The organism is Pseudomonas sp. UYEF17 (assembly GCF_040546125.1).
GTDB lineage: Bacteria > Pseudomonadota > Gammaproteobacteria > Pseudomonadales > Pseudomonadaceae > Aquipseudomonas > Aquipseudomonas putida_Z.
This window is the reverse complement of sequence record NZ_JBEPNE010000027.1, coordinates 1-51,347: the sequence shown is the minus strand read 5'-3', so window position 1 is coordinate 51,347 and position 51,347 is coordinate 1. Positions and strand designations below refer to the sequence as shown.

Annotated in this window: 45 protein-coding genes, 1 pseudogene and 1 riboswitch; of the genes and pseudogenes, 27 read left to right on the top strand and 19 right to left on the bottom strand. The window is 64.9% G+C overall.

Annotation, left to right across the window (positions count from 1 at the left end):
* The first annotated feature begins 184 nt into the window (after positions 1-184).
* The 4 genes from ABIB24_RS25425 to ABIB24_RS25410 all read left to right on the top strand — a co-directional run bounded on the left by ABIB24_RS25425 (position 185) and on the right by ABIB24_RS25410 (position 4,197).
* Positions 185-1,261: a metal-dependent hydrolase gene (locus ABIB24_RS25425; protein ID WP_354317525.1), complete on the top strand. Its 1,077-nt coding sequence runs from the start codon at positions 185-187 to the stop codon at positions 1,259-1,261.
* Positions 1,262-1,264: 3 nt separating this feature from the next.
* Positions 1,265-1,957, top strand: a complete 693-nt coding sequence (locus tag ABIB24_RS25420) for a TraX family protein (RefSeq protein ID WP_354317524.1) — start codon at positions 1,265-1,267, stop codon at positions 1,955-1,957.
* A 244-nt stretch (positions 1,958-2,201) separates the two neighbouring features.
* Entirely contained in the window at positions 2,202-3,113 is a 912-nt protein-coding gene (locus tag ABIB24_RS25415; protein WP_025339048.1) for a LysR family transcriptional regulator, read from the top strand.
* Positions 3,114-3,213: 100 nt separating this feature from the next.
* Positions 3,214-4,197 carry an LLM class flavin-dependent oxidoreductase gene (locus tag ABIB24_RS25410; RefSeq protein WP_354317522.1) on the top strand — a complete coding sequence of 328 codons (984 nt, stop codon included), beginning with the start codon at positions 3,214-3,216 and terminating at the stop codon, positions 4,195-4,197.
* Positions 4,198-4,362: 165 nt separating this feature from the next.
* Here the strand turns inward: ABIB24_RS25410 and ABIB24_RS25405 are convergent, their stop codons facing one another.
* The 4 genes from ABIB24_RS25405 to ABIB24_RS25390 form a co-directional block, all read right to left on the bottom strand.
* Entirely contained in the window at positions 4,363-5,460 is a 1,098-nt protein-coding gene (locus ABIB24_RS25405; protein WP_354317520.1) for an alkene reductase, read from the bottom strand.
* A 235-nt stretch (positions 5,461-5,695) separates the two neighbouring features.
* Positions 5,696-6,706, bottom strand: coding sequence for an aldo/keto reductase (locus tag ABIB24_RS25400; RefSeq protein WP_274078886.1), 1,011 nt, complete (start codon positions 6,704-6,706; stop codon positions 5,696-5,698).
* 71 nt (positions 6,707-6,777) lie between these two features.
* A complete protein-coding gene (locus ABIB24_RS25395; RefSeq protein WP_354317518.1) occupies positions 6,778-8,298 on the bottom strand; it encodes an FAD-dependent oxidoreductase in 1,521 nt (506 codons plus the stop codon).
* Positions 8,299-8,497: 199 nt separating this feature from the next.
* Positions 8,498-9,826, bottom strand: a complete 1,329-nt coding sequence (locus tag ABIB24_RS25390) for an MFS transporter (protein ID WP_274078888.1) — start codon at positions 9,824-9,826, stop codon at positions 8,498-8,500.
* Positions 9,827-9,989: 163 nt separating this feature from the next.
* On the opposite strand from ABIB24_RS25390, the gene ABIB24_RS25385 reads away from it, so the two are divergent.
* Complete coding sequence (locus ABIB24_RS25385) at positions 9,990-11,087, top strand: sugar diacid recognition domain-containing protein (RefSeq protein ID WP_025339054.1); 1,098 nt, start codon at positions 9,990-9,992, stop codon at positions 11,085-11,087.
* Positions 11,088-11,311: 224 nt separating this feature from the next.
* Complete coding sequence (locus ABIB24_RS25380) at positions 11,312-12,451, top strand: glycerate kinase (protein ID WP_286101852.1); 1,140 nt, start codon at positions 11,312-11,314, stop codon at positions 12,449-12,451.
* A gap of 141 nt (positions 12,452-12,592) precedes the next feature.
* Here the strand turns inward: ABIB24_RS25380 and ABIB24_RS25375 are convergent, their stop codons facing one another.
* Entirely contained in the window at positions 12,593-13,522 is a 930-nt protein-coding gene (locus ABIB24_RS25375) for a LysR substrate-binding domain-containing protein (RefSeq protein ID WP_137163887.1), read from the bottom strand.
* Positions 13,523-13,727: 205 nt separating this feature from the next.
* On the opposite strand from ABIB24_RS25375, the gene ABIB24_RS25370 reads away from it, so the two are divergent.
* The gene (locus ABIB24_RS25370) at positions 13,728-14,645 is read left to right on the top strand and encodes an SMP-30/gluconolactonase/LRE family protein (protein ID WP_274078905.1); all 918 of its coding nucleotides are present in this window, start codon (positions 13,728-13,730) and stop codon (positions 14,643-14,645) included.
* Here the strand turns inward: ABIB24_RS25370 and ABIB24_RS25365 are convergent.
* The 4 genes from ABIB24_RS25365 to ABIB24_RS25350 form a co-directional block, all read right to left on the bottom strand.
* Positions 14,635-15,585, bottom strand: coding sequence for a site-specific integrase (locus ABIB24_RS25365; protein WP_274078891.1), 951 nt, complete (start codon positions 15,583-15,585; stop codon positions 14,635-14,637). The two genes, ABIB24_RS25370 and ABIB24_RS25365, sit on opposite strands and share 11 nt — an antisense overlap.
* A 214-nt stretch (positions 15,586-15,799) precedes the next feature.
* Positions 15,800-18,124 (bottom strand): putative bifunctional diguanylate cyclase/phosphodiesterase, encoded by a 2,325-nt coding sequence (locus ABIB24_RS25360; protein ID WP_354317515.1) that lies wholly within the window; start codon positions 18,122-18,124, stop codon positions 15,800-15,802.
* Between the two features lie 82 nt (positions 18,125-18,206).
* A complete protein-coding gene (locus ABIB24_RS25355) occupies positions 18,207-19,190 on the bottom strand; it encodes an SCO family protein (protein WP_354317513.1) in 984 nt (327 codons plus the stop codon).
* 157 nt (positions 19,191-19,347) lie between these two features.
* Positions 19,348-22,740 (bottom strand): Ig-like domain-containing protein, encoded by a 3,393-nt coding sequence (locus tag ABIB24_RS25350; protein WP_354317511.1) that lies wholly within the window; start codon positions 22,738-22,740, stop codon positions 19,348-19,350.
* Positions 22,741-22,964: 224 nt separating this feature from the next.
* A riboswitch (TPP riboswitch) is annotated at positions 22,965-23,079 on the top strand.
* A 78-nt stretch (positions 23,080-23,157) separates the two neighbouring features.
* Here ABIB24_RS25350 and ABIB24_RS25345 point away from each other — a divergent pair.
* The 4 genes from ABIB24_RS25345 (at position 23,158) to ABIB24_RS25330 (ending at position 27,150) form a co-directional block, all read left to right on the top strand.
* Positions 23,158-23,805 (top strand): TenA family protein, encoded by a 648-nt coding sequence (locus tag ABIB24_RS25345; RefSeq protein ID WP_354317510.1) that lies wholly within the window; start codon positions 23,158-23,160, stop codon positions 23,803-23,805.
* On the top strand, positions 23,802-24,464 hold the full coding sequence (tenA, locus tag ABIB24_RS25340; RefSeq protein ID WP_354317508.1) for a thiaminase II: 663 nt from the start codon (positions 23,802-23,804) through the stop codon (positions 24,462-24,464). The genes ABIB24_RS25345 and tenA overlap by 4 nt, the downstream gene beginning before the upstream one ends.
* Before the next feature lie 223 nt (positions 24,465-24,687).
* On the top strand, positions 24,688-25,929 hold the full coding sequence (gene codA / locus ABIB24_RS25335) for a cytosine deaminase (protein ID WP_354317506.1): 1,242 nt from the start codon (positions 24,688-24,690) through the stop codon (positions 25,927-25,929).
* A 228-nt stretch (positions 25,930-26,157) separates the two neighbouring features.
* Positions 26,158-27,150 (top strand): DNA-binding protein, encoded by a 993-nt coding sequence (locus tag ABIB24_RS25330; RefSeq protein WP_137163896.1) that lies wholly within the window; start codon positions 26,158-26,160, stop codon positions 27,148-27,150.
* A gap of 161 nt (positions 27,151-27,311) precedes the next feature.
* Here ABIB24_RS25330 and ABIB24_RS25325 read toward each other — a convergent pair whose 3' ends face one another.
* Entirely contained in the window at positions 27,312-27,563 is a 252-nt protein-coding gene (locus ABIB24_RS25325; RefSeq protein ID WP_075045200.1) for a hypothetical protein, read from the bottom strand.
* 8 nt (positions 27,564-27,571) lie between these two features.
* A complete protein-coding gene (locus tag ABIB24_RS25320) occupies positions 27,572-28,072 on the bottom strand; it encodes a DUF4142 domain-containing protein (protein WP_075045201.1) in 501 nt (166 codons plus the stop codon).
* 152 nt (positions 28,073-28,224) lie between these two features.
* Here ABIB24_RS25320 and ABIB24_RS25315 point away from each other — a divergent pair, with 152 nt between their 5' ends.
* The gene (locus tag ABIB24_RS25315; RefSeq protein WP_238066343.1) at positions 28,225-29,793 is read left to right on the top strand and encodes a sensor domain-containing diguanylate cyclase; all 1,569 of its coding nucleotides are present in this window, start codon (positions 28,225-28,227) and stop codon (positions 29,791-29,793) included.
* Between the two features lie 332 nt (positions 29,794-30,125).
* Here the strand turns inward: ABIB24_RS25315 and ABIB24_RS25310 are convergent, their stop codons facing one another.
* Both ABIB24_RS25310 and ABIB24_RS25305 read right to left on the bottom strand, forming a co-directional pair.
* Complete coding sequence (locus ABIB24_RS25310; protein ID WP_025339069.1) at positions 30,126-30,635, bottom strand: GNAT family N-acetyltransferase; 510 nt, start codon at positions 30,633-30,635, stop codon at positions 30,126-30,128.
* Between the two features lie 17 nt (positions 30,636-30,652).
* Complete coding sequence (locus ABIB24_RS25305) at positions 30,653-31,366, bottom strand: MgtC/SapB family protein (RefSeq protein ID WP_013972648.1); 714 nt, start codon at positions 31,364-31,366, stop codon at positions 30,653-30,655.
* A gap of 398 nt (positions 31,367-31,764) precedes the next feature.
* Between ABIB24_RS25305 and ABIB24_RS25300 the strand changes: the two genes are divergently transcribed.
* Entirely contained in the window at positions 31,765-32,232 is a 468-nt protein-coding gene (locus ABIB24_RS25300) for a sterol desaturase family protein (RefSeq protein ID WP_274120551.1), read from the top strand.
* A 168-nt stretch (positions 32,233-32,400) separates the two neighbouring features.
* On the opposite strand, the gene ABIB24_RS25295 is transcribed toward ABIB24_RS25300, so the two are convergent.
* Complete coding sequence (locus ABIB24_RS25295; RefSeq protein WP_025339072.1) at positions 32,401-33,294, bottom strand: bile acid:sodium symporter family protein; 894 nt, start codon at positions 33,292-33,294, stop codon at positions 32,401-32,403.
* 184 nt (positions 33,295-33,478) lie between these two features.
* Here ABIB24_RS25295 and ABIB24_RS25290 point away from each other — a divergent pair, with 184 nt between their 5' ends.
* The 12 genes and pseudogenes from ABIB24_RS25290 to ku all read left to right on the top strand — a co-directional run bounded on the left by ABIB24_RS25290 (position 33,479) and on the right by ku (position 44,578).
* Entirely contained in the window at positions 33,479-34,342 is an 864-nt protein-coding gene (locus tag ABIB24_RS25290) for a Dyp-type peroxidase (protein WP_354317502.1), read from the top strand.
* Between the two features lie 89 nt (positions 34,343-34,431).
* A complete protein-coding gene (locus tag ABIB24_RS25285) occupies positions 34,432-35,340 on the top strand; it encodes an aldo/keto reductase (protein ID WP_354317500.1) in 909 nt (302 codons plus the stop codon).
* Between the two features lie 4 nt (positions 35,341-35,344).
* On the top strand, positions 35,345-36,628 hold the full coding sequence (locus ABIB24_RS25280; protein ID WP_354317498.1) for an NTP/NDP exchange transporter: 1,284 nt from the start codon (positions 35,345-35,347) through the stop codon (positions 36,626-36,628).
* 205 nt (positions 36,629-36,833) lie between these two features.
* Positions 36,834-36,953, top strand: a pseudogene (locus tag ABIB24_RS25275) (con-10 family general stress protein); the annotation flags it as partial.
* Positions 36,954-37,013: 60 nt separating this feature from the next.
* Positions 37,014-37,211 (top strand): hypothetical protein, encoded by a 198-nt coding sequence (locus ABIB24_RS25270; RefSeq protein ID WP_003259932.1) that lies wholly within the window; start codon positions 37,014-37,016, stop codon positions 37,209-37,211.
* 21 nt (positions 37,212-37,232) lie between these two features.
* Positions 37,233-38,567, top strand: a complete 1,335-nt coding sequence (locus ABIB24_RS25265) for an iron-containing redox enzyme family protein (protein WP_274078898.1) — start codon at positions 37,233-37,235, stop codon at positions 38,565-38,567.
* Positions 38,567-39,520 (top strand): methyltransferase, encoded by a 954-nt coding sequence (locus tag ABIB24_RS25260; RefSeq protein WP_274078899.1) that lies wholly within the window; start codon positions 38,567-38,569, stop codon positions 39,518-39,520. Before ABIB24_RS25265 ends, ABIB24_RS25260 begins: the two co-directional genes overlap by 1 nt.
* A gap of 6 nt (positions 39,521-39,526) precedes the next feature.
* Positions 39,527-40,633 (top strand): carboxylate-amine ligase, encoded by a 1,107-nt coding sequence (locus ABIB24_RS25255; RefSeq protein WP_025339079.1) that lies wholly within the window; start codon positions 39,527-39,529, stop codon positions 40,631-40,633.
* Positions 40,634-40,689: 56 nt separating this feature from the next.
* On the top strand, positions 40,690-41,277 hold the full coding sequence (locus ABIB24_RS25250; protein WP_274078900.1) for a 5'-methylthioadenosine/S-adenosylhomocysteine nucleosidase family protein: 588 nt from the start codon (positions 40,690-40,692) through the stop codon (positions 41,275-41,277).
* Positions 41,278-41,781: 504 nt separating this feature from the next.
* Positions 41,782-42,327 (top strand): hypothetical protein, encoded by a 546-nt coding sequence (locus ABIB24_RS25245; RefSeq protein ID WP_170978842.1) that lies wholly within the window; start codon positions 41,782-41,784, stop codon positions 42,325-42,327.
* Between the two features lie 451 nt (positions 42,328-42,778).
* Positions 42,779-43,684, top strand: a complete 906-nt coding sequence (locus ABIB24_RS25240; protein ID WP_137163906.1) for an SDR family oxidoreductase — start codon at positions 42,779-42,781, stop codon at positions 43,682-43,684.
* Between the two features lie 72 nt (positions 43,685-43,756).
* The gene (gene ku, locus ABIB24_RS25235; RefSeq protein WP_354317494.1) at positions 43,757-44,578 is read left to right on the top strand and encodes a non-homologous end joining protein Ku; all 822 of its coding nucleotides are present in this window, start codon (positions 43,757-43,759) and stop codon (positions 44,576-44,578) included.
* A 165-nt stretch (positions 44,579-44,743) separates the two neighbouring features.
* On the opposite strand, the gene ABIB24_RS25230 is transcribed toward ku, so the two are convergent.
* From ABIB24_RS25230 to ligD, 5 genes are read right to left on the bottom strand one after another with little or no spacing between them, the layout of a single operon-like run.
* A complete protein-coding gene (locus ABIB24_RS25230) occupies positions 44,744-45,403 on the bottom strand; it encodes a glycosyltransferase family 2 protein (RefSeq protein ID WP_137163908.1) in 660 nt (219 codons plus the stop codon).
* A complete protein-coding gene (locus ABIB24_RS25225) occupies positions 45,400-45,999 on the bottom strand; it encodes a class I SAM-dependent methyltransferase (RefSeq protein WP_137163909.1) in 600 nt (199 codons plus the stop codon). The genes ABIB24_RS25230 and ABIB24_RS25225 overlap by 4 nt, the downstream gene beginning before the upstream one ends.
* An 11-nt stretch (positions 46,000-46,010) precedes the next feature.
* Positions 46,011-46,766, bottom strand: coding sequence for a PIG-L deacetylase family protein (locus ABIB24_RS25220; RefSeq protein ID WP_354317491.1), 756 nt, complete (start codon positions 46,764-46,766; stop codon positions 46,011-46,013).
* The gene (locus tag ABIB24_RS25215; RefSeq protein WP_286918771.1) at positions 46,763-47,806 is read right to left on the bottom strand and encodes an acyl-CoA dehydrogenase family protein; all 1,044 of its coding nucleotides are present in this window, start codon (positions 47,804-47,806) and stop codon (positions 46,763-46,765) included. Before ABIB24_RS25215 ends, ABIB24_RS25220 begins: the two co-directional genes overlap by 4 nt.
* Positions 47,807-47,860: 54 nt before the next feature.
* A complete protein-coding gene (gene ligD, locus ABIB24_RS25210; protein ID WP_137163912.1) occupies positions 47,861-50,353 on the bottom strand; it encodes a DNA ligase D in 2,493 nt (830 codons plus the stop codon).
* Between the two features lie 128 nt (positions 50,354-50,481).
* Between ligD and ABIB24_RS25205 the strand changes: the two genes are divergently transcribed.
* Both ABIB24_RS25205 and ABIB24_RS25200 read left to right on the top strand, forming a co-directional pair.
* Positions 50,482-50,946 carry a phosphotransferase system, HPr-related protein gene (locus ABIB24_RS25205; protein WP_085589667.1) on the top strand — a complete coding sequence of 155 codons (465 nt, stop codon included), beginning with the start codon at positions 50,482-50,484 and terminating at the stop codon, positions 50,944-50,946.
* On the top strand, positions 50,943-51,167 hold the full coding sequence (locus ABIB24_RS25200; protein ID WP_025339091.1) for a metallothionein: 225 nt from the start codon (positions 50,943-50,945) through the stop codon (positions 51,165-51,167). Before ABIB24_RS25205 ends, ABIB24_RS25200 begins: the two co-directional genes overlap by 4 nt.
* Positions 51,168-51,347: the final 180 nt, after the last annotated feature.

The window sequence follows — 51,347 nt, the reverse complement described above, 5'->3', positions numbered from 1 at the left end:
ATTCTTCGCGGCTAAAGCCGCTCCCACAGGGTACGCGGATTGCTTGCAATTTCAGTTATCTACGCGACAGCGCAGCCCAAAGGGCTGGGCCATCTCCCACAATGAAAACCCATAACCAAGGGAATTGCGCATCAGGGCAGGATGAAGGTAGCTTCTGGAAACCACCTTTTCAGGAATGCCACCCTTGGACTCCATCACCCAGGCCGTACTCGGCGCGGCCCTGCAGGGTACCGTACTCGGCCGCATCCAGGGCCGCCGCTCACTGCTGTATGGTGCGGCGCTGGGCACGCTTCCCGACCTGGACGTGATCATCCGCTACGCCGACCCGGTGTCGCAGATGACCTACCACCGCGGCTTTTCTCATTCCCTGTTCGTGCTCACCGGGCTGGCCGTGCTGCTGGCCTGGCTGGTCAACAAGTGCTGGCCAGGCAAAGGCTATACCTTGCCCAGGCTGTTCCTGGCGTTCTGGCTGGTGCTGGTCACCCACCCGTTGCTCGATGCCTTCACGGTCTACGGCACGCAGTTGTTCTGGCCTTTGCAGGCCACCCCGGAAAGCTGGGCAGCGGTGTTCATCATCGACCCGGTCTACACCGTGCCGCTGCTGGCCGCGGTGATCTACGCAATCATCAAAGGGCTGACGCGCAAGGCTACGCAGCTACTCACCTTGGCCCTGGTATTCAGCGCAGCCTACCTGGGTTTCGGCCTGGCCGGACGCATGGCGGCCGAGCAGCGTTTCCAGGCTGCCCTCGATCGCCAGGGTATCGCTGTCAGCCAGGTACGTGCCGTGCCGATAGCCTTCAACAGCCTGGTCTGGCGGGTGCTGGCCAAGACCCCGGATGGTGATTACTACGAAGGCATCAGCAGCGGGTTCGACCAGCAAGCGCCAGAAATGCAGCGTTTGCCGCGTAATCTGCAGCTGGCGCAAGCGCTGGCCGGCCACCCGCTGCACCAGCGCTTGCGCTGGTTCACCGATGACTGGCTGCGCTACGACCAGGTCGGCGATGCGCTGGTGGTCAGCGACCTGCGCATGGGCATCCCGGGGAACTACACGTTCCGCTTCAACATGGCCCACCGAGACAGCCAGGGGCACTGGATTGCCGATGTGCCGTCGATGTGGAAGGGCGCTGGACCAGGGGCGGCGTTCAATGGCGACGACCTGGTGCTGATCTGGCGACGGATCGTCGAACAGCAGCCACCCTTGCCGCTGGCTGCCTGGACCGACCGTTACCTGGGCCCTGGCGCAGTCGAGCCCGGGCGCTGAGGCATGCGATCAGCCGGGCTGGACCTGGTCAAGTGGACGGCGATGCTGAGCATGGTCGCCGACCACCTGCGTTTCCTGTGGCCTGCTGCCGATGGCCTGTTCATATTGGGGCGGTTAGCGTTTCCGCTGTTCTGCCTGGCGATTGCAGTGAATGTGGGGCGCGCCAGGGGCGGGGCGCTGTATACCCGCGGCAACCTGCGTTATCTGGGGTTGATGCTGGTGTTCGCGGTGCTGTCGGAGCCTGTATACCGTTGGCTGGACAGTGGTTCGCCAACGTTCAGCGTGATGCCGACCTTGGTGTTGGGCTTGCTGGTTGCCTGGGGCGTGCATCATCCGTCGAGGTCGGCGCGCCTGCTTGGTGTTGCCGGTCTGCTTGCAGGGTGGTTGTTCAGCGAACAGCTGATGTACGGGCTGCCGGGGGTGATGCTGCCGGGCGCCTGGTTGATGGCCCGCCGCAAGGGAGGGGCGGCCTGGGTGTTGCCTTGCCTGTTGGCCATGGGTGGGAACCTGACCAACAGTTGGTTGCGGGAACATCTGTTGGCGCCCATTACCGTGCTGACGCTGATTGCTGCAGCCTTGGCGATTCCGGTCGGGTTGCTGTTGCTGCGTCATGATGATTGGCGGGTGTCAGCAGTGGGACGTTGGGGCTACCTGTTCTATCCGGTGCATTTATTGGTGATCAAGGTCCTCGCTTGATCGCTCTTGCGGCCACACCTGCCGTTTTGGCATGCGAAGATCATTGTAGGAGCGGCCTTGTGTCGCGAAAGGGCTGCGCAGCAGCCCCGGCAATCTTCCTGGCGATTGAAATTGCCGGGGCCGCTGCGCGCCCCTTTCGCGACACAAGGCCGCTCCTACAAATGCTGTGCAGCCTCGATAGTCCTGCTTGCATTTCACAGATTCATACCCATCTAAACCGGCCGCACCAGACTCAGGAACTCCCATGGAACCCAACCGCTTCGGCGACATCGCCGCCTTCGTCAGCGCCGCGAAGGCCGGCAGTTTTACCGCCGCCGCCGCCACCTTGGGCCTGACGCGTTCGGCGGTGGGCAAGAGCATCGCTCGCCTGGAGGCGCGCATGGCCGTGCGCCTGCTCAACCGCACCACGCGCAAGCTGAGCCTGACCGACGAGGGCCTGGTGGCCTACGAGCGCTGGCGGCAGATTCTGGATGACCTGGACGAGGTGGAAAGCACCATGGCCCAGCGCCGTGGCAAGCCCACCGGCACCCTGCGCCTTACAGCACCCCTGTCGTTCGGCCAGCGCCATGTGCTGCCGATTCTCGACCGCTACCTGAAGCAGTGGCCCGAGCTGCGTGCGGATATCCGCTTCACCGACCGTTTCGTCGACCTGGTCGAGGAGGGTATCGACGTTGCGGTGCGTATCGGTGCACCGAAGGAAGACTCGCAACTGTTGACGCGCACGGTGGCCTGGCAGCAGTTCGTCACCTGCGCCTCGCCCGCATACCTGGATGCACGCGGCGTACCGCAGGTGCCCAGCGACCTCTACGGCCACGACAAGATCGCCTTCCTGGCTGGTGAAAAGGCCATGCCGTGGCGCTTCCATACCGAAGCGGGGCTGCACCTGTGCGAAGACCCCGGGCGGCTGAACATCGACAGCTCCGAGGCGATGCTCGACGGCGCGCGGGCGGGTTTCGGGCTGATTCACCTGCCCACCTACATTACCGGCGACGACCTGCGCGCCGGCACCCTGGTGGAGGTGCTGCAAGCCTATCGGCCGCCAGCGGACCCGATTCGCATCGTCTACCCAAGCAAGCGCCACCTGTCGCCACGGGTACGTGGCTTCATCGACCTGCTGGTGGCCAGCTGGGAACCGGGCGTGCCCTGGGAATACTGATTGGGGAATGGCAGGCCCCTATGCCGGGCCTGAAGCCGGGTTTATCACTGGCTGCGCAGCAGGGAAACTGGCAGTCACTGATAATCCCTGTGGAGACCCCATGACTGCACTGTCCGTACTGGACCTGGTCATGATCGGCGAAGGCAAGACCTTCGCCGACGCGATCGAAGAGTCCCGCCAACTGGCGCGCCATGTCGAGCAAAAGCACTACAGCCGCTACTGGATCGCCGAACACCACGACATGCCGGGCATCGGCTCGGCCGCCACGTCACTGGTCATCAACGAAATCGCCAATGCCACCCGGCATATCCGCGTCGGCGCCGGTGGCATCATGCTGCCCAACCACGCGCCGCTGGTGGTGGCCGAGCAGTTCGGCACGCTCGACACCCTGCACCCTGGCCGCATCGACCTGGGCCTCGGCCGTGCGCCGGGCAGCTCCGGGCCGACCGTGCGCGCCTTGCGTGGTGCTGCGCCAGAGCGCGACTTCAGCCAGGACATCGCCGAGCTGCGCGACTACCTGGCCGACAACGGCCAGCGCCGCGTGCGCGGTGTGCCGGGCAAGCATGACATCCCAGTGTGGATCCTCGGCTCCAGCCTGTTCGGCGCCGACCTGGCAGCGAAACTGGGCCTGCCCTATGCCTTCGCCTCGCACTTTGCCCCGCGCTACCTGCTGCAGGCCATTGCCCACTACCGGGCAAACTTCCAGCCTTCGGCACAACTGGCCAAGCCGTATGTGATGGTGGGCATGAACCTGTTCGCCGCCGACAGTGACGCCGAGGCGGATTACCTGGCCAGCTCCCATCGCAAGTGGATGCTGGACTTGCATGTCGGGCGCTTCGGCCTGTTGCCCAAGCCGCAGGAGGGTTATGTCGAGAGCCTGCCGGGCCATGAGCGCGCGGTACTTGAGCAGGTGATGGCCTGCACCGTGGCCGGCGGGCCGGAGCGGGTAAGGGAAGGGTTGCGCACCCTGATCGAGCAGACCGGCGCGGATGAACTGATGATCGACTGCCGCATTCACGACCCGCTGGCGCGGCAGCGTTCGCATGCCTATGCCGCGCAGGCCCTGGCTGAACTGAGGTCTTGAAAGTTGTGGGGGGCCGTGTAGGAGCGGCCTTGTGTCGCGAAAGGGCCGCAAAGCGGCCCCCGGTTTTGTTGCCAATGTGCGGATCACTGGGGCTGCTTCGCAGCCCGTTCGCGACACAAGGCCGCTCCTACAGGTACCGAGCCAGTCGTGAATCAGGCTTCAGCATCAAGCCTGCTTGAGGAACGGATAATCCGTATACCCCTCAGCCCCATTGGCATAGTCGAACTGCGCCCGGTGCGCATTCAGCGGCGCCTGCACCCGCAGCCGCTCTACCAGGTCCGGGTTGGCAATGAAGCTGCGCCCGAACGCTACGGCATCGATCAAGCCACGCCCGATCAGGTCTTCACCTTTCTCGGCGGTGTAGGCACCGGCAGCAATGATCACCCCCGGGTAGGCCGCACGAATCGCCTGGCGGAATTCGTCACGCAGCGGCTTGCCGCCGGCCCAGTCCGGTTCGGACAGGTGCAGGTAGGCAAGGTTGCGCTTGGCCAGTTCGCGTATCAGGTACAGGCCTGCGGCTTCCTGGTCCTCGCCATTGTCCACGCCATTGAAACCACCCAGCGGGAACACACGGATGCCCACGCGCTCGGCGCTCCAGTTGGCAATCGCCGCGTCCACTGCTTCAAGCACGATACGCGCACGGTTCTCGACGCTGCCGCCGTAGCGGTCTTCGCGGTGGTTGGCGCTAGGGGTGAGGAACTGGTGCAGCAGGTAGCCGTGGGCGGCGTGCAGCTCGATGAAGTCGAACCCGGCTTCACGGGCATTGGCCGCCGCCTGGCCGAAGTCGGCAACGATGCCGGCGATTTCCGCCTCGCTCAGCGCCCGCGGCGCAGAGGTTTCCACACGCATCAGGTTGCCGTGCTCGTCACGCAGGGTAGTGCGGGCAGCAGCCGGCAGCGCCGAAGGTGCCACCGGGGCTTCGCCGCCGGGTTGCAGGGAAGTGTGCGATACCCGCCCGGTGTGCCACACCTGCACGGCGCTATGGCCGCCATCGGCGTGGATGCCTTCGTTGACACGCTTCCAGGCGGCGATCTGCTCGGCGCTGTGGATGCCCGGCGAGCCGGAATAGCCTTTGGCCTGGAAGGAAATCTGCGTGGCTTCGGTGATGATCAGCCCGGCGCTGGCGCGTTGGCGGTAGTACTCGGCCATCAGCGAGGTAGGTACGTCACCCGGCTCGAGGCTGCGCAGGCGGGTGAGGGGGGCCATGAACACGCGGTTGGGCAGGGTGAGCGGGCCGACTTTCAGGGGTTGCAAGAGTTTCATTGCTGCTCCAGAGGTGGAAAACCAATGGTGCGCACGATACCGAGGTGATTGGGGAAAGGGGGGACCGGGAGCCCGGCATTGGGCTCCCCAATTATTTGTTCCAGCAGCTTGGATGTCGCCTGTTCCGGCCTCTTCGCGGGTAAACCCGCTCCCACAGGGGTTGCACAGGCCCTGAAGGCATAGGTGATCCTGTGGGAGCGGGCGTGCCCGCGAAGAGGCCAGGACAGGAGTACGATCAGCTGCGGGCCAACCGCCCACTCACATAATGCGCCACATCATTGAACCCCGGCGTCGACGCATGCCCCGGCGTGACCAGCGAATCAATGAACGCCTCATCCTCCGCGGTAATCTTCACCGTCAGCGCGCCGCCATAGGTATCCCACTGTTCTTCCGTACGCGGTCCGACAATCGCCGAACTGACCAGCCGATTGTTAAGCACCCAGGCAATCGCGAACTCGACGATACCCACGCCCTTGGCCTCGACATAGGCCTGGATCTGCCGGGCAATGGCCAGCGACTCCTGGCGCCATTCCACCTCCATGATGCGCTTGTCCTGGCGCCCGGCACGGCTACCGGCATCCGGCACCGCCCCCGGCGCATACTTGCCGCTGAGCACGCCCCGCGCGAGCGGGCTGAACGGCACCACGCCCAGGCCATGGGCGCCGGCTGCGGTGAGTTGCTCCGGCTCGGCCTGGCGGTTGACGATGTTGTACAGCGGCTGGCTCACCACCGGCCTGGGCACGCCCAGGCGCTCGGCAATGTGGCAGGCCTCGGCGATGCGCCAGCCGCGGAAGTTGGACACGCCCCAGTAACGGATCTTGCCCTGGCGCAGCAGGTCGCCGATGGCCTGCACGGTTTCTTCCAGCGGCACCTTGTGGTCTTCGCGGTGCAGGTAGTAGATGTCCAGGTAGTCCATGTCCATGCGCGTCAGCGTGGCCTCCAGGGCATTGAAGATGTGCTTGCGCGACAGCCCGCTGCGGTTGGGCAGGCCATCGGCCGGGCCGAAGCCGACCTTGCTGGCCACGATCCAGTCCTGGCGATGGCGGGCCACCGCTTCGCCGACGATTTCCTCCGCGCGCCCGGCGTTGTACACGTCAGCGGTGTCGATGAAGTTGATGCCCTGGTCCCAGGCCTTGTCGATGATGCGCAGGGCGTCCTCGGTGCTGGTCTGCTCGCCGAACATCATGCTGCCCAGGGTAAGGGCGGAAACCTGCAGGCCACTGTGGCCGAGGGGGCGGTAGATCATGCGCTTGGGTCCTTGTGCAGTAGGCTGATCTTCCTGTTTTACACACAACCGGGGCGCAATGAAAGGCAGCCTCAACCGATCAGCGCCAAGGCCTCCTGCAGGCTCAACGGCCGCTTCAAGCGTTGCGACAGCGTCGCCATGGCATCGGAATAGCCCTTGGCGATGACCGCCTCGACCCGCTCATCCACGCATTGCAAGGCGATGAAGTCGCCTTTTTCCGGCTCGCCGACGAACTCGATGCGGTTCCAGTCCCGCGCGTGGCCCAGTACTTCGTAGGTGCGGCCGTGCTGGTAGGTCCAGAAGAACGGCACGTCGGCATAGCGGCGCTGCTCGCCGAGCATGTTGGCGGCGGCGATCACCCCATGTTGCTGGGCCAGGCGCCAGTGTTCGATACGCACCGGGCGCCCGCTGAGCGGGAAGGTGGCGATATCCCCTGCGGCCCACAGGCCATCTGCAGCGCGCATTTCAGCGTCGACTTGCACCGACTTGTCCTCGGTCAGCAGCACCCCCTGGATGAAAGCGGTCGCTGGTCTGACCCCGGTGCCCAGCAGCACCAATGGCGTCTGTAGCCGTTCACCGTTGGCCAGCAGCACGGCCTCGACCTTGCCCTGGCCCTCGATCCGCTCGACCTCGGTGGGGCCGTGGAAGGTGACCCCCTTGCGTTCGTGCAATTCGCGGATGCTACGGCCGATGCGCTCGCCCAGCTGCCGGGCCAGGGGGACCTCATGGCGGGTGACCAGGTGCACCTGCACACCGTACTTGCGCAAGGCCGAGGCGGCCTCAAGGCCGATGAAACCGTCGCCGACTATCACTGCCGGCTGGCCGGGCTCGGCAGCGTCCAGCAGGTGCGCGGCATCCTCCCGTGAGCGCAGGGTAAATACCCCGGGCAGGTCGACGCCCGGGATATCGGGCCGCAGCGCCTTGCCGCCGGTGGCCAGCAGGCAGGCGTCATAGTCGATCTGCTGGCCGTCGGCCAGGGTGATCTGGCGTTTCTGGGTGTTCAGGGTGCGCACCTTGCCATGCTTGCGCTCCAGCTGGCCCTTGCGCAGGGCGTCGGCGTCGAGCAGGGCCGGCACTTCATCGGGCGGCATCTGCCCGGCGATCACGAATTTGCTAAGGGAAGTACGATCGTAGGCTGGCTGGCGCTCCTGATCGACCCAGACCAGGCGGCCGGCAAAGCCATGGTCCAGCAGGGTGGCGACTGCGGCGCTGCCCGCGGCACCGGCGCCGACCACCACGAAACAGCGGGCGTCGCTGTGGCGGGGCGGCTCGGTTCTGGGCAGGGGTTGGTCGTCGACCCAGACCTCGTCGCCCTTGACCCAGGTTTTGTAGCGGCGCAGGTCGGCCAGGGCCGGCGGCTCGCAGACCGCGCCCTCGTCCACGGCGAACGCGGCCTTGTGCCAGGGGCACACCAGCAGGCCGCCGCACACCACGCCTTCATTGAGTGGCGCGCCTTCGTGGGGGCAGTTGCCCTGGTAGGCGTGCACCTGGTCGCCCAGGCGGATGAGGATGATCTCCTCGTTGCCGGCCTGGACGCGCAGGGGGCGGTGTTCGTCGAGTTGGGCCAGGCGGGCCACGGCGTGCTGGGTCATGGGGGTTCTCCAAAGGGACCTTTGGAACCATTTGACGCCTGGGCTGGGGAGGGGATGCGTTGAGCTGACGATCGGTGGAGGGGGGGGGATTGTGTGTGGTCTGGGCGGGCCTCTTCGCGGGCTTGCCCGCTCCCACAGGGATGCCACAGTGTTCGAGCTTGTGGTGATCCTGTGGGAGCGGGCGAGCCCGCGAACGGGTTCAACTGGCCCTTGCAGTACTCAGCGCACCAGCCCGGGTAACCCGCAAGGCCACCAAGCTACCCAGCACGATCAACGCCGCCAGCGAATACAGCGCGGCATCGGTCGAGCCGGTCTGGTCCTTGATGAAACCGACCAGGTAAGGGCTGAGGAAACCGGCCATCTGGCCCACCGAGTTTATGACCGCCAGGCCCGCGACAGCCGCGCCGGCGCTGAGCAGCGCGGTGGGCATCGGCCAGAACATCGGCAGGCCGGTGAGCGCGCCCATGGTGGCGATCGACAGGCCGAGGATGGCGATGGCCGGGTTGCCGGCGAAGTTCACCGCGATCAGCAGGCCGATGGCGCCCATCAGCATCGGCACCACAAGATGCCAGCGGCGCTCGTTGCGCAGGTCGGCCGAACGCCCGCACAGGATCATGAATACGCCGGCCAGCAGGTACGGGATGGCGCTGAGCCAGCCGATCAGCAGCGGGTTGTCGAAGCCCATGTTCTTGATGATCGACGGCAGCCAGAAGTTGATCGCGTACACACCGCTCTGGATGCAGAAGTAGACAAAGCCGAAGGTCCAGATCAGCGGGTTGGTCAGCACGGCGAGCACGCCGTCGCCGGTGGTGCTCGACTTGCTGGCGGCATCGGCCTCGAGGTCGGCGGCGATCAGCTGGCGTTCGGCCGGGCTCAGCCAGGCAGCTTTCTGGTAGCCGTCACTGAGCAGGAACACCGCCAGTACACCCAGGGCAACGGTCGGCAGGCCCTGGATCAGGAACATCCATTGCCAGCCGGCCAGGCCGTGCTGGCCGGCGGCGAAGTGTTGGAGGATCCAGCCGGAGAACGGCCCGCCGAGCAGGCCCGAAACCGGGATCGCCGACATGAACAGGGCCATGATGCGACCGCGGCGGGCCGCCGGGAACCAGCGCGAAAGGTACAGCACCACGCCCGGGAAGAAGCCGGCTTCGGCGGCGCCGGTCAGCAGGCGCAGGGCGTAGAACTCGGTGGGCGTGGTGACGAACAGCAGGCAGGTGGAGAGGCTGCCCCAGGCGATCATCATCAGCGCGATCCAGCGCCGCGGGCCGAAGCGGTTGAGTGCCAGGTTGCTCGGCAGGCCGCAGAGCACATAGCCGATGAAGAAGATGCCGGCGCCAAGGCCGTACACCGTTTCGCTGAACTTCAGGGCGTCGAGCATCTGCAGCTTGGCAAAGCCGACGTTGACGCGGTCCAGGTAGTTGAACAGGTAGCAGATGAAAATGAACGGAATCAGCCGCAGGGTGATGCGCCGGTACAGCGCGTTGCGGTTGGTGTCCGTGCCTTGGTCAGGGGCGGGGCTGTATGCCATGATCGGGTTCTCTGTTGTTATGGTTGTCGCCGCGTCGCCTGTTCCGGCGCTCGCCCTGACGAGTCTCGGGGACTGCGGCGTGCCTGTCTTTGTGCTTTTGCACAGCACTTGCACCGGGCTGCTGTGCCCGAGCCCAAAACCCTGACACCCAAAGGACCGTTCAATGTTCGAACTCGACCATGACCTGGCGCAGGATATCGTTGACCGCGCGATGGCCATTCTGCCATGCAACGTCAATGTCATGGACAGCCAGGGGTTGATCCTTGGCAGTGGCGAACCTGAGCGTATCAACACCCGCCACGAGGGCGCGCAACTGGTGCTGGCCAACGGCCGCATCGTCGAGCTGGATACCGACGCGGCCAAATGCCTGAAGGGCGTGCAGCCCGGGGTGAACCTGCCACTGATGCTGGATGGCCGATTGATGGGCGTACTCGGCCTGACCGGTGACCCGCAGCAAGTGCGTACCTATGGTGAACTGGTGCGCATGACCGCCGAAATGCTGCTGGCCCAGCGCCATTTGCAGGCCGACCAGCAATGGCGACGGCAGCGCTGTGACGATTTGCTGGCCCTGCTGCTGGGCGGCAGCGGCGATTCTCCGCGGTTGCTCGACGAGGCCCGGCAACTGGGCCTGAAACCCCAGTTGCCACGGGTACCGTGCCTGTTCGAACTGGCCTCGGGGCCAGCCGCCGAAACCCTGGCGGCATGGTTGATGAGCCGCTACCCGGACAGTTGGTGCGTAAGCCCGGCCCGCCAGTCGTTGTTGTGGTGTCGCCCGGCAGGCGTGGTGCTGGACGAACCTCGCCTGCTGGAACGCCTGCAGCGCCATGGCTGGGAAGTGGAGCGGCTGGCCCTGGGCAGTGCCGCGCAAAGCCTGGAGCAACTGCGCCGGGGTTATCGCCGGGTGCGCGACCTGCTGGCCTATGGGCGCGAGGTACTGCCCGGCGAGCGCCTGCTCAGCCTGCAACGCTACCGGTTGCCGGCATTGCTGTGGCGGCACCGCAACGATGATGCGCTGGATGAATTGCTGGAGCCGTTGCAGCGTATTCGCAGCAAGGACAGCAGCGGGCAGTTGCTCACCACCCTGCGCGCCTGGTGTGCCCATGACGGCCAGAGCCAGGCCTGTGCCGATGCCCTGGGCATCCACCGCAACAGCCTGCGCTACCGCCTGGAGCGGATTGCCGAGCTGGGCGAGGTCGACCCGCTGCGCATGGAAGGGATGCTTAGCCTCTACCTGGGGTTGCAGCTGCTGCCTGCCGATTGACATGAGACATGTAGGAGCAGCCTTGTGCTGCGAAGAGGCCCGTACTGACAATGCACATCTGTTGCCTGTACCGGCCTCTTCGCAGCACAAGGCTGCTCCTACAAAGGTGGAGGCAGCCGCGAAGGCATCTGCCCAAACAACCCGCCCGGCGTTTTGTGCATTTGACCGAGGCCTCCTTGGCAGCCACCTGTCAGCATGCCGCTCATCAGGACAGGAGAAACCCCATGAAGATCGTCATTGCCCCCGACTCGTTCAAGGACAGCCTCGACGCTGCCGGTGTCGCCCGCGCCATTGCGGCGGGCCTGGGCGAAGCCTGGCCTGAGGCCGAGCTGGTCGAGTGCCCGATGGCTGATGGTGGCGAAGGCACCATGGATGCGATTCTCGCCGCCAGCCACGGCGAACTGCGTCGTCAGACCGTGCGCGGGCCGCTGGGGCAAAGCGTGGAGGCCGGCTGGGGCTGGCTGCCGCAAAGCCGCACGGCGATCATCGAAATGGCCCAGGCCAGTGGCCTGCAGCTGGTGCCGCCAGGCCAGCGCGATGCCTGCCGCAGCAGCACCTGGGGCACCGGCGAGCTGATTGCCGCCGCCCTGGCCGCCGGCGCGCAACGGGTAGTGCTGGCCATCGGCGGCAGTGCCACCAACGACGCGGGCAGCGGCATGTTGCGGGCGCTGGGCCTGCGCCTGCTGGACGCCGATGGGCAAGCGCTGGAAGAGGGCGGCCTGGCCTTGGCCAAGCTGGCCCGCATCGATGCCAGCGACCTCGACCCGCGCCTGGCCGAGGTGCAGTTCGAAGTCGCAGCAGACGTCGACAACCCGCTGTGTGGCGCCAATGGCGCCTCGGCGATCTTCGGCCCGCAGAAGGGCGCCAACCCACAGCAGGTGCAGGCGCTGGACCAGGCCCTGGGGCATTTTGCCGACCATTGTGCGCAGCTGCTGGGTGAGGATGTGCGGGACTACCCTGGCTGTGGCGCTGCCGGCGGCATGGGGTTCGCCGCGCGTGCTTTCATGGGCGCGCAGTTCCGCCCAGGGGTGGAAGTGGTGGCCGAACTGGCCGGCCTGGATGCCTTGGTGCAGGGCGCAGACCTGGTGGTGACCGGCGAAGGGCGCTTCGACGCCCAGACCTTGCGTGGCAAGACGCCGATGGGCGTGGCCCGGGTTGCCAAGCGCCACGGGGTGCCGGTGGTGGTGCTGGCCGGGACCTTGGGTGAAGGCTACCAGCAGCTGTATGCCCATGGTGTCGATGCTGCCTTTGCCCTGGCCAGCGGGCCGATGAGCCTGGAGCAGGCATGTGCCAATGCCGCTGGGCTGCTGCGGGCGCGGGCTTGTGATATCGGGCGGCTGTGGCGCTGCGCAACGCGAACTTGATCGAGATCCAGATACCGGCGGTGAACCCTGTGGGAGCGGGCGTGCCCGCGAAACAGGCACTGCGGTTTCATGGCACCGGCTTCGCCGGTGTTCGCGGGCATGCCCGCTCCCACAGGTTTTATGCGATGTTCAGAAGCGCGGTTACTGGGAGCGGGCAAGTTGGGACGCCGTCCCGCCCAGGTTCTCGAACATGGCAATGAAGTTGGCCAGCGCCGGTGAAGCATTCCGGGCGTTCCATTTCATGTACAAGCCCAGGCCCGGGGTGGGCTGGTCGTCGATTGGCAGGATTGCTCGGAACTGCACGCGCTCGCGCGGTATGGAGCCGATGAACGAGGCCGGCACCAGGGCCACGCCAAAACCACAGGCCACCAAGCCGAGCAGGGTGTGAACCTGTGCCGCTTCCTGCACCACCCTGGGGTAGAAACCCGCCGCCTCGCACAGCGCCGTCAACTGCGCGTGGTAGCCGCTGCCCAGGGCTTGCGGGGTGAAGACGAAATCCTCATCAGCGAAATCGCGCAGGTCTACCGCCCCCTCCCGTGCTTTGGCATGGCGGGCGGGCAGGGCCATCACGATTTGCTCGTCGAGCAGCAACCGTGACTCTAGGGTGCCAGCCGGCAACGGCAACCTGCGCATGAAGCCGATATCCGCCTCACCGGCCAGCAGGGCCTTGGCCTGCACGGCCGATGGCATCTCGCGGATGGTCAGCTGCACGTTCGGGTACGCCTCGCGAAAGCGGCGCAAGGTGGTGAGCAGCGACTCGTAATAAGCGATGGAAATGGCGGTGATGTCCAGCTTGCCGCAGATGCCGGCGGACACATTGCGCGCATACTCGATGCCCTGTTCCAGCTCGGCCAGCGTGCGGTAGGCGGTGTCGAGGAAGGCCGTGCCCGCAGTAGTCAGCCGTACCCCGCGCTTGTTGCGCAGGAACAGGCTGAAACCGAGCTTGTCCTCGAGGCGACCAATCGCCTGGCTCAGCGGTGGTTGCGCCATGTGCAGGCGCGCGGCGGCCTTGTGGAAGTGCAGCTCTTCGGCCACGGCAACGAACTGCCGAAGCAAACGTGTCTCGATCATCCTGCGGTCCTTCGGCCCGGTGAACCGGCGGTGATATCCATGAGATATCAAAGTTACATGCTTTTAATATTAAGTCATTGATTTTTTTGTTGTTATCGTAGAAAGGAGAATCGAAGGTAGCCAGCAAATGCCCGTCACAGAGCCTTTCCACGACAACGTTGCGGTCTTCACCGATGCCGCACAGGGCCTGGGATTGGCCTGTTCCATGACGCTGGCGGAGGTGGGCGAACTGCGTAACCGCCTCAAGGCATGCAGCCATGTGCCAGTCAACGTCGCCAACACTCGCGCCGACCTGGGCGAAAGCCTGGTCTGGGATGAATGCAGCGGCGCGTTGTACTTCGTCGATATCTCAGGCGGGCGGATCAACCGCCTGACGCCCGATGGCGAAGCCGAGTGCCTGTACGAATCCGCGGCACGCATCGGCGCGTTGGCGTTGACCGACCAGGGCAACCTGATTTTCACCGAGGATGCCAGCGTGGCCATCTTCGACGTGCCGCTGCGCAAGGTACGCCGGCATTCGGTGTCGGTTCACCCGCGGTCGACCTATCGTTTCAACGACGGCGCCTGCGACCCGCAGGGCCGCTTCGTAACCGGGCTGATGGACGATGCCCTGAGTGGCAATACCGGGGCGCTGTTCCGCTTTGACGGGCAGTTGAGCGACCAGGTGATCCACGACGACATGGCGTTGCCCACCGGCCTGGCCTGGTCGCAGGACGGCCACACGGTGTACTTCGTCGATTCGGCGGCGCGCTCGATCTATCGCGCCAGCTACCTGGCCGAAGGCCGGCTTGGTGCGGTCACCCTGTTTGCCGAAACCCCTGCCGAACTGGGGCGCCCGGACGGCCTTGCGCTGGACCGCGAAGGCGGCCTGTGGGTGTGCCAGTACCATGGCAGTTGCCTGCTGCGCTATGACCGCCATGGCCACCTGACCGACCAGGTGCTGATGCCAGTGCCGTGCCCCACCAGTTGCTGCTTTGGCGGGGCGGGCATGAATACCTTGTTCATCAGTACCGCGCGCTTCGGCATGAGTGCCGAAGACCTGCACCACTACCCCGACGCTGGCGACCTGTATGCCATCAGCCCGGAAATTGGCGGCATCGCCCGGCACACCTTCAAGGAATGAGCTTTTGCGCCTGGCTGGCCGGTAGCACGGCCAGTTCGCCAAAGCGCTGCGCCGCGTCGATGTAGCGCAACGCCGACTTGGCATCTTTCCAGCCCACATAGCTCATCAGCGCCTTCAACTCCCAACCGTTGGCCGTGGCCCAGGTGGCGAAGCCACGGCGCAGCGAGTGGCCGGTATACAGCGCCGCCGGTACCCCGGCGCGTTCCAGCATGCGCCGCAGCAGGCCGACCAGGCTGTTGCTGTTGAGCGCGGTGTCGCCGAGGTTGCCCCAGCGGTCGAGCTTGCGGAACACCGGCCCATGGGCGATGCCGGCGACTTCCAGCCATTGCAGGTAGGCCGTGACCGGGCACAAGGCCTTGAGGGCCGGGGTGCGGTGTTGTACGCCCAGGGCCTCGCGGTCGCCCTTGCTGCGCGGCAGGAACAGGGTGATGCCGACACCCGCCTCGGCCTGGATGTGCTCCACGCGCAGGCGGGCCAGTTCATCACCCCGAAAACCGCGCCAGAAGCCCAGCAACAGCAGCGCAGCGTCGCGACGCGCCCGGCGCAGGGTGGCCAGGTCATGCTGTTCCTGGGCCTGGCGGGCTTCTTCTTCGAAACATTCCACTGCGCTTTGCAGGTGCTGCAGCAACAGCGGCGCGGCCTGCCTGGGCGGTGTCGGGTGCAAGGTGCGGATGCCGCGCAGCACCTGGCGCACCAGCGGCGCCTTGGTCGGGTCGGGGAAACCTTGGGCGACGTGCCATTGGCTGAGCGCCGCCAGGCGCTGGCGCAGGGTGCTGACGGCATGCTGGTCGGCGTGGTCGGCCAGGTAGCGGGCGATGCTCTCGGTCGTGGCCGGCAGAAAACCGCCCCAGTGGGTTTCGAAATGCTCGATGGCGGCCTGGTAGCTGCGCCGGGTGTTGTCACGGGTGGCGGCGCGGAGGTAGCGCTCGATGTCGGTCATGGTGCGGGGGCGAGTGGATGATGGGCACACGATAAACCGAAATGGGTTGCCTGTCCTGGCTGCGATGCTGGCGGGATTGTCGGGGGCGCTTTGCGCCCCTTTCGCGACACAAGGCCGCTCCCACAGGGTTGCGCTGCCTGCAGGTCCAGCGCTGTACCTGTGGGAGCGGCCTTGTGTCGCGATGGGCTGCGAAGCAGCCCCAATCTGGCTTGCGTTACACGCAGGCCTTGTCCTCGACACCGTTGAAGAGCGGGTAGTCACGCAACTGCGCCGGCGACAGCGGCCGGCTGAAGTGGTAGCCCTGGGCGATATCGCAGCCGGCAAGCTTCAGGCACACCACTTGTTCGCGGGTTTCCACGCCTTCGGCCACCACTTCCAGGCCCAGGCGTTTGGCAAGGATGATGGTGGACGACACGATCGGGCTGTCGTCGTGGCTGTTGGACAGCGGCGCAATCAGCGAGCGGTCGATCTTCAGTTTGCTCAGCGGCAGCGAGTGCAGGTGGGCGAAGCCGGCGTAGCCGCGGCCGAAATCGTCCAGGCTGATGCCCAGGCCAGCTTCGCGCAGGGTGTGCAGGTGCGCCACCGCCGTGCCTTCGGGGTCGAGGATGGTGGTTTCGGTGATTTCCAGCTCCAGCCGCTGCGGGGCGATGGCGTACTGCTGCAGTTTGCTCAATAGCCGTGCAGCGAAGTCCGCTTGGCGTAGCTGCAGGGCGGATACATTGACCGCCAGCCGTGTCTCCCGGCCCTGGGCGTCCCAACCCGACAAGGCCTCGCAGGCCAGGCGCAGCACCTCCCAGCCCAGCTCGACAATGAAGCCGCTGCGTTCGGCAAGGTCAATGAACCGGTCCGGGTACAGCAGGCCGAACTCGGGGTGGTCCCAGCGCACCAGCGCTTCGTAGCCCAGCACCTGCTGGGTGTCGAGGCGGATCTGTGGCTGGTAGTGCAGCACGAACTGGCGCTCGGCCAGGGCGCTGCCGAAGGCCTGTTCGAGGGTGAAGGCGTGAATGTCGGCCAGGTTCAGCGACGGGTCGAAGAAACGGTACTGGGCGCGCCCGGCCTGCTTGGCCGAGTACATCGCGGCATCAGCACTGCGGATCAGGCTGTCGATGTCCTGGCCATCGCGCGGGCAGATGCTCACGCCCACGCTGGGGCTGGTGTTGACCTCCTGGCCGTCCAGCGCGTAGGTGGCCGACAGCTTCTGCACCAGTACGCGGACCCAGGCATTGATCTGTTCCTCGCTGCGCTCGCCGGCCAGCAGCACCACGAACTCGTCGCCACCAAAGCGCGAAGCCTCGTCGCCTGGCTCCAGCAGACGCTGGATACGCCCGGCCACGGCCTGCAGCAGCAGGTCGCCGACCTTGTGCCCGAGCGAGTCGTTGATCGACTTGAAACGGTCCATGTCGATGAACAGGATCGCCATCAGCCGGCGCTTGCCGCGTTGCCGGGTCAGCGCCTGGCTGGCCACCTCGACGAACTGGCGCCGGTTGTGCAGGCCGCTGAGGTGGTCGGTGGCCGCGGCATGGCTGCTGCGCCGGTGTTCGTCCTCGAGGCGGCCGATCAACTGCTGGTTGACCTGCTGCGCCTGTTCCAGTGCGTTGAAGGCCTCCTGGCGCTTGCGCAACAGGCGCAAGGTCCACAGCAGGCTGGCGAGGATCATCAGGGTCATGCTCAGGTTCAGCCAGAACTGCCGGGAATAGGCCAGCGTCGAAGGCGCGAGGATTTCGTCCTGGCGCTGGCTGACCACCACGCTGAAACCCCGCTCGGGCAGGCGCCGGTACAGGCTTTGGTACGGGTCGCCGGCTGCGTACTGGGTCAGCATGCCTGCATCACTGCCGCTGTCCGGCAGCCCGGGCAGCAGGGCGTCGCCGGCCACCACCACGCCGCTGCTATCGATGCGCAACCGCTCCAGGCCGTCATCCTGCAACAGGCGCACCAGCCCGCTGCTGCCCAGGTCGATGTGCTGTAGCAGCACCGCCAGGTAGCCGATGTCCAGCTGCACCACCAGGATATTGTCGATTTCGCCGCCGGGCAGGTTGGTCAGCGGCAGCAGGAAGGGCAGGTGCCAGTTGGGCAGGGTGGCCGGTTGGCCGGGGGGCTGCACGCTGGGCAGGAACGGTTTAAAGCCGTAGCGGGCAACGTGCCGCTGCAGCTGGCGCAACCAGTCTTCGGGCAGCTCGGCAGCCTCGTCGGCATGGCTGGCCGACAACAGCCGGCCTTGCCGGTCATACAGGCTCATGCGCTTGAATGCCGGGTCTTCGGCAAGCATCCGCGCCAGGCTGGCGCTGCCCTGGCGCAGCACCTTCATGTCGTCCTGGGTGACCCGGCCCACGGCTTGGGCGCGATCCACCAGCTGGCGCAGGCTCTCGCCGACGATACTGGCCAGGTTCAGGTGCTCGGCGGCCTTGGCCGACAGCGCGTCCTGGCGGGCGGCGGCCTTCTGCGAAACGTGCAGCCCCCAGAGAAAGGCCAGGGTGGCTGCACAGAGCATCAGGATCAGCAGCCGCAGAAGGCTGGCGGATGAAAGCGAACGGCGAATCACTGCTGATAGTTCCCGACCCTGGGTGATGGTCGAAAAAATACGACAGTAAGATGACAGCCTAATGACTGATGGCTAATTGCCTTTAAGGATTGCCCTTATCGGCCAGGGGCGTCTGCAGGCGCGCGGTTTCTTCCTCCATGTAACTCATCAGCGCGCTGACTTCGGTATCGCCCAGGCGCATGTTGGGCATGGCCACGCGGTTGTACTGTTCGTACAGCAGCATGGCCAAGGGGTCTTTCTGGGCCAGCATCAGGTCGGGCTCCTTCAGCCAGCGGGTCAGCCAGTTGGCATCACGCTGGCGGGTCACGCCCAGCAGGTCGGGGCCGATGCCGGGTTGCCCTGGTTCGGCGTTGCCCAGGGTGTGGCAGGACGAGCAACGGGTACGGAACAGCTGCTCGCCACTGCTGGGGGCGCGCACCTCGGGAGCCTGCGCGTAGTCGTTGGCCATGGCGCTGGCCTGTTTCCAGTTGTGCAGGCTGTTGCCCAGGCGGTCGGCGAGGATATACGGGCTTTCAAAGGGCGAGGCTTTCATCCAGCGGCCGGTGGCCTGGTTGCCGATGATCAGGCTCAGGTTGTGGTCTTTTGAGCGGCCGTTTTCCAGGCCATCGATGTACAGGCCCAGGCTGCGGCGCAATTGTTCGATATCGGCTGGCTCGCCGGTGAGCAGCGTCCAGCCGGGGCCGATACCGAACTTTTCGGCGTAGCGCTTGAGGGTGGCGGGGGTGTCGTTGTAGGGGTCGATGCTGATGGAGTAGAGGAAGATGTCCTTGCCGACCCGGTCACCGAGGATTTTCTGTACCTGGCGCAGGCGGGCGGTTTCCACCGGGCAGGAATCGGAGCAGCCGGTGAAGATGAAGTTGATGGCGACCACCTTGTTTTTGATCAGGTCGTCGAAGAAATGCACCTTTTCACCGTCCTGGGTGAGCAGCGGGATGTTGGGGAAGTAGTCGGCACCCCAGGGCGTTGCAGCTTCCTCGGCCACGGGTTGCTGTGGTTGCAACGGCCAGAACGGGATGCTGGCGGCGAACAGCGAGAGCACCAGCAGGAAACGCCATGAGCCGGACATGATGCGGTCCTCGTCGATAACGGTATTGGGGGCTGCCCTGCAGCCCTATCGCCGGCAAGCCAGCTCTCACAGGTACTGCACAAGGCTTGGAGCCGATGCGGTCGAGGTGGGAGCTGGCTTGCCAGCGAGGGGCCGCATGGCGGCCCCCGCTTTTCGGTTACCTGATGCTGACCGGCGCCGTCACGCTCTGCCCCAGTGCCGATTTCACGGTCACGGTTGCTGGTGTGGCAGGGCCGCTGCCGGTGGTGGTGGTCGACAACCTCCAACGGGCGCCGCTGCTAGTGGCACTGAGCGTGGCCGTGCCCAGCAGCAGCGGGCCACTGGTGGTAGCCGCCGTCACGGTAATGCTGTTGCCGGTGGCCACCGTGGTGGTGCCCGAAATGTCCCAGGTAAAGCGGTTGCCGCTGCGCACCTGCACCGTGGCACTGGTGACCTGGATCTGGTCGACCGCCGCTGCCGGGCTCACCGCAATGCTGACCGTGGCCGGGGCCACCGATTCGGCGCCCTTGGCATCACGAGCCGAGTAGTTGAAGCTGGCGGTGAACGCTGTGGTTACCGTGGCCGGTGGGGCGTAGGTGACCGTTGTGCCGTCGGTACTGGTAGCGCCCTGGCCGGAGCTCGGCTGGCTGAGGCCGACGACGGTCAACGGCAGGTTGTTTTCCGGATCGGTGTCGTTGGCCAGCACGTTCAGGGTGATCTGCTTGCCTGCCGTGGTAGCCGCGCTGTCGTTGGCCGCGACCGGCGGTTTGTTGGCCGGGTCGTCGTCATCATGGTCTTTGGTGCGGAAGGTCGGCAGGCCAACCGAAGCCACGTACTCCACGCCATCCCAACCCGGCAGCGGGGTCGGCATCACCTGGAACTGGCCTGGGTGTTCCAGGTCCCAGCGCAGCAGCATCGACGAGTCCTCATGCTGGGTGTTGTGGCAGTGTTCCATGTAGGTCCCGGCAAACTCGCGGAAGCGCAGGGCCACTTCCACTTCTTCCGAAGAATCGATATCCGGCCCGATGCGATACACATCCTTGCGCGCCCATTTTTCCCATTCTGGCGGGGCCTTGCCATCGCGGCTGAGGATCACACCTTCCTCGAAGTGCACATGCACCGGGTGGCTCCAGCCATTGCCGCCGTTGATGATCTTCCACACTTCCAGGGTGCCGTCGCCGCTGAAGCCACCGTCGGTGGACTGCTGGGCCAACTGTGGCGCCACGTTGATGCGCCGTGGGTCCATGGAATAGCCGAAGCCGCCATCGGTCTTGATGGTCCAGGGCTGGGTGTCGGTGCCGTCGGAGCGACCGAAGATGAACTCGCGGTGGCGGGCATCCTTGAGCTTGGTCTGGTCGGTGGCCGAGTTGCGGTCTATCGGCAGCGGCAGCATTTTCAGGCCTTCGGCCTTGCCCGGTTTGGCCGGCTCATAGGCAACCGGGTCCATGCTCAGGTCCTGGCCACTGTAGGGCTGAACCACGAACTGCATGAACTTGCCGATCGCCGGGTCGCCGCTGTCCCACTCAGGCCCGTTGCTGGTCTGCTTGATCACCGCCTTGTATTTTTCCGACAGCACATCGGCCAGGGCAATGGCACCTTCCGGGCCCTTGCCGCTCTGATGTTCCTCCAGGTTGACCAGGTACAGCTTGTCGCCGACCTTGATGCCGTGTTTGGCGAAGTTGATGATGATGTCGTACCGCTCGGCGATGCCCTGCAGCGGCAGGACGCCGTTGTTGTCCTGCAGGTTGCCGTCACCGTTGAGGTCCATGGTGCCGTCGAACGGCACGGTGTGTTCCATGATGTTGCCGTCGTTGGCGATCATGTGGAACGGTACCCGCGCATACGACAGGTTGGAGCCGGTGGGCCCTTTGAACTCGCCGCTGTTGCCGGCAATCTCCCGCACGACGGCAAGCTTCAGGTAGCGCGACACCGAGCCGTTGAGGATACGGAAGCGATAGCTGCGCGCGCGTACCTTGAGCGTTGGCCGGTACTGCCAGTTGACCAGGATCTGGTCGCCGAGGAAGCCGTCGGTGTTGAACGGGTTGAACCACAGCTGGCCGTTGGTATCCCAGGCCTTGTCGGCGATCACCAGGTTGACGTCGTAGTCGCGGTTACCCCACGGCATGCCCGAGCCACTGGGGAAACGCAGGTTGACGCCATCCTGCAGGGCCTCGTTGCCGCGGTCCAGGGCGCTGTAGTAGTTCATCATCACGGCGTTGCCTTTGTAGACGTTCTGCGCCGTGAAATCCATCATGTGGTCGTGGAACCAGTGGGTGCTCATGGTTTCGCGCCAGTCACCACGGATCTTGATGCTGCCGTTCTGGCAGGTTTTCAGGCCGGGATTGGCATCGTTGACGAACAAGGTTTCGCCCGCCGAGCAAGGGAACGCAGCGCGTGGGTCTTCGGCACGGGTGTTGATGGTGTCGTAGCCGGCCAGTTGCAGTGGCCAGCGGTAATCGTAGTACTGCCCCGGGAAGAAGTAGGCGTTTGCATAGCCATCGCTTTCGGCCGGGGAGTGGCCGTTGTGCTCGTGGGTGGAGAGGGTGTGCAGACCAAAGCCGTTGTTGGCCGCAGGGTCGATCGGCAGGGCGTTGTAATGGCGCATCAGGATCGGCTGGCCATAACGCACCATCAGCAGCTTGGGCGGGAAGGTGCCGTCGAAGGTCCACAGTGACTTGTGGTTCTGCAGCGGCATTTTTGGGTGGAAGCGGGTGTCGATGCCCTTGGTGGTGCCCAGCGTGTTCGGGATGTCGGAGGTCTGGTAGTACAGGCCACCCGGGGCGAACTCGCCGACCGCATAGTTGTGCAGTTGCTTGCGGTCACGCAGGCCGAGGTTGATGCGCGCACCGGCCTGGGCGGTCTTGAACCCCGCCTGCGGGTAGAACTCGTTCCAGCGCTGGTGCGACCAGCCTTTTCCTGGTGGCCGGCCTTCCGCCGGCGAACCGACCGGTTGGCGGTTGAGGAACATCTCGATTTGCGCCTTCCACGGGTTGCGGTCCAGCACGTTGGAATACTGGGTCGGGAACGGGTACAGGCCCGGCTGTTTGAGGAAGGCTTCCAGGGCCGTGCCGCTAGGGCCGCTGCGGGCCACCACATTAGGGTCCTGCGCCGGTGCTGCGCCCAAGGTGGGCACCGGGAAGGTCAGGGGCGGCGGCGGCAACGTGGGGTCGAGTTTTTCCGTGCCGAATTCCTCGAACAGCAGTAACTGCTGGGTAAACGGCAGCGCCCCGAACAAAGGGCTGGGCTTGCCGTTGGTGGGGTATTTTTCCCCGGTTTGCAGGGCCGGTGGCAACACGTTGTTTGCGCTTACCGTGTTGCGGTCACCGTACCCGCCATCGGTCAGTTCGAGTGAGCCTTGATTCGCCTCTGGCATGCTATAGAGGTCCAGCAAGGGCTGGGTCGGGTCAGCCGGCTGATCAGTGTAGGCCGACGGGTCGGTCGGCGGGGGCATGCTGTTGTCGTCCATGGGCGCCGCTGTCGCCGTGACCAGCCCAAGGCCGAGCATCAGCGTAGCGATGGTGGACAGCTGGAATGCATGCCTGGCAGGGTGGATCACGGCAGGTGTTTTCATTGCCTTGCGCCTCATTTGCGACATCATGGCTTTTTGCCCGTTTCTGGGGCTCGAGCAACGGGTGTGCCAACCCAAATACGAGGAATATGTTTCTAAACAAATCCTTGTGGCGCCTGATGCGCGCTAAATACCATGGCGTCAAAAATGGGTGAGGGGTCCCCACTAGTGGGTCACCCATTCCCCCAGATTGGTGGTGACAGCAGCGGCGCCCTGGGGTATACCTGAGCGCCACCAAGGGGAGCCCGGCATCGGGCTGAGAAACCGCTGGATGCTGCAGCGCGGTGACCCTTCGAACCTGATCCGGATCATGCCGGCGAAGGGATGGGACTTCAAACCTGCCTTTTTGCCGGCCTCACTGCGAGGCCCGTCCATGCCAACCATCGCGGTCTCGCTGTCACCCTCATCAAGGACAGCAACATGACCGAACGCTTCAGCCAGTCCCTGCGCCGCGGCAGCGAGCCGACCTGGTCGGCGGCCGTTGGCCACCGCTTCGTCACCCAATTGTGCGACGGCAGCCTGCCGGACCCGATCATGGTCGACTACCTGGTGCAGGACCACCGCTTCCTCGACAGCTTCCTGACCCTGCTGGGCGCGGCCATCGCCACCGCCGACACCTTCGAGGCGCGCCTGCGCTTCGGTCGTTTTGCCGGGATGATCTCCAGTGACGAGAACACCTACTTCCTGCGCGCCTTCGAGGCCCTGGGGGTAAGCCCCGCGCAACGCAGCGAACCGGCCGACACCGTGCCAACCGCAGGCTTCAACGCGATCATGCGCGAAGCGGCGGCTACCCGGTCCTATGCGGCCGCGCTGGCGGTGCTCAACGTCGCCGAAGGCCTGTACCTGGACTGGGCGCTGAAGGCGCCAGAACCGATGCCGGACAACTTCGTCCACGCCGAATGGATCACCCTGCACGACAACCCGGCATTCCAGGATTTCGTTGCCTTCCTGCAAGCCGAACTCGACCGCGTCGGCCCGCAGGAAGCCGCGCTGGCGGCTGACTTCTACCAGCGCACCGTGGCGCTGGAACTGGCCTTCTTCGATGCCGTCTACCCGGAGGACAAATGAGCATGGATATCTTCGACCGCCTCAAGGCTGCCGCCACGCCGCAGTGGAACAGCTATGTCGACCACGAATTCGTGCGCCAGATGGGCGAGGGTACGCTGAGCGAAGCCGCCTTCCGCACCTACCTGGTACAGGATTACCTGTTCCTCATCCAGTTCGCCCGCGCCTGGGCGCTGGCCGCCTACAAGAGCCGACGCCCGGCCGACATCCGCGCCGCGCAGGCCGGGCTGGCGGCGATTCTGGATGAAACCGAGCTGCACTTGCGCCTGTGCGCACGCTGGGGCCTGACCCAGGCGGATATCGAAGCCGTGCCAGAACACCAGGCCACGGTTGCCTATACCCGCTATGTGCTGGACTGCGGTGCCGCGGGTGACCTGCTGGAGTTGCATGTGGCCTTGGCGCCTTGCGTGATCGGCTACGCCGAGATTGGCCGGGCGCTGTCCGAGCGCATTGGCGATCTGAGCAATCACCCGTACCGCGAGTGGATCGCCGAGTATGCCGGTGAAGGCTACCAGGGTGTCGCCACCGCGGCGCGCAAGCATCTGGACGAGCTGGCAGCGCGGAGCATGACCGAGCAACGGTTTGCTGAACTGGTGGGGATTTTCGGCCAGGCGTCCAGCCTGGAGGCGGACTTCTGGCAGATGGGCTTGGCTAGCCAGTAACGCACTGCATGGCCCTGCGCGAGCTCTTGTAGGAGCGGCCTTGTGTCGCGAAAGGGCTGCGAAGCAGCCCCAGCAATTTGTGCATCTGCGCTGAAATCCTGGGGCTGCTTCGCAGCCCTTTCGCGACACAAGGCCGCTCCTACAAAGGTCCGCGCTAACCGGGCAGATGAGATTTCGGCCACTATGCTGGTAGGGCCACCCGCAAAGCCCAGGGAGAAGCATCATGAACATCATCAACGCACGCCTGCGCGGCAAGCCCGGCCTGTTCCGCATCGAGCTCAGCGGCGAACGCATTGCCGCCATCGAGCCCCAGGCCGAAGGGGTAGCGACGCGCGCTGCCGATGACCTGGATGCCGGGCAAAACCTGGTGGTGGCGCCCTTCATCGAACCGCACATCCACCTGGACGCCACGCTCACAGCCGGAGAGCCGCGCTGGAACATGAGCGGCACCTTGTTCGAAGGCATCGAGCGCTGGGCCGAGCGCAAGGCGATCACCACCCACGACGACATCAAGACCCGCGCGAAAAAGACCATCGGCATGCTGGTGGACCATGGCATCCAGCATGTACGTACCCATGTCGATGTCACCGACCCCACCTTGACTGCGCTGAAGGCCATGGTCGAAGTGCGTGACGAAGTACGCCACCTGCTCGACCTGCAGATCGTCGCATTCCCCCAGGAGGGTATCGAGTCTTATGCCAACGGCCGGGCGCTGATGGCCGAAGCGGTTGCCATCGGTGCCGACGTGGTTGGCGGCATTCCGCATTTCGAGAACACCCGCGACCAGGGCGTGTCGTCGGTCAAGTTCCTGATGGACCTGGCCGAGCGTACCGGCTGCCTGGTGGATGTGCATTGCGACGAGACCGACGACCCGCAGTCGCGCTTTCTCGAAGTGCTGGCCGAAGAGGCGCGGGTGCGCGGCATGGGCGCCCGGGTGACAGCCAGCCATACCGTGGCCATGGGCTCGTACGACAATGCCTACTGCTACAAGCTGTTCCGCCTGCTAAAGCAGTCGGGTATCAATTTCGTGTCCTGCCCGACCGAGAGCATTCACCTGCAAGGGCGTTTCGACAACTACCCGAAACGCCGCGGCGTCACCCGCGTGGCCGAACTCGACCGGGCCGGGATGAACGTGTGCTTTGGCCAGGATTCCATCGTCGACCCTTGGTACCCGCTGGGCAACGGCAACATCCTGCGTATTCTCGAGGCCGGCCTGCACATCTGCCACATGCTTGGCTACGAAGACCTGCAGCGCTGCCTGGACCTGATCACCGACAACAGCGCCCGCACCCTGAACCTGGGCGAGCGCTACGGCATCGAAGTGGGGCGGCCGGCCAACCTGTTGCTGCTGTCGGCGCCGGACGATTACGAAATGGTGCGCAGCCAGGGGCATGCGCTGGTGTCAGTACGCAACGGCAAGGTGCTGATGCGTAGAACGCCTGCCAGGGTTGAACACTACACCTGACGCTCCCTGCGTCAGCATTCTGCAGCGCCCCGCCGGCTTGAAGCCGAGCGGGGCGTTTTGCTGTCTGGCGTACTGTTTTATTCCCTTGCACGGCCCTCATGAACCACTCACATGCGATAAGCCGTGATTATTCCACCATAGGAAATGTTTGCATGGGCAATGGCATGTCTCCATAATTGGTACGTAATTACATGGTACATAACACGTTACAAAATCGTAGGAGCAAGCATGGCCCGGGGCGGTATCAACAAGGTTGTAGTGCAGCAGGCGCGTCAGGCGCTGATTGCCCGAGGCGAGAACCCCAGCATCGATGCCATACGTATCGAACTGGGCAACACCGGCTCCAAGACCACGATTCACCGTTACCTGAAAGAGTTGAATGGCCAGCAGCCTGTGGCCGCCGAGGGCGGCATTGCGCTGAGCGACGTGCTGAGCCGAATGGTCGGGCAGCTGGCAACCCAGTTGCAGGACGAGGCCGACCTGAAGATCGAGCAGGCCGAAAGCGCCTTCACTCGACAGCGCGAACAACTGGAGGCGCAGCTGGCGATTGCCCAGCAGGCACTGGCTGCGGCGCATCAGCAGCATCAGATCGACGCGGCCGCGCTGGCGGCCGAATCGGAGAAACTGCTCTCCACCCAAAGCACCCTGCAGGCCGAACAGCTGCGCAGTGCCAGCCTCAACCAATCGCTGGGCGAGCTGCAGGTGCGCCTGGCCGACAAGGACGAGCAGGTCAAATCACTGGAAGACAAGCACCGTCATGCCCGCGATGCGCTGGAACACTACCGCAACGCCAGCCGCGAACAGCGTGAACAGGAACAGCGCCGCCACGAAGCGCAACTGCAACAGTTGCAGGTGGAAGTACGCCAACTGCAGCAGGGCATGATCGTCAAGCAGGACGAGCTGACCCGCCTGCACCGCGACAACGAGCGCTTGCTGGGTGAGCATCGCCAGGCTGCCAGCGCCTGCAGGGCGCAGGATGAATTACTGGAACAGCGTGATGCGCAGATCCAGGGCTTGCGCACGATCCTGGCCCAGGCGCAGGGTGCCAGCGAGGAAATGCGTCGGCAGCTGGATGTGCAGGCCCAGAATCTGGAGGCCAGGCGCGACTTGTGCACGGAACAGGCTCGCCAGTTGCAGCAGCTTGAAGAGCAGCTCAAGGCGCGAGACGAGGCGTTGCACCAGTGTCAGTCGCAGTTGTCTGCCGCCAACGCGGCGCAGTAGCTGCGAAGAGGCCCTGTGGGAGCGGGCATGCCCGCGAACCGGCGTAGCCGGTGCCATACACCGCGCTGGGCCCTTCGCGGGCACGCCCGCTCCCACAGGGAATGTGACACGCTCTCGAACCTTGTTCCCTGTGCGACAAGGTTGGGCGGGAGGGAGAGCGCTCAGTCTTCGGCTTGTCTGGCTGCCTCCACGCCCGCAGCCGAGAGTTTGATGGGGTAGTTCACACTGATCTGGTGGTCGCTGCTCACCGCCACGCTGCCATCCTGAATCAAACCGGCCTCCTGCAGCGTCTTGAGCATACCGGCCACGGCCTTCTCGCCCCGGTAGTTGTCCAGCACTTCCTTGCCGAGACCCTGGGGGTGAGCATGCAGCAGGCGAGTCAGCACTTCGGCTTTCAATGCATCGTTACTCATGGCGGCCCTCACTTGGCGTGTTTGGCCTGAAGCGCCTTGGCATGCTCCAGATGCTGTTCTAGCTTGGGCAGGGTTTCGCTGGCAAAGGCCTTCAATTCAGCCTTGTCAGAAGATGCCGCTTCCTTCTTGAACAGCTCCACTGCCTTTTCGTGAGCGTCGACCTGGTTGTTGACGTAGGACTTGTCAAACGACTCCTCCCGCCATTCCAGGATCATTTTCTTGACCTTGTCGGTTATTGCCGCCTCATCGGGTACGGATATATCGAGCTTGCGAGCGATGTCGCCGAGTTTCTGATTGGCCTGGGTGTGGTCGGTGACCATCTGCTGGGCGAAGGTCTTGATTTCGGCATTCTGAGTTTTTTCCAAAGCCAGCTTGCCGGTGACCACTTCGGCAATACCGGCCTCGGTGGCCGCTTCGACGAAGTCATCGGAACTCGCCGCCATCGCGTGTACCGATGCCAGGCCCAACACCATCGAAAAACCGACGCGCTTGATGAAGAGACTGCTCATGCTTCACTCCTTAAACCGTGGCGCGACCTCAGTGTCGCGTACGGTTGAGGGTGAATGGGCGGCAAAGGTTTAATCTTTTTCCTGGCCGGCTGCGCCCAGGTGGTGCTGAACTATAGTGAAGGGCGGCGAAGGCGGTGTGGCTAGGGATTTCAATGTGTGCAGCCAGGAAACAGGATGAAGACGGATTCTTCGCGATAACAGGCGAGGGCCGCGCCGTGGCGCTGTTCCGCCTGGTACTGGCGTTCATGCTGGTGGTGATGCTGGCCTTCGTCGTGGTGGAAGGCTGGCGTATTTGGCGCGACTACCGGCACGCCTTCACCAACGCCGAAAACATGGTCACCAACCTGGCCCGGGCCACGGCGCAGCATGCCGAAGACGCCATCCGCCAGGTCGACGCAATTACCGCGGCGCTGGCCGAGCGCCTGGAAGGCGACGGCTTCGAGCACATCGACCGGCCGCGTCTGCATACCTTGCTGGTGCAGCAGAAAAGCATCATGCCGCAGTTGCACGGGTTGTTCGTGTATGGCCCGGATGGCAGCTGGATCGTGACCGACCAGGCGGTAGTCCCGCCCAATGCCAACAATGCCGACCGCGACTACTTCATCTACCACCGCGACCATACCGACCGTGGGGTACACATCGGTTCGGTGGTGCGCAGCCGTTCCACTGGCGACCTGATCATCCCCATTTCACGGCGCCTGCAATATGCCGATGGCAGCTTCGCCGGGGTGTTGCTGGGCACCATCAAGGTGGAGTGGTTCGTGCGTTACTACGGCGACTTCAAGATCGACGAACGTGGCGCGCTGGTGCTGGCCAAGCGCGACGGCACCATCCTGGTACGGCGGCCGTTCGTCGAGCAGGTGGTGGGCCGCAGCCTGAGCAGCAGCGAGATCTTCCGCAAGCACCTGCCGTATGCAAGCGAAGGGGTGGCCGAGGCGGTCGCCGTGGTGGACGGCACGCCACGGCTGTATGGCTTTCGCGCGCTGGGCAGCTACCCGTTGGTAGTGGAGGCGGGTTTGTCGCGGGAGTCGATCGTCGCGCCCTGGCGGCACGATGCGATCAAGTCGGTGGCGGTCTTGCTGCTGTTGCTGGTGGGGTTGGCGGCCTTTGGTGGCGTGGTGTTGCGCCAGTTGCGCGAGCGTATCGTCATCGAGCGGGCGCTGCACCAGGCACACCAGACCCTGAAGGCCCTGGCACTGACCGACAGCCTGACCGGCCTGGGTAACCGCCGGCGGCTGGATGCAGTGTTCGAGCCGGAGCTACGCCGGGCGCGACGCCAGGGCTATCCGCTGGCGCTGGTGATGCTCGACCTGGATTACTTCAAGGCCTACAACGACCGATACGGGCATCCCGCGGGCGACCAGTGTCTGCGGCGCTTTGCCGAGGTGCTGCAGCAGGCACTGAAGCGGCCGGCCGACCTGGCTGTACGCTATGGCGGCGAGGAGTTCACATTGCTGCTGCCTGATACCGATGTTCGCGGGGCGGAACTGCTGGTGCAGGAAGTGCAACAGCTGTTGCGTCGGCAGCCGCTGGAGCATGCGGGCAGCCCACTGGGGCGGGTGTCGTTCAGTGCGGGGATTGCCGTGGGTGACCTGGCGCGGGAGGGAGTGACGGCCGAGCGCCTGATGGCGGCAGCGGATGCGGCGCTGTACCAAGCCAAGCGCCAGGGGCGGGATGGGTATTGTGTGGCAGAAAGTTCGGTGGTGAGTGTAGATGAATGAAGGCCCCGGGTTGCCTGCACCGGCCCCATCGCCGGCAAGCCAGCTCCCACGGGTACAGCGTTGATCTCTAGGTTTTCGCTGTACCTGTGGGAGCGGCCTTGTGTCGCGAAAGGGCCGCAACGCGGCCCCAGGATTGATGCGCAATAGTTGAAATTGCTGGGGCTGCTTTGCAGCCCTTTCGCGACACAAGGCCGCTCCCACAGGGAATCGCGCCAACTTTTAGAATTTGAGCAAGACAGTTGCTCCCACAGGGACCGCGCAGTGCCAAAGAGATGCACATTACCTGTGGGAGCTGGCTTGCCGGCGATGGGCTGCAAAGCAGCCCCGGGGGTCTAGTTATCTACGCCAAGGCGCATCGCACAACGGCCCTCAAGCCCATGAGCACGCTCCTCGGCCAGAATCTGCTGCAAGCGTGCATCCAGCAGCCCCTCATCAATCACCTCGAACCCCAACCGCGCATAGAACGGCGCATTCCACGGCACATCGGCAAAGGTGGTCAAGGTCAGCTCCCGCACCCCCGCCTGGCGCGCCGCATCGGCCACCTGCTGCAGCAGCTTGCGCCCGACGCCTTGCCCCTGGGCCTCCCGACGCACCGAAACTTCATGAAGATGCAGCGCCTGATCCTCGAACCGGGCACAGGCAAACCCCAGAATGCGCCCATCCGGCCCCTCGGCCACCCAGCTCCCGCCAGCTTCGACAAATGCCTGATGGGTGCCGCAGTCCATCACATCTCCTTGCGCCAGCCATGCCAGCGCCGGCCGGGCGGCAAAGGCCTGGGCAGCCGAGCGTTCGACGCCCGGCAGCCATTGAATGTCTTGCTCGAGGGTAGGGCGAATGCGCATGAAGAAGTCCTTTCGTTCTAGTCTGCCGCCAGCACCTGCGGCTGCAATTGCCAGCGCACCGAGCTTACACCTTTCTCCAGGCTGACCCGGCTGACCAACCGCTCCAGTTGTGCTGGTGCCTGCGCGGTGCCGAGCAGTTCGGCGCGTACTTCCAGGCGTGCGGGGTTCGCCAGGTCTTCGCTGTGCAGTGACTGCAGGCGCAGCTGCGGGTCGCCCAGGCTATGCAACATCAGGCTGCGGACCTGGATCTCGTCCTCGGCGCGGCAGACGATGCGCACCTCGAAGTGCTGTTCCACCTCGCTGGCCGGCACCACTTCCTGGCGGTCCAGGCGCTGGGCAATGTCACGCAACAGGATATTGGCACACAGCACCACCAGGCTACCCAGCGTCGCTTCCAGCAGCAGCCCGAGGCTGCACAGCACGCCGACCGCGGCCGTGCACCACAGCGTGGCGGCGGTGTTCAGGCCACGTACGTTGAACCCGTCGCGCATGATCACGCCGCCACCAAGAAAACCGATGCCCGATACCACGTACGCGGCGATACGCGACGCATCGGTGGGCGCCATGCCCGGCACCGCCTGGGTCATCAGCACGAACAGGCAGGCACCGGTGCTGACCAGTGCATTGGTGCGCAGCCCGGTCAGGCGCTGGCGCAGTTGACGTTCGGCGCCGATCAGCGCCCCCAGCAGCAGGGCGATGCTGACACGCAGCAGAAATACTTTCCAATCCATAGCAAACCTCTTCCACGGGCACACGCCCGCAAGAACGCCATCAGCTGGCGCGGTTGAAAAACCAGAAAATGCGCAGGACCACGAAGGGGGAGGAAGAAGAGGGGGATTACAAGAAACCACCGTCTTGCCAGGCCGGCCAGACAGTGCAGAGACACTGCCGGACTAGCGCGCCACGTGGGCCTGTCGCATGCGACTGGGGCTACTGTCCAATGCAGGTCTCCTGTTCAGGGATGCAAAATTGCGCCGCGGACCTTACGCCCCGTGGCAGGCCAGGTCAAGGGCAAAAACATGACAATGGCTTCATCCGCAATGGGCCTGCAACCGGTCACGCCTGCATGGAAAAAAATGCGGGCAATCGGTACCCTTGCGCCTTCCCTTGCCATCCCCCGGACCGTTCCATGCTGTTCAATCTCGCCGTGCTGTTCGGCACCCTGGTGGCCATGGAGGGCGTTGGCACGCTGGCTCACAAGTACATCATGCATGGCTGGGGCTGGTGGCTGCACCGCTCGCACCATGAGCCGCAACTGGGCATGCTCGAAACCAATGACCTGTACCTGGTGGCCCTGGGGCTTATCGCCACGCTGCTGGTGGCCCTTGGCAAGGGTGGTTATGCGCCCTTGCAGTGGGTGGGCGGCGGGGTGGCGGGGTATGGCGTGCTGTATGTCGTGGCCCACGACGGGTTCTTTCATCGGCACTGGCCATGCAAGCCACGGCCGGTCAACCGCTACCTAAAGCGTTTGCATCGCGCGCACCGGTTGCATCATGCGGTGAAGGGGCGCACGGGGAGTGTGTCGTTCGGGTTTTTCTATGCACCGCCGTTGAAGGTGCTGAAACAGCAGTTGCGGCGTAAGCGCAGCCAGTTGTGACAGGGACTGGCAGAGCAGCCCACGATGATGCAACTGCACATGACTCATTGAGTCAGCAGGGACCCTGTGGGAGCGGCTTCAGCCGCGAACACCGGCGCAGCCGGTGCCATGCACCGAGTTGGATTCTTCGCGGGTAAACCCGCTCCCACAGGGTACGTGGAAAGGCCCTCAGTTCACTGTTTCACCCTTGGGCTGCGCCGCCACATGCCCGCGGCTCACCCACCAGCCAAACGCCGCCGCGGTGAAGAACATGATCAGGCTGTACAGCGCCGCCGGCACCGCCATGGTGGCGTTGTTCAGCAGCGAAGGGCTCAATGCCAGGGCAATCGCCAAGGTGCCGTTGTGGATGCCGATCTCCATGCCGATGGCAATCGCCTGGCGCTTGGGAATGTTCAGCAGGCGCGGCACCCAGTAGCCCACGCTAAGGCTCAGCAGGTTGAACAGCAGCGCGGCCAGGCCCACCACCGGCGCGTACGCAACCACGGTCTGCCAGTCCTTGGCCAGCGCCAGGACGATGGTGAACGCCAGGAACAACGCGGCCACCAGCTTCATCGGCTTCTCCATGCGCGCGGCGAAAGCGGGTGCGAAGCGGCGAACCAGCATGCCCAGCGCCACCGGCAGCAGGACGATGGCGAACACCTGCATCACCTTGGCAAATTGCAGTGGTATGGCCTGGTCCGATGCCATGAACCAGCTCAGCGACAGGTTCACCAGCAGTGGCATGGTCAGGATCGCGATCAGCGAGTTGACCGCCGTCAGGGTGATATTCAACGCCACATCGCCATGGGCCAGGTGGCTGAACAGGTTGGCCGTGGTGCCTCCAGGCGAGGCGGCCAGCAACATAAGCCCCACCGCCAGGGCCGACTCCAGGCCAAAGCCGTTGGCAATCAGGAAGCACACCAGCGGCAGCAGCAGGATCTGGCAAACCAGGCCTACCACCACCGGCTTGGGGTATTTCACCACGCGGGCGAAGTCGGCCAGGGTCAGCGATAACCCGAGGCCGAGCATGATGATGCCCAAGGCCAGCGGCAGAAAGGCGGTGAGCAAAGGTGATGCGGTCATGGGCGGTCTCTCGGGCGAAGGATCCCGAGGAGTGTAGGTCGGCCCTGATTGATAGCTAATTGCAAAGCGCCAGCCCTTGGTAACCGTTTGTTACCAAGCGCAGCGGCCAGCGAGGCTGTATGCCGCGTTGCAGTAGGCCTGCAGGCGCAGTAGCATTCCCGTTTTTACCGAGGATTAGCCTGTCATGCCGTTCCAGCAAGGTCTGCTTGCCACCCCGGTGCCGGCCCACGCCCGTCACCTGTTCTTCACCCTGCAGTCGCCAGAGGCCCTGCCTGCCACCCTGGATGCCTTGCTGCCGCAGGTCGATGGCGAACAGCTGATCCTGGGTGTCGGCGCCCCGCTGGCCAAGGCCCTGGGCCGTGAAGTACCTGGCTTGCGCGCCTTCCCGCAGCTGGATGCTGCAGTGGAGAACCCCAGCACCCAACACGCCCTGTGGCTGTGGCTGCGTGGCAACGAGCGCGGTGACCTGCTGCTGCGGGCCCAGGCCATTGAGCTGGCATTGGCTCCGGCCCTGCGCCTGGCCGACAGCGTCGATGGCTTCCTGCACCGTGGCGGCCATGACCTGACCGGCTATGAGGACGGCACCGAAAACCCGGTGGACGAAGAGGCCGTGCAAGCGGCCATTGGCGCCGATGGCTCCAGCTTTGCCGCGTTCCAGTTGTGGAAGCACGACCTGGAGTACTTCAAGTCGCTGCCCCAGGCCGACCAGGACAACATCATCGGCCGCCGCCTCAGCGACAACGAAGAGCTCGACGACGCCCCCGAGTCCGCCCACGTCAAGCGCACGGCCCAGGAAAGCTTCGAACCAGAAGCGTTCATCGTCCGTCGTTCGGTGGCTTGGGCAGACCAACGTGGCGCTGGCCTGGCGTTCGTGGCCCTGGGCCACAGCTTCGATGCGTTCGAGGTGCAGCTGCGGCGCATGAGCGGCCTGGAGGACGGCATCATCGACGGCCTGTACCGCTTCAGCCGGCCACTGACCGGTGGATACTACTGGTGCCCGCCCATGAGCGAGACGGGTGTCGACCTGAGCCTGCTGCTGCAAGCCTGATCGCTAAACATCCAGATACAGAAACACCGGGCGCAGTGGGGTACAGCGGCTAGCCTTGAAAGTTTCCGCTTCGTGACGGGAGCTTTTCCATGTACGCACGTCGTGATGTCCTACGTGCGGGTGCTACCTTGGGCTTGCTGGCCGCCAGCCCCTGGTTGCACGCCGCTGCCCCGGCGGGCTTGCTGACCCGCAACGTGCCGAGCACCGGTGAAGCGCTGCCGGTGATCGGTGCCGGTACCTCCGGCAGTTTCGAAGTGCAAGCCGGTTCGGCCCAGTACCAGCAGCTGAAAGTTGTACTGAAGGCGTTCTTCGAAGGCGGTGGCCGAGTCATCGACACCTCGCCCAACTACGGCGGCGCCGACAGCATTCTCGGCCAGCTGCTGGAAGAGGGCGGCTGGCACCGGCAGTGCTTCATCGCCACCAAGATCGCCGCCGACAGCCGGGCAGACGCCCAAGCGCAATGGGCCGGCAGCCTCGAGAGCCTGCGCACCGACAAGGTCGACTTGCTGCAGATCCACAACCTGCGCGACTGGCAGGCCCAGCTGCCCTATGCCCGCGAGTTGAAGCAGCAGGGCAAGACCCGCTATGTCGGCATCACCCATTACCTGAACAGTGGCCAGGACGAGGTCGCCCGCATCGTGCGCAGCGAACCGCTGGACTTCATCCAGATCAACTACTCGGTCAATGCCCCCGACGCCGCCCGCGAACTGCTGCCGCTGTGCCAGGACAAGGGCGTCGCCGTGCTGATCAACCGGGCATTCGACGATGGCCGCCTGTTCGCCCGGGTGAAGGACCAGGCCTTGCCCGGCTGGGCCGCAGAGGCAGGTATCGGCAGCTGGGCGCAGCTCTTTCTCAAGTTCGCCATCAGTCACCCGGCGGTGACCACGGTCATCCCCGCGACCAGCCGGCCCGAGCGCCAACTTGACCAGCTCAAGGCCGGGCACGGGCCGTTGCTGACCCAGGCGCAGCAACAGGCGCTGATCAAGCAGTTTGCCTGACACCATGGCAGCCTGGCGGCGGCGCCTGGACCAGGGGCTGAACATCCAGCCCGGCGAAGGGCCGGCGGTGATCGCCGGTTTGCTGCTGTTCTACCTGTTGTTCACTGGCTATTTCATGCTGCGCCCGGTGCGCGAAACCATGGGCGTTGCCGGTGGCGTGGACAACCTGCAATGGCTGTTCACCGGCACCTTCATCGCCACCCTGGCGTGCCTGCCGTTGTTTGGCTGGCTGGCCTCCAAGGTGCAGCGCCGGTACATCCTGCCCTGGACCTACGGCTTTTTCGCCAGCAACCTGCTGCTGTTCGCCGTGCTGTTTGCCCGCAATCCGGAAGCATCGTGGACGGCTCGGGCCTTCTACATCTGGTTGTCGGTGTTCAACCTGCTGAGCATCTCGCTGGCCTGGAGCGTGCTCGCCGACCTGTTTTCCACCGCGCAAGGCAAGCGCCTGTTCGGCCTGCTGGCGGCCGGGGCCAGCCTGGGCGGGCTCAGTGGCCCCATCCTGGGCACGCTGCTGGTGGCGCCGCTGGGCCATGCCGGGTTGCTGGTGCTGGCCGCGGCGTTGCTGCTGGGCAGCATTGGCGCCACGTTGTACCTGCAACGCTGGCGAACGCGGCATCCACTGCCGGCGCAAGCCGAGCGGGCAGGTTCCCGGCCACTGGGCGGCAACCCGTTTGCCGGTGCCACTGCCGTACTGCGCTCGCCCTACCTGCTGGGCATTGCCCTGTTCGTGGTGTTGCTCGCCAGTGCCAGCACCTTCCTGTATTTCGAACAGGCACGCATCGTCAGTGAAACCTTCACCGACCGTACCCGGCAAACCCAGGTGTTCGGCCTGATCGACACCGTGGTACAGGCCTTGGCCATCCTCACCCAGGTGTTCCTCACCGGGCGCCTGGCCCGCCGCCTGGGGGTGGGCGTGCTGCTGGTGGCGGTGCCGCTGGTGATGGCTGCGGGCTTCCTGTGGCTGGCACTGGCCCCGGTGTTCGCCGTGTTCGTGGTGGTGATGGTGGTGCGCCGGGCCGGTGAGTACGCGCTGGTGCGGCCGGGGCGGGAGATGCTGTTCACCGTGCTGCCCGCCGAGGACAAGTACAAGGCCAAGAACTTCATCGACACCGTGGTCTACCGGGGCGGTGATGCGCTCAGCGGCTGGGTCAAGCGGGGGCTGGATGTGATGGGCGAGTACCCGCAACTGGCGATGTTGATCGGTACGCTGATTGCTTTGGGCTGGGCGATGACCGGAGGTTTGCTGGGAAGGCGACAGGCACGCCTGGAAACCACATCGCGCGACTGACAGGCGCGCCAAATATGCTGATGCCGCTTATTTAATGCCGTTGGTCCGAACGCTTCGCATTAAACCGAATCCGCCGAAATGACCGAACTCCCAACTGGTGTACGGCAGGTAATGCCGTGCATTCCGAAGTCATACGAGGTTTAAGACCATGGCCAACAAAGAGAACAGCCGCACCGGCAACCAGCAAGGCAGCCAAGGTGGCAACAAGAACCCGGGCAACTTTGCCAATGACCGCGAAAAAGCCTCCGAAGCTGGGCGCAAGGGCGGCCAGCAATCCGGTGGTGGCCGTACCAGCGAATCGGGCCGCAAGGGCGGCCGTTCGTAAGTGAGGCTACGCAGTGCCCGGGTGATCGGGCACTGCGATTCTGCACATGAGGAGAACCCCATGCGATTGATCCCTCTCATAGCGCTGGTGGGCACGCTTGGCTTGCTGGGTGGCTGTTTCGACCGAGACAACGACCACCCGGCAAAGGATGCCGACCAAAGCAAACCTTCGCTGCAGATGCAGCAACCCGGCGACAAACCTGCTCCCCAACCTGCGCCGGACCCTGAGCCGATGCCTGGCCAGAAACCCAGCCAATAAAACGCGGACAAGGACTACGGCATGACGGTAATGACCCGCAAGACCGCCGCGGTGATACCAGCTTCGGCAAATGGGCCAAGCCTGAAGGAGCGTTACCACAAGTTGCTCGTGGCCCACGACACCACGAGCGCGGCGTGGCTGAGCGAACAATTGGCACGCGCGCAGCGTTTGCCGGATGACCTGCCTGCCGACCCTGCTCAGCTGGAAGCCTGGAGCGCTAGCCATGCAAGCCAGGTGGCCGAGGCCTATGCCAGTTACCTCGAGCAACGCCGCCAAGGCGCACCGCGGCGCTATTTCGCCAACCGCGCCCAGGCGTTGTGGTTCCTGCAACAAGTGGCGCCCACCAAGGCAGTGGACGGGGCATGGCTGCACAGCACCTTGCGACAGTGGGGCGATCCGCGCTATCACGGCCTGATTCGCACCTACCTGGAAGAACTGGGCGGCGGTGATCCGCGCTGCAACCATGTGCTGATCTACCAACGGCTGTTGAGCCGGTTGGGTTGCCTGGGTATGCCTGAACTAGACGACCAGCGTTACCTGCAGGGCGCCTTGCAGCTGGCATTGGGGCGTCACGGCGATGATTTTCTTCCCGAGCTGATCGGCTACAACCTGGGCTATGAACAACCACCGTTGCATCTGCTGATCACCACCTACGAACTGGCGGAACTGGGCATCGATGGCCATTATTTCCAGCTTCACGTGACCATCGACAACGCGGCCAGCGGGCATGCGCATCTGTCCATCCAGGCGCTACGCCAACTCTGCCCAGCCGACGACGCTGGCCAGTTCTACCAGCGGGTGCGCAGTGGGTACCGCTTGAACGACCTGGGGCTTGATACACCCAGCCTGATCAGCAGCTTCGATCTTGAATCCGAATTGCTGGCGGCACTGGAGCACAAGCGCAATTTTGGCCAGTTCATGCATTCCGACCATTGCCGCCTGCAAAAGCGTACCGTCAACCAATGGCTGGCCGAACCCGGCGCCATGCCCGCGTTTCTGCAGGCCTTGCAGGCGCAGGGCTGGATCCGCCGTGGTGAAGCACCCGCCAACAGCCGCTGGTGGGGGCTCATCGACGGCCCCTCGGCACCGATGTATGGCGTGTTCACGGCGTATGAAAAACAACTATGGCACGACTGGATCGCGGCAGGTTGGCAAGCCCGGGGGCGCCGCGTGCTGCCTGGCAGCTGGGAGGTGCAAGTGCAATCGGATGATGCGCTTTCCACTCCTGCAGCGGACGCCGATATCGAGACCTTGATCGACACGATGTCCGGTAACCGCCATGCAACACCGGAAGGCTTGCTGGCCACTCGGCGCTATATGCGTGCTACCGGCCTTGTTCAGGAGATCACCCGCTGATGCTGCTCGATCCGCAACAGACCCAGGCTGACCAGGCAATGCTGCAACTAGGCAGGCGCTTGCGCGCCGACGGCTACCGCTTCACTTGCGTCACCCCGGCAACCCATGCTCGCGTGAATGCGCGCCCGGAAGCCGGGCAGGCCAGGACAGTGCGCGATGTGTTCGGCTGGAACCGTCCGTTCCGTTCGTCACTGGTTTCTGCCGATGAGCTGGACCAGATGCGGCAGGCCCAGGTACTCGAGGAGCACGGTGATTTGCTGGTCAGCCGCGTGCGCTGGTCCACGCTCGACGACCTGCTGCTGGTGCACTCTGCGTACCCCACCCAACAATCCGACGCGGTGTTTTTCGGCCCCGACAGTTACCGTTTCGCCCAGGTCATCCATGATCACCTGCAACGCACGCCGAAGCGTGTCGAGCATGCCGTGGATATCGGTTGCGGCACGGGTGTCGGCGCCTTGCTGATTGCCCGGGCGGCTCCCCATGCCCAGGTCAGCGCCGTGGATATCAACCCGCTCGCGCTGCGTTACACCGCGATCAACGCGGCATTGGCGGGCCTGAGCAATGTGTCCGTGGAGCCAAGTGACCTGCTCGGCGGCATTACCGGGCTGTTCGACCTTATCGTTGCCAACCCGCCGTACATGCTCGATGCCAGCGAACGTACCTATCGGCATGGCGGCGGTTCGCTCGGCGCGCAGCTTTCGCTGCGGATCGTCGAACAAGCCTGCGAGCGGCTCGGCTCGGGGGGCTCGCTACTGTTGTATACCGGCGTGGCGATCGTCGAAGGCCGGGACGCCTTGCTCGAAGCCATTCGCCTGCGCCTGGCGGGCCCGGCATGGTCCTGGGTGTATCGGGAAATCGACCCGGACGTGTTCGGCGAGCAACTGAACGAACCCGGTTACGAGCAGGTCGAGCGCATCGCTGCGGTGGTGCTCACAGTTACCCGCAACAGCTGAGGCAGCATGGCCCGACCCTGCACGTTCGGCATCGAGGAAGAATACCTGCTGGTGAACCTGGACACAGGACAGGTGCCAGCTACACCTTCGCCGGCCGTGCTGGAGCGTTGCAAGGAGACCTTGGGCCAGCATTTTGCCCAGGAAATGTTCCGCAGCCAGATCGAGGTGGCCTCGCCGGTGTTCGCCAACCTGTTCGAGGCACGCGAGTTCTTCCAGCACAGCCGCCAGCAGCTGAACACAGCGCTGGCCGAAGAGGGCATGGGCCTGTACGGTGCGGCGAGCCACCCCAATGCCGCCTGGCTGCGGCAGAAACCTGCTACCCCGGCGCACTACCAGCAACTGTTCGCTGACTACCGGCATGTGGCGCGGCGCAGCCTGCTCAACGGCCTGCATGTACACGTGGGCGTACCGCCAGGTTGCGACCGCATGCAATTGATCAACCGCGTACTGGGCTGGTTGCCCCTGTTGCTGGTGCTGAGTGCGTCATCCCCGCTGTGGGCAGGCCAGTGCACCGGCTACATGAGCTATCGGCGGGTGATTTGCGGGGAGTGGCCGCACATGGGCTTGCCCGAGCCTTTGCCGGATTGGGCCGCCTACGAGCGCTACCGTGCATTGCTGCAACGCACAGGGTCGCTGGCCGCGGATGGCGACTTCTGGTGGGCGATTCGGCCTTCGCGGCGCTTCCCGACGGTGGAGCTGCGCATCTGCGATGGCTGCCCGCGGCTGGAGGACGCGCTGTGCATCGCTGCGCTGTTTCGTCACCTGGTGGAGCACAGCATCGTGTACCGGCATGACCCGGCGGCCTGCAACCGCGAACAGCGCTGGATCACCCAGGAAAACTACTGGCGCGCCATGCGTCATGGGCGCCAGGGCGAGTTCATTGGCCTGCATGAGCAACAGCCGGTCACGGCCGAAGGTTGGTTGGCCCAGCTGCAGGAGCAGTTGCCGATCGACACCGCAGACGCCGAGCGCGCCTTTCACCATGCACAACGCCTGCTGCGTGACGGCACCCATGCCGATCAGCAACTGCAATGCCTGGCTCAGGCCAGCGCTGCCGGCCTGGGCAGGGCGCAGGCGTTACGGGCCGTGGTGGCCGCCGGGGCTTGCAATTAGTCGGGGTTTGCCGAAAATGGCCGCGCCTTTCGCAGCCACTCGGAACCACCTGCGCCATGATGCTGATCAAGCAATTCCCCGACATTCCCCTGGACGACACGTTGTTTGTCTTCGCCCTAGAAGCCGAGGCCGGCGATGTATTCGCTGACGTCAACACCGTGTTCACCGGCATCGGCAAGGTCAATGCCGCCATCGCCCTGACCAAGGCCATTGCCGCGCGCCGGCCCAGGCTGATCGTCAACCTCGGCTCGGCCGGCAGCCAGCGCCATGGCAAGGGCGAGGTGGTGTGCTGTACCCGCTTCGTGCAGCGCGACATGGACGTGACCCCGCTGGGCTTCGCCCGCTACCAGACGCCTCTGTCGGACATCCCGGTGGTGCTGGAGCATGGGGCGCAAATCCCCGGCCTGGCCCTGGAGACTTGCGGCAGCGGCGACAGCTTCGAGATCAACCATGGCGATGCACCTTATGACGTGGTCGACATGGAAGCCTACGTGCTGGCGCTGATCGCACGCGGCGAAGGCATCCCGTTCGTGTGCCTGAAATACATTTCCGATGATGCCGGCAGTGACGCGGCGCAGGACTGGGCGGTGCAGGTACACCTCGCGGCTGAGGCTTTCAGGCAGGTGCTGTTCAGCCAGGCGTGACTGCTAGCTTGATTGGGGCTGCTTTGCAGCCCTTCGCGGCGGTTCGGCGTCCCGACTTGCCCGCTCCCACAGGTTTGGTGCCATGCTCAGGATATGCGCGGTTCCTGTGGGAGCGGGCACGCCCGCGAAGGGCCGCAAAGCGGCCCCAACAGTCCTGAAACGTACCTTGGCCTGATATTCGGTCCTTTGAACTCAGGGAGACAGTACTAGTCTGAATATGTGGGAATATTTCCCACGCAAAGATGCTGACTGGCTCTGAAGGATCGTGCGAAACCGAAGCTGCTCGCTGACACTGCAGATCTATGGCCGCGCCGGTTGGCTGTCCGCTCCATGGGCGGTTGCGAACTCATTGGTCATTGCGTTCGATACGGAGATGACGACGCAACTCCAAGCGGAGGTGCATCATGTTGCTCAAGAAATGTTTGTTGGCATTGGCAATAGGTGGCGTCCTGTCGGCCTCGACCGTCCTGGTGCCCGACTACATCGGTAGTTTCTCCAGCGTGTATGCCAAAGACGGTGGCAGCGGCGGCGGTGGTGGTGGCCACGGCGGCAGCGGCGGTGGCGGTGGCTCTGGAGGTGGCGGCGGTCACGGTGGTGGCAGCGGTGGTTCTGGAGGCGGCGGCGGTCACGGTAGTGGCGGCGGTGGTTCTGGAGGCGGCGGTGGTCACGGTGGTGGCAGCGGTGGCTCTGGAGGCGGTGGCGGTCACGGTGGTGGCAGCGGTGGCGGAGGCAGTGGTCACGGCGGTGACGGCGGTGACGGCGGTGGCGGTCATGGCGGCCATGGTGGCCCGGGGGCCGGCGATGGTGACCATGGTGGCATGGCCGGCAGAGGCCCAGGCGATGCGCATGACAACGACAACGACAACGACAACGATGCGGCAGATGCCGCCAGGGACGCAGCCCGAGACGATGCTGATGCAGCCAGAGACGCTGCAAGGGCTGAGGCAGATGCCGCCCGGGATGCGGCAAAAGCTACTGCAGATGCCGCCAGAGACGCTGCCAGAGCCGAGGCGGATGCAGCCCGCGACGCCGCAAAAGCTGCTGGCGTAGCCGGCGCAGATGAAGCCAGAGACGCTGCCAGGGCCGCGGCAGATGCTGCCCGCGACGCAGCCAGAGACGAAGCTGATGCCGCCAGAGATGCTGCCAGGGCTACGGCAGATGCCGCCAGGGACGAAGCAAAAGTCGCTGCCAATGCAGCCAGAGACGCTGCAAGGGCGGATGTGGACGACGCGCCAGATGCTCCAGACGCGCCAGATGCACCGGATGCGCCAGATGTCGACGCAGCTGAGGTACGGAACTAGTCACTTTGAGTGACGTATCGACCGCTGGTCAGTGTTTGGGCCAGTCGGAAAAAACCATCGATGGCGGTTTACCTCGAAATCGGTAGAACGGCCTTCGCGGGCTTGCCCGCTCCCACAGGACTACCACCAGTTTCAATACCTGTGGGAGCGGGCAAGCCCGCGAATGGGCCAACACCGGTTTCACCAGAGGAGTGGCCCCCATGCCCAGCAAACCGCACGACCAGTTCAGCATGCAGAACCCGCTGACCCAGTACCCGCACCCTCCGTTCCCGGCCCAAGGCCAGCCAGCACCAGGGCTGGACGCCAACATGCAGCCCGAACCAGACCACGGCGAAACCACCTACAAGGGCTTTGGCCGCCTGGCGGGGCGCAAGGCGCTGATCACCGGCGCGGACTCGGGCATCGGCAGGGCCGTGGCCATTGCCTTCGCCCGCGAAGGTGCCGACATTGCCCTCAATTACCTGCCCATCGAACAACCCGATGCCCGCGAAGTCATCAAGCTGATCGAAGCCGAAGGCCGCAAGGTGGTGGCCATTGCCGGTGACCTGAAGGACGAGCAGTTCTGCAAGGAACTGGCCGACCAGGCCCACGAGCAGCTCGGCGGCCTGGACATCCTGGTCAACGTCGCCGGCAAGCAGGAGGCGCGCAAGGACATCAGCCAGGTCAGCCACGAGCAGTTCGACCACACCCTGAAAACCAACGTCTACGCGCTGTTCTGGCTGTGCCAGGCGGCCGTGCCGCTGATGCCGGCGGGGGCGACCATCATCAACACCGCCTCGATCCAGTCCTACCAGCCTTCGGCCACCTTGCTCGACTATGCCACCACCAAGGCCGCGATCGTTGCCTTCACCAAGGCCTTGGCCAAGCAGGTGATCGAGCGCGGTATCCGGGTCAACGCCGTTGCCCCAGGCCCCATCTGGACCGTGCTGCAGCCCAGCGGTGGCCAACCACCGGAGAAAATCCCCGACTTCGGCGCACATACACCGATGAAGCGACCGGGGCAGCCCGCCGAATGTGCGCCGGTGTATGTGTTGCTGGCCAGCCAGGAGTCCAGCTACATCACCGGCGAGGTGTTCGGCGTGACCGGCGGCAACCCGCTGCCGTAGGGCGGGGCGGCTAAACCTTCGCCGCCCGTTGCAGTCGATTCAGGTATTGGCAGGCAACCTGGGAGCACCTCCATGGCTAGGGCAATCTGGAAAGGCGCCATCAGTTTCGGCCTCGTGCACATCCCCGTGGCCCTCAACACCGCGGTGCGCACCGAGCGGGTCGATTTCGACTGGCTAGACAAGCGCAGCATGGAACCGGTCGGCTACAAGCGGGTGAACAAGGTCACCGGCAAGGAAATCGACAAGGACAACATCGTCAAGGGCGTCGAGTTCGAGAAGGGCCGCTACGTGGTGATCAGCGAGGAGGAAATCCGCAAGGCCCGGCCCGAGGCGACCCAGACGATCGATATCTTTTCCTTCGTGGAGGCCAGCGAGATCCCGCTGCAGCACTTCGACACGCCGTACTACCTTACCCCCGACCGCCGTGGCGGCAAGGTGTACGCCTTGCTGCGGGAAACCCTGGCAAAAACCGGCAAGGTGGCGCTGGCCACGGTGGTGCTGCACACCCGACAGCACCTGGCGCTGTTACGCCCGCTGGATGATGCGCTGGTGATGATCACCCTGCGCTGGCCCGAAGAAGTGCGCGGGCTGGAAACGCTGGAACTGGACAGCAGCGTCACCGAGGCCAAGGTGGACAAGCGCGAACTGGACATGGCCAAGCGGTTGGTGGAAGACATGAGCGGGCCCTGGAAGCCCGCGGATTACCACGATGCCTTCCGCCAGACCATCATGGACCTGGTGGAAGAGAAGGCCAGCAAGGGCAAGATCGAGACTGTGGAGAAGGGCGAGGCGACGGAAGCGGGGAAAAGCGCCGACATCCTCGACCTCACCGAACTGCTCAAGCGCAGCCTCGGTGGCAAGAAGCCGGCGAAGAAGGCACGCAAGGCGTCGTGAACCATGTTTGCCTGCTTGATTGGGGCTGCTTTGCAGCCCTTCGCGGGCTTGCCCGCTCCCACAGGGTTGGTGCGAGGCTCAGAAATGCGCGGTTCCTGTGGGAGCGGGCAAGCCCGCGAAGGGCCGCAACGCGGCCCCAAAATGCGTACGCGAACACAAGCCTCATCAAACCTGCGTCTGCAACCCCGTTAGATAATCGCCAAACCCTTCGCGGGCGCGGCTGTCGCGCCGGCTGCTGGTGGCCACGCTGTGCCTGGCGGTCCATACGATCTGCGCCCCACTGGCCTGCAGGTCGCTGACCAGTTGCACATCCTCATGCGCCGCCAGGGGCTGGAAGCCGCCCACCCGATCATAGGCGTCGGCACACACACCCAGATTGGCCCCATGCACATGCCGATGCCCCTCACGTGCCTGGTAACGGCTTTGGTACAGCTTGCGCAAGGCCGCTGTCTGCCAGGGTTGCCAGTACTCGACGTGCACCGTTCCGCACACCACCTCGGCCCCGCAGGCCAGTTGCGACAGCAGCCAGTGCGCTGGCACCCGGCTGTCGGCATCGGTGCAGGCCAGCCACTGCGCGCCGCGCTCGACCATGTATGCCGCCCCCACCCGGCGGGCCATGCCGACGTTGCCGGCATCCACCGTCAGTACCTGTACACCGAAACGCCTTGCCACGGCGGCGCTGCCATCGCTGCAGCGGTCCAGCACCACCAGCACCTCCACCTGGTGCCCCGCCTGCTGCGCCTGCAGGGCGGCAGCCAGTACTGCCCGCAGGCAGCGCCCAAGGCGCCGGGCCTCGTTGTGGGCCGGGATCACCACGGCAATCATGGGCAGGTCTCGTCGAGGTCGACCACGCTGGGCTGAGAGGCCCAGTACTCCAGCACGAAGTCCGCCTCGTCATGCTGGAACTGCAGATACAGCGGAAGGTGCCGGGCCAGCATGCGGTGCACTTCACGCCCGTCCTGCGGGCAACCGGCTATGGGATGCTTCCAGTGGCAGGCCAGCAGCCCGCCGTCGTAGGTCAGGCTGGCCACCGACTGTTCGATCACCTGCAACCAGTCAGTCGGGTCGAGGTAGTAACCCACCTCGCTCAGCACGATCAGGTCGAAATGCCCACGCGGCCAGTCCGAGGGCAGCCGCGCCAGTTCCACCGAGACATTGCTCAGTCCAGCCAAGCGTTCACCGGCCAACGCTACCGCAGTAGGGTCCAGGTCCTGGCACAACAGGTTGGCACAACGCTCGGCCAACAAGGCGCTGAGCTCGCCATTGGCGCAAGCCGGCTCGAACACGCGCTGGTAGCACTGGCGCGGCAGGCTGGCCATGACCAGCTCGCGCTTGCGCTTTTCGTACCAGCGGGTGCGAAAGGCCCAAGGGTCTTCACTGGTGGCGTACAGGTCGGCGAAATACTGTGGGTCGAGGCTCATGACAACTCCATTTACAGGAACACCAGTTCGAAAGGTTGCAGCAGACAATCCAGCAAGTTCGGCGGCAGTACGGGCGGGCGCTGGCCATCCGGCTCCAGTTGGCTGACATGGGCGGCCAGGGCCTTGCGCTTGCGGGCCACGCTGGCCTCGTCCAGCTGGATGCGGTGGGCCCGCGGCCAAGGCAGGCGCGGGTCATCCGGTTGCGCCCAGTGCCAGGCCCACACGGGTACCTCCAGGCATTGCACCTTGCGCATCCGCGCCGCCTGCGCCGCAGCCCGGCCCACTGCCTCGTGGTCACAGTGGCCATCGCCGCTCCAGGTGGCCATCAGCAGGTCGTCAGGCCTGAGCAACTGGCTCAGGTGGTTGAGCAGAAACGCCTCGTCACGTGGCAACGCGCCGTCTTTGAGGTGGAGCCGCCGCCAGTCCAGGCGGCCGAGGTCGAGGTCAAGCTGTTGCAGCGCATGGCGGCTTTCCAGCGGCCTTTGCCGGCGCAGGCGGTGTTCGCTCCAGTGGGTAGAGCCGGGGTGGCTGGCTTCACCATCGGTGGCGGAGATCAGCACCAGGTCGTCTTCCCGGCCATGAAAGCCCGCCAGCAGCCCGCCGGCCATGAGAATTTCATCATCGGGGTGCGGAGCCAGCAGTACCAGGCGGCGGCCTGGCGGGCACAGCTGCTGCGGGGTGATCCAGGTGGCCCTGGCCAGGTGCGCGGCCTGCTGCCAGGCCGCCCACGGCGTACCGCTGTTCGCCTGGATCAGGTTCTGCCTCATAGCTGCCAGACTCCCGCCGGCCGTTGTGCCAACTGCTCGCCGAGCGCCGCCAGGTCGCGCTCGGCATGGCTCTGGCGCAGGAACACCGGCAAGTCGGCGCTCAGCCGGGCAAAGTGGTTGTCGCGACAGAAAGGCGTGGCGCCCAGCGCCCGGCCGACGTGGTGGATCACCTGCTCCACGGCCTGTTCCACCTGGGCGCGGGTGCGGCGCACTTCGAAGCTGGCGTCTGCGCCTGGCTGGCGGTCGATCCACGCCGCGCATTCGCGCAGTGCCGCCCTGGCGCCGTACAGGGCGGCGTCGACCGCGCCCAGGTGAGCATCGGCATGTGGGTCGAGGCGGGGGTTGCGGCAGTGTTCGCGCAGGTAATCGGCCAGGGCTTCGGCGGCGCCGTACCAGCAGGCCGCAATGCCAGCGCCGCCATGCCAGAACCCGGGGCGTGACAGGTATTGCCCGGGGCGGCCGATGGCGATGCCAGGGGTATGGTGGAATTCGACTTCGACACTGGCGGTGGTGGCCATGCCGATGGCCTGCCAGCGGTCTATCGCAAGGCCCTGGCTGGGATGGGACAGTTCGATGGCCACCAGCTGGGGCTGGTCGTGCTGGTCCCAGGCCGTGACCAGCGCCCGGTCGATCTGCAGTGCGCCTGAGCACCAGGCCTTGCGACCCTCCAGGCGGACCTGGTCGCCATCTCGGGCGACGATGCAGGCGCGGGCATCCGGCGGTTCGGCGGCCCACACGCCCCATATACCCTCGGCAGCGTGGTGTGCCGCAGCGCATTCGGCTAGGATCGCCAACGCGTCGGTGTGGCCCTCGTACAGCTTGGCCAAGGCCAGGTCACAGCCTGCCACCCGGGCCAGGGTTTGCCAGCGGCGTAGCGTATTGCCCTGGCCGGGCAGGGGCAGCAGGTCGAGGTGGTCGGCTTGCAGTGCCTGGATCAGCTGCGGCAATTGGGTATCCAGGTTGAGCGGTTGCTGCCGCTCGCTGAAGGCTCGCAGCAGGCGATCGAGGTTGGTCAGGTCAAAATCCTGGACGATGCTCATGGGCTCGGCTCCTTGGTGAGGCACTGCGGGCGTAGCGCTGCAGGCAAGCCGTCATCAGGCCAGTCCCAGCTGCTTGCGCATGCCCACGGTGATCGATTGCCTTGTCTTGCCATACTCCGCCCAGGGGTCGTCCACCTCGCCCAGGCGTTCAAGCACGTTGCCGATGTTCCACTGGTTGGCGCCCTTGAGTTGCGGCAGTTCCTCGCGCCAGATCGGCACGGATACCGGCAGGCCTTCGCGGGCGCGCAGGGTATAGGCGCAGGCGGTGGTCGCGCCTTTGCCGTTGCGCAGGTAGTCGATGAAGATGCGCCCGATGCGATTCTTGGGCCCGGACACGGCACTGAGCCTGTCGGGGAACAGCCTGGCCAGGTAATCGACGATGCCGTGGCTGAACGCCTTGACTTCATCCCAGCTGGCCCGCCGGGTCAGGGGCACGACCAGGTGCATGCCTTTGCCGCCACTGGTCTTGAGGAACACCTTCAAGCCCAGTTCATCCAGCAGCGTCAGGGCCAGTTGAGTGGCTTCGAGCATGGCCTTCCACGGCAGCGCCGGGTCCGGGTCGAGGTCGAGGACGAAGCGGTCGGGCTTGTCGAAGTCCTTGTCGGTGGCGTTCCAGGTGTGCAGCTCGATCATGTTCATCTGCACGGCACCCAGCAAGGTGTCGGCGCGGTTGATGACCATCGCCGCCTGGCCGGCCTCGGCCTTGTCGTAGCTGAGCACGTTGGGCAGATGCAGTTGGCCGGCGTTCTTCTGGAAGAACAGCTCCCCGGCCAGGCCATCTGGCGCGCGCACCAGCGCCACCGGGCGGTGCTCGAGCTGGGGCAGTATCCACTGGCTGACGGCGGCGTAGTACTCGGCGACCTCGCGCTTGGTAACGCCGCTGGTGGCGTCGACCACCCGCTCGGGGTGGGTCAGGCGCAGCTCGCCCAAGGCCTCGGGGGCCTTGGCCTGCTTGCGCTTGGGCAGGGTCTTGGCGGGCATGCTGCGCTCCAGGTCGATGGCGGTAGCCGGTTTGTCATCACGCAGGCCGTGAAACACCGAGTGGCGCACGATGCCGTCACGGGTCATCTGGGCGTAGGCGACTTCGGCCAGCAGTTGCGGTTTCAGCCAGTGCACGCCCCGCGCTTCGGCCCCGGTGGGCGGGTTGGGCAGGGCCGGCCTGGCGATTTCCAACGGTTTCAGCCGGGCATGGATGCTGGCCAGTGTGGTGGCACTGAAGCCGGTGCCGACCTTGCCGGCATAGCGCAACTCGCCGCTGTCGTTGTCGTGCAAGGCCAGCAGCAGGGCGCCGAAACCGCTGCGGCTGCCTTTGGGGTCGGTGTAGCCGACGATCACGAACTCTTGGCGCTGCTTGCACTTGAGCTTGATCCAGTCGGGGCTGCGGCGGCCGCTGTAGGGGCTGTCGACGCGCTTGCCGATCAGGCCTTCGAGTTGCAGCCGGCAGGCACTGTCGAGCAGGGAATCGACGGGCTGGTCAAAGTCGGCGGAGTACTTGAGTACGTCCGATTCGTTGTGTTCCAGCAACTGCTGCAAAGTGTTGCGCCGGTCCTGCAGCGGTAACTGACGCAAGTCCTGGCCGCCCAGGAAGGGCAGGTCGAACAGGTAATAGGTAATGTGCTCGTCATGCTCGGTGTCGAAAGCGTTCTGCAGCGCCTGGAAGTCCGCCGCGCCGTCTTCGCCGGCCACCACCACCTCGCCATCGAGCCAGGCCGAATCGAGGCCCAGCGCACGCAAGGCGGCAACCTGCCTGGGCATCTTGCCGCTCCAGTCATGGCCATTGCGGGTGAACAGACGCACGTCATCACCGTCGATGCGGGCAAGGATGCGGTAACCGTCGAACTTGACCTCGTAGCGCCAGTCGCCACTGGGCGGGGAGTCGACCAAGGTCGCCAGTTGTGGTTGCAGCTGTGCCGGCAACGGCACCTTCCGGCCTTTGCTGGTGGTTTTGCGACGTGGCGCGGCGGCCTTTTTTGCTGCCGGCTTGCGCGGCACCAGCGTGCGGTCGCTGAGCACGCTGTCGGGCTGGGCGTCGACGATGCTGTAGTCGGCTTCGCTGCGCGCCTGGCTGTCGTGCGACTTGACCAGCATCCACTGCTCCTTCTTGCCGGCCAGGTGGGTGCGGAACAGGTTCCATACACCGCCGAGCTTTTCGCCTTGCAGGCGAAAACGCAGTTTGCCCTTGGCATAGGCCTCATGCGCATCACCTTCGGGCTCCCAGATGCCCCGGTCCCACACGATCACGTCGCCCGCGCCGTAATGGCCTTCGGGGATATGGCCTTCGAAGTCGGCGTAGTCCAGCGGGTGGTCCTCCACGTGCACGGCCAGGCGGCGCACCTTGGGGTCCAGCGACGGCCCTTTGGGGATGGCCCAGCTTTTCAGCGTGCCATCGAGCTCCAGGCGGAAGTCGTAGTGCAGGTGGCTGGCATCGTGCTTCTGGATGCAGAACTGCAGCGCATGGGCCCGCTTGCCACGGCTGCGCTTGCCGCTGGGCTCGGGCGTGGCATTGAAGTCGCGCTTGCGCGCATATTCCTGCAGGGGCTTGGCCATGGCGGGCTCCGGGCGGTTCGCAGTCTCTAATCTGGGAGGCAGCGGCCCGGGCGGTAGTTCAAAAAAACTCTGAATCTTCCAGCATCTCGTGCAGTCGACCGAATGAAGCCACCTGACGGAGAACGCACATGGCCCGAGCAGATGAACCGAAGCCGTATACCCCCACTGAAATCGACGACACCGAAGACCGCATGGGCAGCGTGCATGAACTGGACTTCGACGAGCGCCTGGATGAACGCGAGGGGCGTGTGGGTGACGAGCGACCGGCCGCGGACGTGGCCCGCGAGTTCCCACCGCGGCGCGTGGCCGAAAGCGGCATGACCGGCGGCGAGGCGTTGAGCGACAGCCTGCACGAGGACAACGTCACTTACGACGACCTGAGCCCGGACACCTTGCTGGATGAAACCGGTGCCCGCGACCCGCATGAACCGGGCGGCAGCGGCGGCCCTGCAGACAAGACCCTGCGGCGGGTTGAGGCCAACGAAATTGGCGGCGGCATAGGCCTGGACGAAGCCGAACTGGCCCGCTCCGCGCCGCTGGATGGAGAGCCCTGGGCCGATGATGTGATCGATGACGAGGAGAGCAAGCCATGAACGAGGTACGTTGTGCCTGTGCGCATTGTTCCTGCACCGTGGATGCCAATGCCTTGCAGCTCGAAGGCAAGGTGTATTGCTGCGAGGCCTGTGCCAGCGGGCATCGCAATGGCGAGCCGTGCCGGATGCCTGATTGCCACTGTGGTGAAAAGACCGGGGAAAGCGCGGTGGACAATGCGCTGGACGAGACCTTCCCGGCGAGTGACCCGATTTCGCCCTGAACATCGCCGTCTCATAGGTTCTGCATAGGTCTATGGGGCTGTGATGATCCTGTAGGAGCGGCCTTGCGTCGCGAAAGGGCCGCAAAGCGGCCCCGGCAATTTTCCGTGCGAAGCTGAAATCCTGGGGCCGCGTTGCGGCCCTTTCGCGACACAAGGCCTGAGAACTTTAGAGAAAGGCGG

What these genes read in the sequence shown, in the direction of transcription:
- ku (WP_354317494.1), top strand. Translation starts at nt 43,757, where the DNA reads ATGGCTAGGGCAATCTGGAAAGGCGCCATCAGTTTCGGCCTCGTGCAC.
- ABIB24_RS25295 (WP_025339072.1), bottom strand. Translation starts at nt 33,294, where the DNA reads ATGACCGCATCACCTTTGCTCACCGCCTTTCTGCCGCTGGCCTTGGGC.
- tenA (WP_354317508.1), top strand. Translation starts at nt 23,802, where the DNA reads ATGAGCATGGATATCTTCGACCGCCTCAAGGCTGCCGCCACGCCGCAG.
- ABIB24_RS25400 (WP_274078886.1), bottom strand. Translation starts at nt 6,706, where the DNA reads ATGATCTACCGCCCCCTCGGCCACAGTGGCCTGCAGGTTTCCGCCCTT.
- ABIB24_RS25420 (WP_354317524.1), top strand. Translation starts at nt 1,265, where the DNA reads ATGCGATCAGCCGGGCTGGACCTGGTCAAGTGGACGGCGATGCTGAGC.
- ABIB24_RS25380 (WP_286101852.1), top strand. Translation starts at nt 11,312, where the DNA reads ATGAAGATCGTCATTGCCCCCGACTCGTTCAAGGACAGCCTCGACGCT.
- ABIB24_RS25215 (WP_286918771.1), bottom strand. Translation starts at nt 47,806, where the DNA reads ATGAGCATCGTCCAGGATTTTGACCTGACCAACCTCGATCGCCTGCTG.
- ABIB24_RS25270 (WP_003259932.1), top strand. Translation starts at nt 37,014, where the DNA reads ATGCGATTGATCCCTCTCATAGCGCTGGTGGGCACGCTTGGCTTGCTG.
- ABIB24_RS25350 (WP_354317511.1), bottom strand. Translation starts at nt 22,740, where the DNA reads ATGAAAACACCTGCCGTGATCCACCCTGCCAGGCATGCATTCCAGCTG.
- ABIB24_RS25320 (WP_075045201.1), bottom strand. Translation starts at nt 28,072, where the DNA reads ATGAGCAGTCTCTTCATCAAGCGCGTCGGTTTTTCGATGGTGTTGGGC.
- ligD (WP_137163912.1), bottom strand. Translation starts at nt 50,353, where the DNA reads ATGGCCAAGCCCCTGCAGGAATATGCGCGCAAGCGCGACTTCAATGCC.
- ABIB24_RS25250 (WP_274078900.1), top strand. Translation starts at nt 40,690, where the DNA reads ATGATGCTGATCAAGCAATTCCCCGACATTCCCCTGGACGACACGTTG.
- ABIB24_RS25390 (WP_274078888.1), bottom strand. Translation starts at nt 9,826, where the DNA reads ATGGCATACAGCCCCGCCCCTGACCAAGGCACGGACACCAACCGCAAC.
- ABIB24_RS25410 (WP_354317522.1), top strand. Translation starts at nt 3,214, where the DNA reads ATGACTGCACTGTCCGTACTGGACCTGGTCATGATCGGCGAAGGCAAG.
- ABIB24_RS25225 (WP_137163909.1), bottom strand. Translation starts at nt 45,999, where the DNA reads ATGAGCCTCGACCCACAGTATTTCGCCGACCTGTACGCCACCAGTGAA.
- ABIB24_RS25230 (WP_137163908.1), bottom strand. Translation starts at nt 45,403, where the DNA reads ATGATTGCCGTGGTGATCCCGGCCCACAACGAGGCCCGGCGCCTTGGG.
- ABIB24_RS25280 (WP_354317498.1), top strand. Translation starts at nt 35,345, where the DNA reads ATGGCAGCCTGGCGGCGGCGCCTGGACCAGGGGCTGAACATCCAGCCC.
- ABIB24_RS25310 (WP_025339069.1), bottom strand. Translation starts at nt 30,635, where the DNA reads ATGCGCATTCGCCCTACCCTCGAGCAAGACATTCAATGGCTGCCGGGC.
- ABIB24_RS25220 (WP_354317491.1), bottom strand. Translation starts at nt 46,766, where the DNA reads ATGAGGCAGAACCTGATCCAGGCGAACAGCGGTACGCCGTGGGCGGCC.
- ABIB24_RS25260 (WP_274078899.1), top strand. Translation starts at nt 38,567, where the DNA reads ATGCTGCTCGATCCGCAACAGACCCAGGCTGACCAGGCAATGCTGCAA.
- ABIB24_RS25355 (WP_354317513.1), bottom strand. Translation starts at nt 19,190, where the DNA reads ATGTCCGGCTCATGGCGTTTCCTGCTGGTGCTCTCGCTGTTCGCCGCC.
- ABIB24_RS25415 (WP_025339048.1), top strand. Translation starts at nt 2,202, where the DNA reads ATGGAACCCAACCGCTTCGGCGACATCGCCGCCTTCGTCAGCGCCGCG.
- ABIB24_RS25200 (WP_025339091.1), top strand. Translation starts at nt 50,943, where the DNA reads ATGAACGAGGTACGTTGTGCCTGTGCGCATTGTTCCTGCACCGTGGAT.
- ABIB24_RS25290 (WP_354317502.1), top strand. Translation starts at nt 33,479, where the DNA reads ATGCCGTTCCAGCAAGGTCTGCTTGCCACCCCGGTGCCGGCCCACGCC.
- ABIB24_RS25330 (WP_137163896.1), top strand. Translation starts at nt 26,158, where the DNA reads ATGGCCCGGGGCGGTATCAACAAGGTTGTAGTGCAGCAGGCGCGTCAG.
- ABIB24_RS25305 (WP_013972648.1), bottom strand. Translation starts at nt 31,366, where the DNA reads ATGGATTGGAAAGTATTTCTGCTGCGTGTCAGCATCGCCCTGCTGCTG.
- ABIB24_RS25205 (WP_085589667.1), top strand. Translation starts at nt 50,482, where the DNA reads ATGGCCCGAGCAGATGAACCGAAGCCGTATACCCCCACTGAAATCGAC.
- ABIB24_RS25285 (WP_354317500.1), top strand. Translation starts at nt 34,432, where the DNA reads ATGTACGCACGTCGTGATGTCCTACGTGCGGGTGCTACCTTGGGCTTG.
- ABIB24_RS25345 (WP_354317510.1), top strand. Translation starts at nt 23,158, where the DNA reads ATGACCGAACGCTTCAGCCAGTCCCTGCGCCGCGGCAGCGAGCCGACC.
- codA (WP_354317506.1), top strand. Translation starts at nt 24,688, where the DNA reads ATGAACATCATCAACGCACGCCTGCGCGGCAAGCCCGGCCTGTTCCGC.
- ABIB24_RS25405 (WP_354317520.1), bottom strand. Translation starts at nt 5,460, where the DNA reads ATGAAACTCTTGCAACCCCTGAAAGTCGGCCCGCTCACCCTGCCCAAC.
- ABIB24_RS25385 (WP_025339054.1), top strand. Translation starts at nt 9,990, where the DNA reads ATGTTCGAACTCGACCATGACCTGGCGCAGGATATCGTTGACCGCGCG.
- ABIB24_RS25265 (WP_274078898.1), top strand. Translation starts at nt 37,233, where the DNA reads ATGACGGTAATGACCCGCAAGACCGCCGCGGTGATACCAGCTTCGGCA.
- ABIB24_RS25370 (WP_274078905.1), top strand. Translation starts at nt 13,728, where the DNA reads ATGACGCTGGCGGAGGTGGGCGAACTGCGTAACCGCCTCAAGGCATGC.
- ABIB24_RS25325 (WP_075045200.1), bottom strand. Translation starts at nt 27,563, where the DNA reads ATGAGTAACGATGCATTGAAAGCCGAAGTGCTGACTCGCCTGCTGCAT.
- ABIB24_RS25395 (WP_354317518.1), bottom strand. Translation starts at nt 8,298, where the DNA reads ATGACCCAGCACGCCGTGGCCCGCCTGGCCCAACTCGACGAACACCGC.
- ABIB24_RS25300 (WP_274120551.1), top strand. Translation starts at nt 31,765, where the DNA reads ATGCTGTTCAATCTCGCCGTGCTGTTCGGCACCCTGGTGGCCATGGAG.
- ABIB24_RS25255 (WP_025339079.1), top strand. Translation starts at nt 39,527, where the DNA reads ATGGCCCGACCCTGCACGTTCGGCATCGAGGAAGAATACCTGCTGGTG.
- ABIB24_RS25315 (WP_238066343.1), top strand. Translation starts at nt 28,225, where the DNA reads ATGTGTGCAGCCAGGAAACAGGATGAAGACGGATTCTTCGCGATAACA.
- ABIB24_RS25240 (WP_137163906.1), top strand. Translation starts at nt 42,779, where the DNA reads ATGCCCAGCAAACCGCACGACCAGTTCAGCATGCAGAACCCGCTGACC.
- ABIB24_RS25245 (WP_170978842.1), top strand. Translation starts at nt 41,782, where the DNA reads ATGCCAAAGACGGTGGCAGCGGCGGCGGTGGTGGTGGCCACGGCGGCA.
- ABIB24_RS25365 (WP_274078891.1), bottom strand. Translation starts at nt 15,585, where the DNA reads ATGACCGACATCGAGCGCTACCTCCGCGCCGCCACCCGTGACAACACC.
- ABIB24_RS25375 (WP_137163887.1), bottom strand. Translation starts at nt 13,522, where the DNA reads ATGATCGAGACACGTTTGCTTCGGCAGTTCGTTGCCGTGGCCGAAGAG.